The organism is Treponema porcinum, assembly GCF_900167145.1.
GTDB lineage: Bacteria > Spirochaetota > Spirochaetia > Treponematales > Treponemataceae > Treponema_D > Treponema_D porcinum.
This window is the reverse complement of record NZ_FUWG01000009.1, coordinates 1-57671: the sequence shown is the minus strand read 5'-3', so window position 1 is coordinate 57671 and position 57671 is coordinate 1. Positions and strand designations below refer to the sequence as shown.

Annotated in this window: 52 protein-coding genes and 1 pseudogene (1 of these 53 running past the window's edge); 41 read left to right on the top strand and 12 right to left on the bottom strand. The window is 41.1% G+C overall.

From position 1 onward, the window contains the following. The 12 genes from B5D55_RS06805 to B5D55_RS06750 form a co-directional block, all read left to right on the top strand. On the top strand, window positions 1-4199 hold the 3' portion of the coding sequence (locus B5D55_RS06805; RefSeq protein WP_078933256.1) for a translocation/assembly module TamB domain-containing protein. Its footprint begins 217 nt before the window's first position; the window shows 4199 of its 4416 coding nt (coding positions 218-4416); the start codon falls outside the window, past its left edge; its stop codon occupies window positions 4197-4199. A gap of 17 nt (window positions 4200-4216) precedes the next feature. Further along, window positions 4217-6634 carry an outer membrane protein assembly factor BamA gene (gene bamA / locus B5D55_RS06800; protein WP_078933255.1) on the top strand — a complete coding sequence of 806 codons (2418 nt, stop codon included), beginning with the start codon at window positions 4217-4219 and terminating at the stop codon, window positions 6632-6634. A 24-nt stretch (window positions 6635-6658) separates the two neighbouring features. Continuing rightward, entirely contained in the window at window positions 6659-7183 is a 525-nt protein-coding gene (locus tag B5D55_RS06795; RefSeq protein WP_078933254.1) for an OmpH/Skp family outer membrane protein, read from the top strand. 17 nt (window positions 7184-7200) lie between these two features. Next, the gene (mutS, locus tag B5D55_RS06790) at window positions 7201-9816 is read left to right on the top strand and encodes a DNA mismatch repair protein MutS (protein WP_078933253.1); all 2616 of its coding nucleotides are present in this window, start codon (window positions 7201-7203) and stop codon (window positions 9814-9816) included. 73 nt (window positions 9817-9889) lie between these two features. After that, window positions 9890-10642 carry a ComF family protein gene (locus B5D55_RS06785; protein WP_143593251.1) on the top strand — a complete coding sequence of 251 codons (753 nt, stop codon included), beginning with the start codon at window positions 9890-9892 and terminating at the stop codon, window positions 10640-10642. 179 nt (window positions 10643-10821) lie between these two features. Further along, entirely contained in the window at window positions 10822-11298 is a 477-nt protein-coding gene (locus B5D55_RS06780) for a chemotaxis protein CheW (protein ID WP_078933251.1), read from the top strand. Window positions 11299-11300: 2 nt separating this feature from the next. After that, window positions 11301-12428: a DegT/DnrJ/EryC1/StrS family aminotransferase gene (locus B5D55_RS06775; RefSeq protein ID WP_078933250.1), complete on the top strand. Its 1128-nt coding sequence runs from the start codon at window positions 11301-11303 to the stop codon at window positions 12426-12428. A gap of 20 nt (window positions 12429-12448) precedes the next feature. Beyond that, on the top strand, window positions 12449-13294 hold the full coding sequence (locus B5D55_RS06770; protein WP_078933249.1) for an NAD(+)/NADH kinase: 846 nt from the start codon (window positions 12449-12451) through the stop codon (window positions 13292-13294). Then, window positions 13287-14981 carry a DNA repair protein RecN gene (gene recN, locus B5D55_RS06765; RefSeq protein WP_078933248.1) on the top strand — a complete coding sequence of 565 codons (1695 nt, stop codon included), beginning with the start codon at window positions 13287-13289 and terminating at the stop codon, window positions 14979-14981. The genes B5D55_RS06770 and recN overlap by 8 nt, the downstream gene beginning before the upstream one ends. A gap of 182 nt (window positions 14982-15163) precedes the next feature. Beyond that, window positions 15164-15967 carry a hypothetical protein gene (locus B5D55_RS06760; RefSeq protein WP_078933247.1) on the top strand — a complete coding sequence of 268 codons (804 nt, stop codon included), beginning with the start codon at window positions 15164-15166 and terminating at the stop codon, window positions 15965-15967. Between the two features lie 5 nt (window positions 15968-15972). After that, entirely contained in the window at window positions 15973-17199 is a 1227-nt protein-coding gene (locus B5D55_RS06755) for an HD domain-containing protein (RefSeq protein WP_078933246.1), read from the top strand. A gap of 36 nt (window positions 17200-17235) precedes the next feature. Beyond that, window positions 17236-18165 (top strand): LysM peptidoglycan-binding domain-containing protein, encoded by a 930-nt coding sequence (locus B5D55_RS06750; RefSeq protein WP_078933245.1) that lies wholly within the window; start codon window positions 17236-17238, stop codon window positions 18163-18165. A 3-nt stretch (window positions 18166-18168) separates the two neighbouring features. Here the strand turns inward: B5D55_RS06750 and B5D55_RS06745 are convergent, their stop codons facing one another. The 5 genes from B5D55_RS06745 to B5D55_RS06725 form a co-directional block, all read right to left on the bottom strand. Continuing rightward, entirely contained in the window at window positions 18169-18750 is a 582-nt protein-coding gene (locus tag B5D55_RS06745) for a 3'-5' exonuclease (RefSeq protein ID WP_078933244.1), read from the bottom strand. Further along, window positions 18734-20518, bottom strand: a complete 1785-nt coding sequence (locus B5D55_RS06740) for a phospho-sugar mutase (protein WP_078933243.1) — start codon at window positions 20516-20518, stop codon at window positions 18734-18736. Before B5D55_RS06740 ends, B5D55_RS06745 begins: the two co-directional genes overlap by 17 nt. Before the next feature lie 128 nt (window positions 20519-20646). After that, window positions 20647-21291 carry a formate/nitrite transporter family protein gene (locus B5D55_RS06735; RefSeq protein WP_159446176.1) on the bottom strand — a complete coding sequence of 215 codons (645 nt, stop codon included), beginning with the start codon at window positions 21289-21291 and terminating at the stop codon, window positions 20647-20649. Window positions 21292-21348: 57 nt separating this feature from the next. Then, the gene (locus B5D55_RS06730) at window positions 21349-23112 is read right to left on the bottom strand and encodes a phosphoglucomutase (protein WP_234975395.1); all 1764 of its coding nucleotides are present in this window, start codon (window positions 23110-23112) and stop codon (window positions 21349-21351) included. Between the two features lie 31 nt (window positions 23113-23143). Further along, window positions 23144-23794 carry an RluA family pseudouridine synthase gene (locus tag B5D55_RS06725; protein ID WP_078933241.1) on the bottom strand — a complete coding sequence of 217 codons (651 nt, stop codon included), beginning with the start codon at window positions 23792-23794 and terminating at the stop codon, window positions 23144-23146. Between the two features lie 63 nt (window positions 23795-23857). Between B5D55_RS06725 and B5D55_RS06720 the strand changes: the two genes are divergently transcribed. The 6 genes from B5D55_RS06720 (at window position 23858) to pnp (ending at window position 29755) form a co-directional block, all read left to right on the top strand. After that, the gene (locus B5D55_RS06720) at window positions 23858-25057 is read left to right on the top strand and encodes a hypothetical protein (RefSeq protein WP_078933240.1); all 1200 of its coding nucleotides are present in this window, start codon (window positions 23858-23860) and stop codon (window positions 25055-25057) included. Between the two features lie 24 nt (window positions 25058-25081). Next, window positions 25082-25882, top strand: coding sequence for an FAD synthetase family protein (locus B5D55_RS06715; protein ID WP_078933239.1), 801 nt, complete (start codon window positions 25082-25084; stop codon window positions 25880-25882). Between the two features lie 5 nt (window positions 25883-25887). After that, window positions 25888-26157: a 30S ribosomal protein S15 gene (gene rpsO, locus B5D55_RS06710; protein WP_078933238.1), complete on the top strand. Its 270-nt coding sequence runs from the start codon at window positions 25888-25890 to the stop codon at window positions 26155-26157. A gap of 117 nt (window positions 26158-26274) precedes the next feature. After that, window positions 26275-26766, top strand: coding sequence for a hypothetical protein (locus tag B5D55_RS06705; RefSeq protein ID WP_078933237.1), 492 nt, complete (start codon window positions 26275-26277; stop codon window positions 26764-26766). Between the two features lie 84 nt (window positions 26767-26850). Then, window positions 26851-27270, top strand: coding sequence for a hypothetical protein (locus tag B5D55_RS06700; RefSeq protein ID WP_078933236.1), 420 nt, complete (start codon window positions 26851-26853; stop codon window positions 27268-27270). 391 nt (window positions 27271-27661) lie between these two features. Beyond that, window positions 27662-29755 carry a polyribonucleotide nucleotidyltransferase gene (gene pnp, locus B5D55_RS06690; protein ID WP_078933234.1) on the top strand — a complete coding sequence of 698 codons (2094 nt, stop codon included), beginning with the start codon at window positions 27662-27664 and terminating at the stop codon, window positions 29753-29755. A 146-nt stretch (window positions 29756-29901) separates the two neighbouring features. On the opposite strand, the gene B5D55_RS06685 is transcribed toward pnp, so the two are convergent. Further along, a complete protein-coding gene (locus B5D55_RS06685) occupies window positions 29902-30252 on the bottom strand; it encodes a MarR family winged helix-turn-helix transcriptional regulator (protein WP_268811101.1) in 351 nt (116 codons plus the stop codon). Window positions 30253-30492: 240 nt separating this feature from the next. On the opposite strand from B5D55_RS06685, the gene B5D55_RS06680 reads away from it, so the two are divergent. The 4 genes from B5D55_RS06680 (at window position 30493) to B5D55_RS06665 (ending at window position 34457) form a co-directional block, all read left to right on the top strand. Next, a complete protein-coding gene (locus B5D55_RS06680; RefSeq protein WP_078933232.1) occupies window positions 30493-30924 on the top strand; it encodes a TolC family protein in 432 nt (143 codons plus the stop codon). A gap of 45 nt (window positions 30925-30969) precedes the next feature. After that, a complete protein-coding gene (locus B5D55_RS06675; protein WP_159446175.1) occupies window positions 30970-32310 on the top strand; it encodes an MATE family efflux transporter in 1341 nt (446 codons plus the stop codon). A 15-nt stretch (window positions 32311-32325) separates the two neighbouring features. Next, entirely contained in the window at window positions 32326-33189 is an 864-nt protein-coding gene (locus B5D55_RS06670; protein ID WP_078933230.1) for an AraC family transcriptional regulator, read from the top strand. A gap of 101 nt (window positions 33190-33290) precedes the next feature. Beyond that, window positions 33291-34457 carry an FprA family A-type flavoprotein gene (locus tag B5D55_RS06665; protein ID WP_078933229.1) on the top strand — a complete coding sequence of 389 codons (1167 nt, stop codon included), beginning with the start codon at window positions 33291-33293 and terminating at the stop codon, window positions 34455-34457. 72 nt (window positions 34458-34529) lie between these two features. On the opposite strand, the gene B5D55_RS06660 is transcribed toward B5D55_RS06665, so the two are convergent. The 4 genes from B5D55_RS06660 to B5D55_RS06645 all read right to left on the bottom strand — a co-directional run bounded on the left by B5D55_RS06660 (window position 34530) and on the right by B5D55_RS06645 (window position 37554). Further along, a complete protein-coding gene (locus tag B5D55_RS06660; protein ID WP_078933228.1) occupies window positions 34530-35090 on the bottom strand; it encodes a rubrerythrin family protein in 561 nt (186 codons plus the stop codon). A gap of 34 nt (window positions 35091-35124) precedes the next feature. Continuing rightward, the gene (locus tag B5D55_RS06655; protein WP_078933227.1) at window positions 35125-35688 is read right to left on the bottom strand and encodes a 6-pyruvoyl trahydropterin synthase family protein; all 564 of its coding nucleotides are present in this window, start codon (window positions 35686-35688) and stop codon (window positions 35125-35127) included. A gap of 208 nt (window positions 35689-35896) precedes the next feature. Beyond that, window positions 35897-36520, bottom strand: a complete 624-nt coding sequence (locus tag B5D55_RS06650; protein WP_078933323.1) for a DUF4469 domain-containing protein — start codon at window positions 36518-36520, stop codon at window positions 35897-35899. 113 nt (window positions 36521-36633) lie between these two features. Continuing rightward, entirely contained in the window at window positions 36634-37554 is a 921-nt protein-coding gene (locus tag B5D55_RS06645; protein ID WP_200805301.1) for an aldo/keto reductase, read from the bottom strand. Between the two features lie 439 nt (window positions 37555-37993). Between B5D55_RS06645 and B5D55_RS06640 the strand changes: the two genes are divergently transcribed. The 10 genes and pseudogenes from B5D55_RS06640 (at window position 37994) to B5D55_RS06600 (ending at window position 45015) form a co-directional block, all read left to right on the top strand. Further along, a complete protein-coding gene (locus B5D55_RS06640; RefSeq protein ID WP_078933225.1) occupies window positions 37994-38767 on the top strand; it encodes a DUF134 domain-containing protein in 774 nt (257 codons plus the stop codon). A 25-nt stretch (window positions 38768-38792) separates the two neighbouring features. Continuing rightward, on the top strand, window positions 38793-39461 hold the full coding sequence (locus tag B5D55_RS06635) for a Crp/Fnr family transcriptional regulator (protein WP_143593249.1): 669 nt from the start codon (window positions 38793-38795) through the stop codon (window positions 39459-39461). A gap of 94 nt (window positions 39462-39555) precedes the next feature. After that, a complete protein-coding gene (gene trxA / locus B5D55_RS06630) occupies window positions 39556-39867 on the top strand; it encodes a thioredoxin (protein ID WP_078933224.1) in 312 nt (103 codons plus the stop codon). Further along, window positions 39864-40187 (top strand): rhodanese-like domain-containing protein, encoded by a 324-nt coding sequence (locus B5D55_RS06625; protein WP_058351602.1) that lies wholly within the window; start codon window positions 39864-39866, stop codon window positions 40185-40187. Before trxA ends, B5D55_RS06625 begins: the two co-directional genes overlap by 4 nt. After that, complete coding sequence (locus tag B5D55_RS06620) at window positions 40184-41875, top strand: CoA-disulfide reductase (protein WP_078933223.1); 1692 nt, start codon at window positions 40184-40186, stop codon at window positions 41873-41875. The genes B5D55_RS06625 and B5D55_RS06620 overlap by 4 nt, the downstream gene beginning before the upstream one ends. 8 nt (window positions 41876-41883) lie before the next feature. Next, window positions 41884-42294: a rhodanese-like domain-containing protein gene (locus B5D55_RS06615; protein ID WP_078933222.1), complete on the top strand. Its 411-nt coding sequence runs from the start codon at window positions 41884-41886 to the stop codon at window positions 42292-42294. A 33-nt stretch (window positions 42295-42327) separates the two neighbouring features. Continuing rightward, a complete protein-coding gene (locus B5D55_RS11875; protein WP_078933221.1) occupies window positions 42328-42963 on the top strand; it encodes a rubredoxin-like domain-containing protein in 636 nt (211 codons plus the stop codon). Window positions 42964-42965: 2 nt separating this feature from the next. Continuing rightward, window positions 42966-43583 (top strand): annotated as a pseudogene (locus B5D55_RS12000) (rubredoxin-like domain-containing protein); the annotation flags it as partial. A gap of 15 nt (window positions 43584-43598) precedes the next feature. Then, window positions 43599-44150, top strand: a complete 552-nt coding sequence (rbr, locus tag B5D55_RS11730) for a rubrerythrin (protein WP_200805303.1) — start codon at window positions 43599-43601, stop codon at window positions 44148-44150. Between the two features lie 61 nt (window positions 44151-44211). Next, on the top strand, window positions 44212-45015 hold the full coding sequence (locus B5D55_RS06600) for an SDR family NAD(P)-dependent oxidoreductase (protein WP_078933219.1): 804 nt from the start codon (window positions 44212-44214) through the stop codon (window positions 45013-45015). Window positions 45016-45190: 175 nt separating this feature from the next. Here B5D55_RS06600 and B5D55_RS06595 read toward each other — a convergent pair whose 3' ends face one another. After that, complete coding sequence (locus B5D55_RS06595) at window positions 45191-46267, bottom strand: formylglycine-generating enzyme family protein (protein WP_159446174.1); 1077 nt, start codon at window positions 46265-46267, stop codon at window positions 45191-45193. 265 nt (window positions 46268-46532) lie between these two features. After that, window positions 46533-47411: a formylglycine-generating enzyme family protein gene (locus tag B5D55_RS06590; protein WP_078933217.1), complete on the bottom strand. Its 879-nt coding sequence runs from the start codon at window positions 47409-47411 to the stop codon at window positions 46533-46535. A 344-nt stretch (window positions 47412-47755) separates the two neighbouring features. Here B5D55_RS06590 and B5D55_RS06585 point away from each other — a divergent pair, with 344 nt between their 5' ends. The 9 genes from B5D55_RS06585 to cas2 all read left to right on the top strand — a co-directional run bounded on the left by B5D55_RS06585 (window position 47756) and on the right by cas2 (window position 57516). Continuing rightward, window positions 47756-48220 (top strand): YdeI/OmpD-associated family protein, encoded by a 465-nt coding sequence (locus B5D55_RS06585; RefSeq protein WP_200805300.1) that lies wholly within the window; start codon window positions 47756-47758, stop codon window positions 48218-48220. Window positions 48221-48748: 528 nt separating this feature from the next. Beyond that, window positions 48749-48940: a DUF7675 family protein gene (locus B5D55_RS06580; RefSeq protein WP_078933215.1), complete on the top strand. Its 192-nt coding sequence runs from the start codon at window positions 48749-48751 to the stop codon at window positions 48938-48940. Window positions 48941-49057: 117 nt separating this feature from the next. Beyond that, entirely contained in the window at window positions 49058-49891 is an 834-nt protein-coding gene (rhuM, locus tag B5D55_RS06575; protein WP_234975394.1) for a RhuM family protein, read from the top strand. A gap of 49 nt (window positions 49892-49940) precedes the next feature. After that, the gene (rhuM, locus tag B5D55_RS11870) at window positions 49941-50159 is read left to right on the top strand and encodes a RhuM family protein (RefSeq protein WP_234975393.1); all 219 of its coding nucleotides are present in this window, start codon (window positions 49941-49943) and stop codon (window positions 50157-50159) included. Window positions 50160-50369: 210 nt separating this feature from the next. Beyond that, window positions 50370-51365, top strand: a complete 996-nt coding sequence (locus B5D55_RS06570) for a helix-turn-helix transcriptional regulator (RefSeq protein WP_078933214.1) — start codon at window positions 50370-50372, stop codon at window positions 51363-51365. A 14-nt stretch (window positions 51366-51379) separates the two neighbouring features. Then, window positions 51380-55351: a type V CRISPR-associated protein Cas12a/Cpf1 gene (gene cas12a, locus B5D55_RS06565; protein ID WP_078933213.1), complete on the top strand. Its 3972-nt coding sequence runs from the start codon at window positions 51380-51382 to the stop codon at window positions 55349-55351. 310 nt (window positions 55352-55661) lie between these two features. Then, entirely contained in the window at window positions 55662-56243 is a 582-nt protein-coding gene (cas4, locus tag B5D55_RS06560; RefSeq protein WP_078933212.1) for a type V CRISPR-associated protein Cas4, read from the top strand. 17 nt (window positions 56244-56260) lie between these two features. Next, window positions 56261-57241 carry a type V CRISPR-associated endonuclease Cas1 gene (gene cas1, locus B5D55_RS06555; RefSeq protein ID WP_078933211.1) on the top strand — a complete coding sequence of 327 codons (981 nt, stop codon included), beginning with the start codon at window positions 56261-56263 and terminating at the stop codon, window positions 57239-57241. Next, window positions 57241-57516 (top strand): CRISPR-associated endonuclease Cas2, encoded by a 276-nt coding sequence (cas2, locus tag B5D55_RS06550; RefSeq protein WP_078933210.1) that lies wholly within the window; start codon window positions 57241-57243, stop codon window positions 57514-57516. Before cas1 ends, cas2 begins: the two co-directional genes overlap by 1 nt. Window positions 57517-57671 lie beyond the last annotated feature (155 nt).

Sequence of the window (57671 nt, the reverse complement as noted above, 5' to 3'; positions counted from 1 at the left end):
GAATTGAAATCAGGGATGCTTCCGGGGAAAACAGGATTTTGGAGATAAGGCGGACTGTCCTGCGCTATTCGTTTTTCAGGCTGCTTTCCGGAGATGTAAAAGGCGCGCTTAAAGATTTAACTGTGGATGGCGTTGTCCTTGACGTAACGGAAGAAACGAAAGCTTTTTTTGCGGAAAAACGGCGGAAAACTGAAAAAACGCCTCTGGAAAACGGAGGAGAGGGCAGTGAAGAAAGCGGTGGTAAAGCTTCCGTCATTGATTTTGAGAAAATAATTTCGTCCGTGCCGTTTGATGTTTTTATAAAAAACGTTCACGTCCAGTATTCCGCCGGAAGGCAGATTGCAGATATATTCCTCAAGCGGCTTACGCTCAGCCTTTCTCAAGAAACGCACAGCCTTTTGGTAAAAACTTCCGGCTCTGCGCTTCTTTCAAACGATGATACGCGCCGTACGCTGTCCGCTTCTTTTTCGGTGGACGGCTCTCTGGCAGAAGAGTTTGACGGCAGCCTCCTGAATATCCGTTTTTCCGACTTAACGGACGGAAACTACCGCTTTAACCGCCTGAACCTTCGCGTAAGTTATGATGACAGGGTGATGGAAATAAGGACTATTCAGAATGCCTATCCGTTCTTTATTATCGGTTCGTATAATTTTGATACGGCAGACGCGCGTCTTGAGGTGAAAACGCAGAACCTTAATCCGGGAAACGTATTCTCCGTAAAACGCGACACCGCCCTTATGAAAAAACTCCGCGCACTTTCCGTTGGAATTCAAGCCGCCGCGGAATATAATTTACGCACTGGAGAAGTGCGCTATAGTTCCGGCGGTGAAGTATCCGTTTCAAAACAGCTTGTCGACGGAGGACTTGCCGTTTCGTTTTACGTTGAGGGTGATTCCGATAATTTTTCCGTCCGTTCGCTTGAGGCAGAAGGAAAGGCGCTCAACGCCTCGCTTTCAGGCGATTTTTCAATAAAGAACCGTTCGTTTTCCGGAGCGGCGCAGATTTATAACTACACGCTTTCAAACGGCGGCGTTATTTCTACGGAACTGTATTTTGACCCTCTTGAAAACGGCTTTGTCTGTTTTGCGCCTCAGCTGCTTCTTGACGAAAAGGCGTTTACGGCACTTCAGCTTACTGTTCTTCCTGTAAATGATTCCGTTGATTTTGCTTTCGAACTTTCTGACTATTCCCACTACGATACGGCTGAGCCTGCATCCGTAAAAATAGACGGCAGTTTCATCACCGACACAAAATATCTTCAGGCAAATATGACGGTGAACGGAATGTATCTGGACAGCGTTGCGCAGGCTGCCTCTTTCTTTGGAAAAAACAGGTCGAAGTCGGCTTTTGCGTTTCTTTCGCCGTTTGCTTTTAACAGCGAAGCGTACTTTTCTTCCGATTTGAAAACTTTTTCCTATAACGTTCCTTATATAGTCGTTGCAAATACAAAAAAGGACAATCAGTTTGTCTACCTTTCTCTTGACGGAAACGACTCGTCTGTGCAGGTCAGTCAGCTTAATGTAATCAGCGGCGGACAGATGGCGCAGTTTTCCGGTCTTATAGAAAAAATCCCTGAAGCGCAGGAAGCGTTCGCACTTCTTGAAGCTCAGTTTGGTTCGGTTCCGTATCATTTTTCAGGAAGCATCCGTAAAAATTCGGTCAGCATAACAGGTGATTACGGCGTTGCTTTCGATATGCATATGTCGGGTCGGGAACGTTACGATGGTGCATTCTGTATGGATGAATTTCCGATCGCATTCCCTAAGTCAATTCTTGCACTTTCCGTTGATACAGGATTTTCTTACACAAAAGAAGACGGTCTTAATTTGATGATAAGCAGGATTTTTGCGCAGGAAGCAGGCGGAAAATATGCGTTTTCTCCAAAACTAACTGTTTCTTCTGCGACTGTTTCTAAGTACGGTGCGTTTCTTAATCAGATTGAATACACGGATTCATATTCTTCTCTAAAAGGAAAAAGCCAGCTTTTATGGAATGTAAATGACGGTATATTTGATTCTGCAAGTTTCTTGTTTGAGGCGAATGACAAGACTGAAACGGAAACTGTTTCCATTTCAGTTGACGTTTCAAATCCTATGCGCGATTCTTTTTCCGGTGATTTTGTAAAACATTCGATGTACGTAAACTCTCAGGCAGTCCTTAAAAATTTTGACCTGAACCGCTTTACTTTCGAGGTGAACGAAAAAAATGCACTTACGGCAACAGTCATTGCAACGGGAACGATTGATAATCCGTATATCGGAATTAACGTTGATTCGCTGGGCTTTACAAAAGGCGGAAAATCAGTTTCTGCCGCCGGAAGTGCGTATGTTGAAGAAAAAATGCTTGCGATGGAGAATGCGCGTCTTTCCTACAACAAGCTTTCTTTTACCGGGATTTCTGCTTCATTCGATCTTTCAACGTTTTCCGGAAAAGCATCCGCCGTTCTTGATACTGTCGTGATGAAAAATACTGTACACGCACCGCTTGAACTTTCTGTTTCGGAAACGTATGTTTCGCCGGGAACTTTTGTGCCGGCTGAATTTGCGGCAACATTGCAGTGCAAAGAAGTAACCGGTTCGTTCATAAAAAAGCCTTTCCCGTTTGAACTTACCGTCCTTCATTCTGCGGAAACTACAGCAGTTTTTACTTCGGAGCAGATTGGAGTTTCCGGCGTTGCGGCGCATAACGGCGACATTCAGTTTACTATTGCAGACGGAAAGCCGGTTTTCTTCCGGCTGGACGGTTCTGTTTCTTCTGGGGCTATTTCGCTTTCCCTTGATGACGTGCGCGCAGATATAGGGGAACTTTATTCGTACATTGATGTACCAAAATTTAAAGTTTATAAAGGCGTCCTGAAAGGTGCGGCAAAAATCAGCGGCGTCAGCAAAGACCCTGATTTTACCGGGAAATTTGTAATTGACGGTGTAGATTTTTCCCTTCCCACAATTATTCCTTCGCATATTACCGTTCCGCGCATTCATGCGGTAATGAACCACACTCAGCTTGATGTTCCGGAATTTAAGGCTCTTGTAAAGAATAATTATCCTGTTTTCGGAAGTGCTGTCGTTTATCTTGACCGATGGTCATTCGACCGGCTGGAAGCAAAGGTTCGCACGCCGGAGAAGGGCTTTGTTCCGGCAGACTTTAATATCCGCCTTGCAGAAATTGAGGGCGATGCATCGGTCAATCTTGATATTGTATATGCCGACCACTACCTTGACGTTTCCGGCGACATTCTCGTAAAAAACACGAACGCCCGCGCAAAAACAAAGCAGATTGCAACGACGAGTGCGCCTTCAAACCGTTCATTCTACGTCCGTTCCGACCTGAATATAACGCTGCTCCAGCACTGTATCTTCCGCTTTGATCCGCTTCTGCGCGCTGTTTTTACTCCTAACTCGCAGTTTAAGTTCAAGTATGATATGGAAGAATCAATCGTGCAGATTGACGGCGAGATTGCGCTTCGTTCCGGCGACATTGCCTACCTTAGCCGGAACTTCTACCTGAAAAACGGTGTAATGCGTTTTAATAAAAATGATACTACCTTTAATCCGCTTGTTACGCTTACGGCAGAAACTCGTGAAAAGGATGAGAACGGTAACGATGTCCGCCTTATTCTTTCTGCAGTGAACCAGTACCTGTTCGACCTTAATCCGCAGATTTCCTCTATCCCTGCAAAATCCGAAACGGAGATAAGCCAGATGCTGGGACAGATTGCAGTGGGTGATTCCGACAATATCAGCGGATTTCTGCTTGCAACTGGCGATTACGCAATCCAGTCAACTGTCGGGCGTAATATAGAAAACAAGTTGCGTGATTTCTTTAATTTTGATATATTATCAATCAGGACTTCCGTGCTGCAGAATGCACTGAAGCTTAGTCTTTCTTCAAGTAAATCTGATTCCGGGAAGAATTCTCAGGAAATCGGTAACTATTTGGATAATTCGACTGTTTATATTGGTAAATACTTTGGAAGTGCGTTATATGCCGATGCGCTGCTGCATTGGTCTTATGATGAAACGCGTGTTGATGATAGAACAACTGCAGGCGGTCTTGTTTTTCAGCCGGAAATCGGTCTTGAAATGGAATCGCCGCTTGCTAACATTAGATGGAATATGGCTCCTGATATTGATGCGCTTATGAACAGCAGGCTTGTCGGTTCAACGTCTGTTACACTTTCCTGGAAGTTTTCTTTTTGATATATAGAGGAGTTCTTATGCTTTCTTTTGGCAAATGGAGGAAAATAGCTTGTGTTTTCCTTGCGTGTGCGTTCTGTTCTGTTTCTGCTTTTTCTCAGGAAAATTCAGACTGGTATATTGGAAAAACAATCTCGCAGATTTCTTTTGAGGGACTGCGTTCCGTAAAAAAATCTGAAGTTTCCGGTGTTACAGGCAGTTTTATAGGAAAGCCGTTTGAAGATTCTTTATACAATGATATTCTTGACCGCCTGTATGCGCTTGGTTATTTTGAAGATATCGAGCCGTATGCAAAGCACGATCCGAAAAGTCCTGACAAGATGATTCTTGTGTTCACGGTAAAGGAGCACGCTGTCATTTCGTCAATTGAATTTAAAGGCAATAAAAAAATCCGCAACAACGAACTTAAGGACAACGTTACTGCAAAAGCCGGCGACGTTTTTCTTGATTCGGCAATTCTTCTTGACGAGCGTGCGCTTCGCGATTTCTACATCAAAAAGGGCTATTCCAACGTGCGCGTTTCGTATACGGCAGAGGAAAATGCTGACGGCGTAAAAGTTGTTTTTCACATTATAGAAGGTTCTGGTACTGTTATTACGTCAATAAAGTTCAGCGGAAACACCGTTTTTTCAGAGCGCACGCTTAAAGGAAAAATCTCTCTAAAGGAAGAAGGCTTTATGCGCGACGGTGCTTTCCAGCGCGCTTCTCTTGAAACTGACAAACAGACTATAATTGCCTATTATCTGACGCGCGGATATGCTGATGCGCGGATTGTAGATGTAATTCAGGAATCGTCAATCAATGAAAAAAAAGCACGCGAGGAAATGTCACTCGTGTTCATCATTCAGGAAGGCGAGCAGTATACGTTCAGCGGACTTACGATTTCTGGAAACGAGATTTTCTCCACCGACAAACTGATGTCGTTTATAAAATTGAAGAACGGCGACGTTTTCAACCAGACAAAATTTCAGGAAGGTCTTTCCAATCTGACTAATCTGTATTACGAAAACGGTTATATGTCGAATGAATTTTATCCGGCGATAAACAAAGATTCCGAGCGCCACACGATAGGCTATTCGCTGTCTATTGTAGAACGCTCGCGCGCGCATATTGAAAACATTATTATAAAGGGAAATACAAAAACTAAGGATTACGTTATCCTGCGCGAGCTTCCGGTAAAGCCCGGCGATGTATTTTCCCGCGACAAAATTATGGCCGGAATGAGAAATCTGTACAATACGCAGTATTTTTCAAGCATCGTTCCTGAACCTGTTTCCGGCTCGGAATCAAACCTTGTAGACCTTGTAATTACGGTTGAAGAGCAGTCAACTACGTCGCTTCAGTTCGGTATGACGTTTACCGGCATTGAAGATCCTGACGATTTTCCTATCTCTCTGTTTTTCAAATGGCAGAATTCAAATCTTCGCGGACTTGGAAAAACTATTTCCGCCGGCGTAAATGCTTCTACCAGCGACCAGTCTGTTGATTTTTCTTACAGTCAGTCATGGCTTTTTAATAAGCCGATTCAGTTCAGCGAGTCGCTTTCCCTGTTCCATTCTGATACGTCTGCGCTTCTTGCAAACTGGCTTGCATCCGGAACGCTTGACGACGATTACTATTACTACGGCTACGAGTCCTGGGGTGCCTCTTTAAGTTCTTCTGTAGGTCACCGCTGGAATCCGCCTTTTGCAATCCTTACTGTCGTGGGCGGTATGACGAATACCGTTACGGATAACCTGTATGACCAGAACCTGTACATTCCGATTGATTCGGGCGTTAATAAATATGCAGAACGTTTCGGACTTAAAAATTCAATCTATGCGTCAATTTCTCTGGACGACCGCGACATAAACTACGATCCTTCTACTGGCTGGTTTGTAAATCAGAGGCTTGCCTGGTACGGTCTTATTCCTGACGTTGAACACGAATTCTATCTCCGTTCCGATACAAAACTTGAGTCGTACCTGAAACTGTTTGACATTCCTGTTGCAGGCGGTTACTGGAACTTTAAGGCTGTTCTTGCTGCATACACAGGATTTTCTGCGATATTCCCTGTTCCGGGAACTCTGTTCGGTTCGTCAAGCAAAGTGTATATCGACGGTATGTTTAACGGACGCGGATGGACGGATATTTACAATGACGTTCGCGGAAAGGCGATGCTTTCAAACAGGATTGAGCTTCGTATTCCGATTTTTACAGGTGTCATCGGACTTGACGGATTTTTTGATGCAGTTGCAGTCAAGGAAGAGCCTGAGCAGATGTTCAATGATTTGTCTATTGAAGATTTCTATTTCAGTTTCGGACCGGGACTCAGATTTCTTGTTCCGCAGTTTCCGCTCCACCTGCTTTTTGCAAACAAATTCCGCGTAAAGGACGGCGATGTTGTCTGGGACAGCAAATGGCAGTTCGTCCTTTCATTCAATATGACAAACAAATAATATGTTTTTCTAAAAGGAGTTTTTATGAAGAAGAGATTTTTTGCACTGATTGGCGTACTTTTTTTTATGGCGGCAGGTTCCGGTCTGTATGCACAGCAGATTACAAAATTCGGTGTTGTTGATACGGCAAAAGTTTATAATGCATATTTCCGTAATTCTGCGCCGGTTCGTAATTATGAAAAGAAGAAGGCAGAATTTCAGGAAGAAATCAACAAATATACAGATGAACTTCAGAAACTTCAGCTGAAAAAACTTGAATATGAAAAAGCTGACAATGACGCACAGGCACAGCGCGTTCAGGCTGAAATTTCCAAAAAATCTGAATTTCTTGTCGAATATACGAACGCAAAAAACATTGAGCTTGAGTCTATTCAGAAGTCATTGCAGAGTTCCGATGCTTTTTATAAAAAATTGTATGATTCCCTTGCAAAAATTGCAGAAAGCGGCGGCTACAGTATGATTTTGAGCCTTCAGCAGGCAAATGCGATTTTGTGGTATTCCAGTTCTGTTGACATAACGGAGCAGGTTATTGCTGATTTAGGATTATAATCACCGGTTTTACAATAATGGAAAATGAAATGACGCTCACTCCTGTTATGCAGCAGTATATGCGCATAAAGAGCGAGCATAAAAATGAAGTCCTGTTCTTCCGGCTGGGAGATTTTTACGAAATGTTTATGGAGGATGCGGTAGAAGTATCGCGTCTTTTGAATTTAACGCTTACGCATAAGGGAACTGCGCCTATGTGCGGAATTCCTTATCACGCGTCGAAAGTGTACATTTCGCGCCTTCTGCGTCTTGGAAAAAAAATTGTTATATGCGAACAGGTTGGCGACCCTAAGGCGAAGGGACTTACGGAACGAAAGGTTGTTGAAACCATTACGCCGGGAACTGCGGTTGAGTCAGAATACCTTGAAGGAAATTCGAATAATTATCTTGCCGCGCTGTGCGTTTTTCGGGGAAAAACAGGTTTTGCGTTCATAGACGTTACGACTTCTTCTTTCTGTGCGACGTCCTGGAACGCTTCTGATATGACGGAGCAGTTTCCTAAGGAACTCGGGCGCTGTTCACCTAAAGAAATGCTGCTTCCGCAATCCTTGAAAAATAACGGAACTGTCCAAAGCGCGCTTGAAGAATATCCGGGAATGTCCGTTTCATATTATCCGGACTGGGATTTTAACGCTGAACTTGGCTATAAAAAACTGTGCGCGCAGTTTAAGACTGCTTCGCTCCAGCCATTCGGGCTTACGGAAACGTCTTGTGAAGTTCCTGCAGCAGGTTTTCTTCTTGATTATCTTGAAAAAACTACGAATTCTCCCGTTCCGCACGTAAGCGGCATAAAAACATATCACGACAGCCAGTATCTGATAATTGATGATTCTTCACGCAGAAATCTTGAGATTGTGGAAAATTTGCGCGATTCTTCAAACCAGTTTACGCTTCTTGAATGCGTAAATTATGCCGAAACGGCGATGGGAAACCGAATGATACGTCAGTGGCTTTTGTATCCGCTTACTGACAAGGGAAAAATTGAGGCGCGGCAAAATCATGTTTCCCTGTTCGTAGATAACCGCACTTTGATGGAACACGTCCGGAAAAATCTTGCATCTGTCCTTGACGTCGAGCGTCTTGCCGGACGAATTGCAATGGACAGGGCGCACGCAAAGGATCTTCAGGCGCTCCGTTCAAGTCTTGTTGCCTGGCTTACGGTGCGCGAGGAACTTTCCGAATACGATTTTGCCGAAATCGACGCGCAGAAAGCCGTTGAAATAATAGATTTAATTCAGAATGCGATTATGGACGAGCCTTCAACTGCCCTTACGGAAGGCGGAATTATAAGAACCGGCTGGTCTGAGGAACTTGATCACTGGCGGGACGTTCACGACAATTTTGATAAAATTCTTTCTGAGTATGAGGCGGAGGAACGTGAAAGGACGGGGATTTCTACGCTCCGCATAAAATATACAAACGCGTTCGGCTATTTTATAGAAGTAAGCAAGGGGAAGCTCTCTTCCGTTCCTGAGAATTTTATTATGCGCCGCGCTCTTGTAAACGGCGACCGCTATACTACTGCGCGCCTTCAGGAACTTGAGCACGAACTGAACGAGGCTGGAACGCGTATTCTGGAACTGGAACGCGATTTGTTCCTTGAAGTCCGCACAAAACTCCACGATTACGTTCCGTATCTTATGCAGACAGCTGCTGAAATCGCCTGTACCGATGCGGCGTGTTCTTTTGCGCAGGCTGCGTGCATTCACGGCTGGGTGCGTCCTGTAATAACGGAAGACAGGCGTTTTTATGTGACTGCGGCACGCCATCCTGTTGTGGAAAATCATCTTCCTAAGGGCGAGTTTGTTCCGAATGATTTATGCATAAGCGCAGATGATGACGAAAAGCCGTCATTCGGACTGATTACAGGACCGAATATGGCAGGAAAAAGTACGTATCTGCGGCAGAATGCGCTGATTTCGCTTCTTGCCCAAATAGGTTCGTTTGTTCCTGCAAAAACGGCTGAAATCGGAATTGCAGACAGGATTTTCTGCCGCGTAGGTGCAAGCGATAATCTTGCCCGCGGAGAGTCTACTTTTTTGGTGGAAATGACTGAAACGGCGAATATCCTGCGCTCTGCAACTGACCGTTCGCTTGTAATTATGGATGAAGTTGGAAGAGGTACAAGCACGGAGGACGGTCTTTCAATCGCCTGGGCTGTATCTGAATATCTTTTGAATACAGTCCGGTGCAGGACTCTGTTTGCAACGCATTATCACGAACTTACGCGCATTGAGCATCCGAATATGGAACTTTTATGTATGGACGTTGCGGAACAGGGCGGAAAAATAACTTTTCTCCGAAAAATAAAGACTGGCGCTTCGGAAAACTCTTATGGAATTCACGTTGCCCGGCTTGCCGGCATTCCGCAGGCAGTCATTGACCGCGCAAACGTCATTCTTGAACATATACAGTCTGTGGCGGAAAACAAACCTGTCCTTGATTCAGTTCCTGAGTATGAGGAAAAAACTGTTTTGCAAAATCAGACAGTTCCGTCACCCTGCGCGCCGGGACTGTTCAGCGACGAGGAGATTATCCTTGATGAAATTCTTTCCGCCGATACAGATAATATGACGCCGATTTCTGCGCTTCAGCTTGTTGCGCGCTGGAAAAAAGCGCTTAGCGGAAGATAGATTTTTTTGCTTTTTTTGTAAATTTTTTCTGCAAAAACTGCCTTTTTTTACAAAACGCCGCGATATATATTATGTGAAAAAATATATTTTTGTACTGTGGCAGCAGTTGATTTACATTCTGCGGCTTGTGGCAGCGATTTTGGGTAACGGTCAGAACTGTGCGGTGTGCGAAGCGTCGTGCCGCGTAGTTCCTGTGTGTGAAAAATGCGAAAAGACGTATTTTTCGGTGAGAACAATCTCTTTCGGAATTTGCCGGGTGTGCGGAAAAAGGCTTGTTTCCGAAAATGAAATCTGTACGGAGTGCCGGAAATCGTCTGTCCTTCAGCATACGGACGGCGTTTTTCCGCTTTTTTCATACCGCCTGTGGAACATTGACCTTTTGTGCCGCTGGAAAATGCAGGAAGAAAGGCAGCTGTCGCCGTTTTTTGCAGGGAAACTCGCATCAAGGCTTCGGGAACTGAGTAATTATTTTCCGGATTTTGCCGTTATTCCCGTACCGCCACGCCCTGGGAAAATACGGCGCGAAGGATGGGATCAGGTTCAGGAACTTTCGGAATTTCTTGAATATGAGTACGGCTTTACCGTTCTCCGTATTCTTGAGCGACGGTCTGTCACCGAACAGAAAACGCTTGCAAGGACAGGGCGCATTGAGACTGTCGGAAAATCATATTGTATGAAAGATGGTATTTTTTCCGTTCCTGATACTGTCTGCCTTCTTGATGACGTCATTACGACCGGAGCAACTGTAGAAAGCTGTGCGTCTGTCCTGAAGTCTGCCGGTGCAAAAAATGTGCTTGCAGTATCGCTTTTTACGGTGGACAGTTAGTCCGTTCTGGCGGCTGTAATGATGATTCGCGCAATACGGACTTTGAACGATTGCAAAACAGTACATTTCGGTGTATTCTTATAAAACCGGATGTTTATTTATAGATGAAATATGATTCCGGCACTAACATAGCAGAACGCCCGTGTGCGTTTCTGATGTCTTTCTAATGGGAGATACGTATGGCAGAAGATTCTCAGTTTCAGTTGGTAACGTTCCGTCTTGGAGAGGAATTGTACGGAGTAAATATTATGGACGTTAAGGAAATTGTAAAGTTACAGACTATCCGTGCAATTCCGAACGCGCCGTATTATATGGTCGGTATTTTAAATCTTCGCAGCGAGATTATTCCAATCATAGACTTGCACCGCCGTTTTCACATAGGAACTGAAAACGGAGATGTAGAACTTGATGAACTTGAAAGTGGTTTTATTATTCTGAACATTCAGGGAACAAAAATCGGAATTATTATAGATAAAGTTTCTCGTGTTGTTACGGTGAACCAGAGCGATGTGCAGGAGCCGCCGCAGATGATGGGAGGTATCGGTTCTGAATATATTTCCGGCGTAGTAAGGGAGGAAGATTCATATCTGATAATCCTGAACACTCAGAAATTATTTGAATCTAAAGAACTCCAGAAAATTATTGAAATTCAGTAGAAATGATACACACATATAGCACAACAATTAGACGAAAAGAAATGGATGCCGTACTTACGTGTATGGTTGATGAAAAAATCGGACCTGGTGAACTGAATGCGCGTTTTATTCAGCAGGTTAAGCAGTTTTTCGGCTGCGACGGTGCTGCTGCCCTTAGAAGTCCGCAGTCTGCACTGAAACTTGCGCTCAGGGCAATTGATTTTGAGCAGGGCGGAACGATAATGATTTCTGCGCTTGCTCCTTCGTGGCATTATCAGGCGGTGGAAGATTTAGGCTATGTTCCGCTTGTACTTGACGTTGATGAAGCTACAGGTCTTGTAAATGCAGAAATTGTACAGCGCGGCATAAATCACGGCGGAAGGCTTTTGCTGCTTCACGAATCAATGGGAATTCTCCCTGATATGGAATCGATTATGGCGCTTGACATTCCGGTGATAGAAGACATTTCCAGAAGCGCCGGCGCTCTTGTTCCTTCCGTTGATGAAAAAGGGGAAGCTGCTGAACCTCAGAAAGCAGGCTCGTTCGGGGTGTATTCAATTCTCGGACTTGAAGAACGTGACGTTATTACTGCCGGCGGAGGTGCCGTTATTATGGCTCCTTCTCGGCGCGAATGGATTGTACTTAAAAAATTTGTTGATGAAATCCCTTCTGTAGAGCAGCTTCCTGATATAAACTGTGCACTGGGGCTTGTTCAGCTTAAGGAATTTCCGCGAAACGAAACGGCTCGTAAAGAAATTTTTGCGCTGTATAAACGCGCCTGTATGTCAGGAAGGCATAAACTGTTCTCCCGTTCCAACAATACCGGGGAACTTCTTGCGCCTGAAGTTCAGAAAGGTGAGGACGGTTCTGAAAAACAGAATGCTGCTCTTGATTATACGTCTACGATGTCATCGTTCCCGCTTGTCCTTACAAGTGCTTTTAAGGATGTAAAGCAGTATGCGGCAAAAAAAGACATCGAGATTGTTCCGGCATACGAAGATTCTGTAATTGCACTGAAACAGGAACTTCTTGAGGACAGCTGCATACGTGCAAAATCGCTTTTTCTGCGATGTGCGCTGTTTCCTCTGTATCCGCGCCTTTCGCACTCTAATATTGCAAAAATTGTAAAAGTGCTCGGTACGCTGCCGTAACCTTATTTATAGCTGGTAATATGAAGAAATGCCTGATAGTCGTTAATACACATAAAGATGAATCTCAGAATTTGGGCAGGATGATACAGTCGTATCTTGCCGCAAAATCAATAGAATCATTTGTATTTTGTTTTGACGGTTTCAGTACGGAAAATCCGTTTACAGGATTTGACTTTGTAATAACGCTCGGCGGTGACGGAACCGTTCTTTTTGCGGCGCGCGGATGCGTAAAAAATAAAATTCCTGTGTTTCCTGTAAATCTTGGAGAATTCGGATTTATTGCAAGCATTCAGAAAAATGAATGGCAGAAAGAACTTGACTTGTTCCTTGCAGGAAAATCCGAAGTGGATGAGCGCAATATGCTGAATGCGGCGCTTGTTTCAACGCGTCAGTCAGAGCCTTTTTCAGGAATAGGGCTGAATGATGTTGTAATTTGCGCAAAGACTGCCGCGCGGACAATTATGTTTACTGTGTCATATAACGACGTGCCGCTCGGAACGTTTAAGGCAGACGGCATCATTATCAGTACGGCTACCGGTTCAACGGCATATTCGGCTTCTGCAGGAGGTCCTATCATTGACCCGGAACTTGATGCGCTTGTCCTTACGCCTATAAATTCTTTCTCCCTTTCGTCTAGGCCTCTTGTTCTCAGTCCGAGAGGGGAAGTCGGAATAACGATTCTGCCGTCCAGAGAAAATGACGTGATTATTACAATTGACGGGCAAAAACCGTTTGACCTTCACGAAGGCGACTGCATAAAAATCCGCAGGCTTCAGGAAAAAGTAAAGCTTGTCGGCTGTACAACTAATAAATTCTACGGAGCGCTTCGCTCAAAATTAAACTGGTCGGGAGGTCCTCATGCTTGAAGATCTTACTATAAAAGATTTTGCGATAATCGAATCTGAACATATTGAATTTTCAAAGGGATTTACCGTTCTTTCCGGCGAAACTGGTGCAGGAAAATCTATTATAATAGGTGCCGTTTCTTTTTTGTTGGGTGGAAAGGCGGAAATTTCCCAGATACGCGCAGGCTGTCACGAGGCAAGCGTTTGCGGAACGTTTGTCATTCCTCAGAAAGGAGCTGCTTCTGAATGGCTTTCTGAACACGGAATTGAGCCGGAAAACGACAGAATTCTTCTAAGGCGCTTTGTGCGTGATACCGGAAAGTCCGGCGCCTGGATTGGTGCAGTTCCTGTAACGCGTACTGACCTTGCCGATTTTTCTGCATTTCTTGTTGACATTCACGGTCAGCACGACCATCAGTCGCTTATGCGCGTTCCCGAACACCGGAAATTTCTTGATGCCCGCGCTGGAATTACGGAAGAAGTTTCTGCGTTTACTGGTTTGTATACGGCGATTGTAGAAAAGCGCAAGCTTCTTGCGCAGCTTGATTTTTCTGATGCGGAACGTGCGCATAACATTGATATGTATACGTTTGCAGTCAATGAAATTGAAGAGGCAAAACTTTCTCCCGGTGAAGACGAGTCGCTTGAGGCTGAAGAAAGCAGGCTTTCTTCCTTTGAAAAACTGTACGCCGGCATTGAATCCGTAAAAACGCTGCTTGATGGCGGAGAGTCGGGAATTATTCCTCTTTTAAAAAAGGCGCGGCGTGAAAGTCAGCAGGCTTCTTCATTTGACAGAACATTAAATCAGCTTGATTCTCGTCTGGAGTCTGCCTTTTATGAACTTTCTGACATTTCAGAAGAATTTTTTTCCTATTCGCAGAAACTTGTGTATGACCCGGTTCACCTGTCTGAAGTTCAGGAGCGCCTTTCTTTAATTTATAACCTTAAGAAAAAGTATGCGTCTTCCCAAAGTGCGCCGCTTCAGGAAGTTTTTGATTACTACGAAGATGCAAAACGCAAGCTTGAACAGCTTAGTGCAGGCGGTCAGGACAAAGATTCGCTTCGGGCAGAAATTACAGCTCTTGAAAAACAGGCGTATATTGCCGCAAAAAAAATCTCTGAAAAACGCCGTGCTGCCGGAGATACGCTTTCCGGCGAGGTAGAGGCAATTCTTTCTGCGCTCGGTATGAAAGGTGCGCGTTTTGCCGTCAGCATAAACGAAAAGCCCGGCACGGATATTGAGCAGAAGTGCGGACCGTACGGAATGGACAATGTGGAATTTCTTATTGCTTCGAATGTCGGTTCTCCGCTCCTTCCGCTTGCAAAAATTGCCAGCGGCGGCGAACTTTCACGCGTTATGCTTGCGATAAAAACGATTTTTGCGCAGATTGACCCGGTAGAAACGCTTGTCTTTGATGAAATTGATACCGGTATCGGCGGAGAAATTGCCGCTGCTCTCGGCAGGCATATGAAAGCTCTTGCCGTAAATCGTCAGATTTTCTGTATAACGCATCTCGCGAGCATTGCAGTTTATGCCGATAATCAAATAAAGATTAGAAAAGCTGTTGAAGGCGGAAAAACAGCGTCTTCCGTTCAGTATGTAGAGGGCGAGCAGCGCGTTGCAGAGATTGCACGTATGCTTTCCGGTGATTCTGATACTCAGGAATCTCTTGAACATGCTCGTGCAATGCTTCAAAAAGCGCACTGATACACAGCTGATAAAACAATATGGGTGTAAGATAAATGCCGTCAGAATGTCGGGCTTTTATCTGCAAAAAGTTTGCGTTGCAGACTTTAATCAACTGCACATTCTTATTTCACTGTGAATGTGCTTAAAAAGTTAGATTGGAAATAAAAAAAAATCCTTATTGACTTTTTACAGGAGATTATATGGCAAAGATTTCTGAAGTAACAAGACTGGAATTCGCTGATGCAATAAAACCATATCAGTCAAAAATCACTGCTATTTTGAGCAAAGAAAAAACAGTTCTTAATGCCATTGCCGGCGGCGGAAAGGAAGCTCCTTATAAAAAACTGATGCTGTGCGAAGATATGATTTATGTTGCTTCACTGTATATGGCGCAGAACAGCATTTCCTTGAAAATCCTTGAAGTGAAAAATAACGATGCGCTGAATGATGCCCGAAAAATTTTATACAAGGCTATAATTTATTTAGAGGAACTTGTTACGAATATTATTGATATTCCGTATGTTGACCTTGCAAAGAATTATGAGCAGATTGCAGACTATCCTGTTGCAAAGCGTTTCTACCTTATAAGAAAGCTTGGTCTTGCAATTACGCTTCTGGAAGATGCTTTCGGCGATAACAGTAAATGGAAATGGTCTTTTATTGAACTGAAAGGAAGGTTTGCCGTTGTTGCAAAGAACTGCCTTGATATGCGCAAGGCTGCAAAGGCATATTTTGATCCAAATAACGAAGATTATGAAACAGTGGTTTTATATATTCGTATGCTTATAAAACTTCTTGATGCATCAGCTTCCGGTTACCGCGATAAATATGAACTTTCTACACGGCGGATTGACGATATGCGTAACGGCATAAAATTCCTGCTTGCGCGCCATAAACTTGCGCTTGCATTAAATGATGCAAAAACGGCAGAAGAAATCAAGAAAAAGGCTCTTGTCTGGAAAGATAAGATGGATGCCGACCAGAAATCAGGTTCCAGCAGGTAACCTATATGCTTACACAGAAATTTGCGCTTAAAATATTTGAAGGATTTTCAATTCAGCGGTGGACTGATTTAATCCGTCCGTTCGACATCGTTGAAATGGATAAAGCCGGTGAAAAAATGGTTCTTGCCTATATTATCGGAAAATGCGAGGAGCAGAAGGGCGTTTTTGTTGACTGGATTTGGATGATTTATGCATCCCTGTTCGACATTCTGAAAAAAATTGCGCTCTGCGATATAAAAGCTCCGATTCAGCAGATTTTGAAAAAGGATTATGCCTCCGAATATTTGCGCCTGAACGAATGGATTTTAAATCAGTATAAGCCGCTCATTGATGACAGTGCATTGTTTTCTCAGTTTACGATTTATGAGGGGCAGCGCGCAGGAACGTTTGACATTCCTGAAAAATCTCGTGCAGCGGAGCGCATTCTTTCTGCGGCGAATAAATTTGCTACGATGAGGGAACTTCAGATGCTCAGCGTAGTAAATGAGCCTGAACGCCTTGAAAAAATAAATAAGGAGCTGCTCGCTGATTTGCAGGGATATCTTGACTTGACAGGTCTTCAGCTTCTTATGACACGCCAGAAGTCATACGATTTTATAATGAAAATCGAGCAGCTTCGTTTTCAGACGCGCTGGAATCAGACTCCGCGAGTTCCAAAAACGAGTGTTCTCGGGCACTGCTTTTTTGTGGCTGTCATTACGCTGCTTTTGTGCAGGCAGAGCGGTCAGAAGATGTGCGAAAAACGTCTTATAAACAATTACTTTTCGGCTCTGTTCCATGATTTGCCGGAAGCCGTTACGCGGGATATTATTTCTCCTGTAAAGCAGGCGACAGACGAACTTCCGAGTATCGTAAAGCGGATTGAGGACGAAATTGTAAACAAAGAGCTTGTTCCCCTTATGGAACCGTATTTTTCCGATGAACTTATGTATTTTACAAGCGATGAATTTTCCAACAGGATAAAGGATAAAAAGGGAAATGCTGAGGTTGTGTCCTGGGAAGACTTGAACGGAAAGTATAATCAGGATGATTTTTCACCTGTTGACGGACGCACAGTCCGCATTGCTGACCATCTTTCTGCATTGCTTGAGGCGGACAGTTCCATAAAGCACGGCATTACGTCAAGTCACCTTGAGTACGGGCGGAACAGTATGATTTCTCATTATAAGCCGGGTGAGACAATTAACGGAATTGATGTAGGAAAACTTTTCAGGGAAATTATCGGGGAATGACTAAAATAATCAGTGTTTTAGTCCGATAATCAGAATATGAATATTTCCAGAAACTTAACGATTAAATTTTTTGTTTTTTTTGCAGTGTGTGCGTTTTTTGTACAACCGTTGTCTGCGGATTCTGAATACATTGTAAAAAAAGGCGATACTTTATATTCCATAAGCCGAAAATATGAGCTGACCGTAGCAGAACTTCGCGCGGCAAATAATCTTAGCGAAAGCGACATTCTTAAAGCCGGCGAAAAACTTGTCATTCCGTCGGCAGACATCAGTAATGCCGCCGCGCTTTCCGGAAGCAGTAACGGAAACGGCGGAACGGCTGCCGCGCCGGAAAAAACTTCTTCGACTGTAAATACAGTTTCATATACAGTTAAGAAAGGTGATACGCTTTACGGAATTGCCCGGAAATATAATATAAAACTTGCAGAATTGCTTTCACTGAATAATATTGACACATCCGCAACGATAAAAGTTGGTCAGAAACTGCTTGTTCCGGCAGTTTCAACCGCAGTTTCTTCGGTAACTGGCGGAAACTCCGCAAAAACGACCGGCACTTCAAGTTCGGCTGCGGCACCTGTAAAAACAGCCTCCGAAAATACAGCCGCTTTGAACAACGTCAAAGGCATCTTGTGGCCGCTTGCAAATCCTGTCGTAAAAAACATAAGCGGCAAGGTGAGCGGAGTTCAGCTTACCGGCGCTGATAATGAAAATGTAAAAGCCGTCCGTGAGGGAACTGTAATGTACACCGGCGTATACCGCGGATTTGGTGAAGTTGTATTTGTTCAGTCAAAAACAGGTCTTATTTATTCATATACAGGATTGAAAAAAGTTTCTGCCAAAAAAGGTGACTATGTTCTTTCTGGAGATGTTCTTGGCAAGACAGGAAAGGGCAGTGAGGCAAGCATTAAATTTATGGTATTCCAGAACGGTATGCCTGTAGATCCTGTAAAAGCACCGCGCGGATAACGTTTACAGTTTTTGAAGTGCTGCTGTATGACGTATGCAGTGAAGGAAAATGTTTCCGCAGACAAACGCATCGTCATAGGCGCGGTGCGCATTTTTTATGATTATTCCTAATTTCTGCGCAATGAGCGGCTGATTGTATTTTTCCTGCTCCGGGAATGCCCAGCGGCACAGGCTTAGCGTATCTATCACCTGATTTTCAACAGGCGGCATCGACAGCCGTTCCATTTCTGCATTCAAAAAGCGCAGGTCAAAATTTACGTTGTGTCCGATTATTATAGAATTCCCAAGAAAATTTAAAAAATCCGGCAGGATATCCTGAATTTCCGGTTTTCCGGCAAGCATTTCGTCTGTAATATGATTTATCTGTGAGCATTCAAACGGAACGCTCTGGTGCGGATTTATCAAAGTGCTGAATGAGCGCAGAATGCCGGACTTGTTGAACTGAACCGCGCCGATTTCAATAATCCGGCACGTCTGGCAGTTCAGTCCGGTCGTTTCTGTGTCGAATGCCGTAAACGTGGCGCCGCTGTCTAAAAGCCGCGCCAGTCTGCGGTAATCTTTTATGTGCTTATTTGGAAGCGTCATCAAGAATTGCGTTTATTTCGGCAGTTATGCTGTCACACAGTTTTCCTGCTTCTTTCTTTGCTTTTGCAAGACATTTGTCGCAAGTTCCTTCAACAGGAGTTTTTGTGTTGATGTAGAACTTGATTTTAGGCTCTGTTCCAGAAGGACGTGCGCTGACAATCGTTCCGCCTTCAAGGAAGAACTGAAGTACGTTGCTTTTCGGAAGGTCAATGCTTGTCTTTGCAGACGGATTTGCCGGGTCGTATGAAACGCTTGTCTGTATGTCGCGGATCTGAACGACTTTCTTTCCGCCAAGAGATTTCAGTCCTTCTGCTCGGAGCTTTGCCATAATTCCCTTCATTACGGAAACGCCTTCCATACCAGGGAAATTCTTGGAGATTGCGCGGTCTTCAAAGTAACCGTATTCTTTGTACAGATTGTCGAGGTGTTCAAGAAGGCTCTGTCCCTGTGAGCGCCAGTACATTGTCATTTCTGCACAGAGTGCCGCAGCAGAAACTCCGTCTTTGTCCATAACTTCAGTTTCAACTTTGTAGCCGTAACTTTCCTCTAATCCGAATACATACGTTCCTGTTTTTGCTGCTTCAATCTGTGCTTCAACAGCGGCAATCCATTTAAAGCCTGTAAGGCATTCAATCATTTTTACGCCGTATTTTTTGCAGATTTCATCACCGAACGGAGAAGTAACGATTGAACGTACGACAAATGAATCTGCCGGAAGATTGTTCTGTTCCTTGCGTGAAAGAAGTACGTATTCCATAAGGAGCGCGCCCATCTGGTTTCCGCTGAGAAGGACGAAATTTCCGTCTTTGTCCGGGAATGCAGTTCCAAAACGGTCTGAATCCGGGTCAGTTGCCATAACGCAGTCTGCCTTTTCTTTTTTTCCAAGTTCAACTGCCATTGTAAGGGCTGCTTTTTCCTCTGGATTCGGCTTTGGTACTGTCGGGAAGTTTCCGTCCGGGTTGCGCTGCTCAGGAACGGTCGTAACTGACAGACCGAGGTCGCCGAGTACTTTTTCTACGTGCATTGCACCTGTTCCGTGAAGCGGAGTGTAAACAATGCTTACGTTCTTTGCATATTCTTTTATTAATGCCGGGCGGAAAAGCTGTGCCTTGCACATTTCCCAGTATTTTTCGTCAATTTCTTTGTCAATCAGTACAAGAGTTCCTGCTTTGATTGCATCTTCTTTTGAGATTGTCTTAACGTCAGTAACTTTATTGACTTCTTCAATAATTCCTGTATCATGCGGCTCGATAACCTGTGCGCCGTCGCTCCAGTATGCTTTGTAGCCATTGTATTCACGCGGATTGTGGCTTGCCGTTACAACAACGCCTGTGTCTGCCTTAAGCTGGCGGATTGCGAACGAAAGTTCCGGAGTAGGGCGAAGTCCTGTAAAAAGATATGCCTTTATTCCGTTTGCAGCAAAAATGCATGCAGTAGCTTCTGCAAAAACGTCTGAATTGTTGCGACTGTCATACGCAATTACGGCACTAAGCGTTCCTGCTTTTGCTTTTTCCGGGTTTGCCTTTATAACGTAATTTGCAAGTCCCTGTGTAGCGCGGTTTATTTCAAGCGTGTTCATTCTATTTGTTCCGCCGCCCATAATTCCGCGAAGTCCGCCTGTTCCGAATTCAAGCGTCTGATAAAATCTGTCTTCAAGTTCCTTGTAGTCTTCTTTTTTTACAAGATCTTCTACTTCCGCGCGGAAGCGGACATCTTTTTCTTCTGCAATATACTCGTTTGCTTTTTTAAGAATTTCGTCTTTTGTCATCTATGTCTCCCTTGTCGGTTTTATCCTGTTTCTCTCCATAAATAAGAACGTATTGTTTGTAATATATATGTTACGCTTAAACTATACTGAATTTATTATCTTTGATAAAGGTACGCAGATAAAATAAATTACTGTTTTGGAGCAGAAACTTGAGTTTCGTTCTGGTTTCCGCGTGTCAGAAGAGGAACTGTCATTCCGCCGGCTGCGTTTCCTGCAATTACCGTCAGGACGAAAAGAAGGTTCTGAACGGTGAATGTGTGTTCTCCGAGCGCAATTCCGTTGTACAGAGAGTTTGCTATGGAGTGGTCAAATCCGCACAGAATGAACACTGGAATGTAAATAAAGCAGCCGATTTTGCTTCCGCGCTTCCATGTATCTACAGAAAGGAACATCAGAAGTCCGCAGAAAATGCCTGATACAAAAGATTTCCAGTAAGGAACGGTAAGTTTTGCCGCATATATTTTTTCTGCTTCCTGTTTTATAAGCGGAAAGACATTCCGTAAAAGAATTCCCAGAAGGAATGTCGTAAGAAGGTTGCATATAAGCACAAGAAGAACGAGCCGTACATAGGAAAAATCTGTAAAGCGGAAGGCAATGTAGCCTACTTTTCCGGTGTACAGGTTGAAGCCGTATTCACAGATTGTGTACAATCCTGCCGCAAAAAGAACTGCTCCGAGCCAGGTATAGCCTTTTGCAATGCAGGAAAGGTATATGGCTCCACCGACTGAAATCATAATTCCCGAAAGAACTGCTTTTTTAATATCTGCTAACATAATGACAAATTTTATCATAATGTAAAGTTCTGTACAAGTTCTATGATTTTTGACGCGCTATTTGTCCGCAAGTTCAAGCATTTCTGTCAGCCATTGCAGAAGTTCCTTTTCCATTTGCGGATTGTCGCCTTTTACGTCACACATAATCCTGAAAACAGGTTCAGTTCCGCTTCCGCGCATCCATATAAACGCCGTCGGCTGATTTTCTCCGTTATAGAAGATGATTTTAAGTCCGCCTTTTCCGCTTTTGGAAAAATCTGTTACGCGCCGCGTTTCTTTTGTGCCGTTGGTGATGACGCATTCCCAGAAAAGAATGCCGTATTTTTCATATAAAGCGTCTTTTTTTGCCGCCCACTCGTTATCAAATACGTTTTGAAAGCGCGCCTTAAGAACTGAATGGTCTTTTGTTGCTATGTGAAGAACGGCGCGCTTTTCGCTTACGCCGGTTGTCGTATAGACAGGAAGCGTATGCATAATGTCAGAAAGCGTGTAGTCTTCGGAGAAGAACGCGCCGGTTGCCGTGCACCAGGATTTGTACAGTTCTTTTATGCTCAAAAGCTTTATGATTGCAAAAAGCGTGTTTATCGGGTCGCGGACGGCAGACGGATAGGTGATTGTGCCGCCGTTTGAGCCTTCACCGAAAATGCGTACGTCGTAACCTTCGACGCGCTTTTCTGCCGCACAGTTTACTACATTTGCTTCTCCAACCTCTGCCCTGAAAACTGCCGCTTTGAATGCGCCTGCAATTTCTTCTATACGCATTGATGTTGGGCAGTTTACAGCTACAGCAGGCTTAAAGTCTTTTTTTCCGCCGTTCAGCCAGCACGAATAGCTGAGTTCCGCAAGGACAGAAAGGCTGAATACTTCCTGTGCCTTTAGTATTACGGCTTTCTGCGCCTTTTCGTCCCAGTAGACTATGTTTCCCCTGTCGCCGTCGCAGTCAGGCATATAGCCCAGCACGGCATCTTTTTTTCCTTCTTTCTGAAGACGCTCCATTTCTGCGGCAACATAAACAAGGTTTTCTGCCTCAGGGATGATTTCGTGCGCAATGTCGCCGGCTTTATTATGGATTGCGTAAAACCGAATGCCGTTTTCCGCAAAGAACTGCGCATCTACCGATTCCGCGCGCGCAGAACCGTTCATATCGCACACAACGCCGATTTTCCGTTCCTTTATAGCGGCGCGCATCGTACTGAAAATACGGTTCTGCATCTGTTCGTCCGTACTTGCAGTAATCGTGTGGCAGAGAAACTTTTTGTATGTGGCAAGTGCTTCTATCTTTACGTAAGGCATTGCATCGTACACGGCCTTTACTTTATCACCGTCCGCCGCATCTTCCGTTTTCTGCGCGCGCTCCAGCGCATCTTCTCCATCGCACAGTTCCAGAAATGACGCCGTGAGCTTTGCGTTTTCCGCTCCGTTCAGAACTCCTCCGCCGTTAAGTCCGAATTTTATTCCGTTGTGACCTACAGGATTATGGCTTGCGGAAATGTACATAAATCCGTCTGCCGATTTTGCATACGCCATAATTTCCGGCGCGGCGATTATTCCTGCGTATTTTACTTGTATTCCGCCGGCAACGAATGTTCTGATTGCCGCGTCTGCAATTTCCGGACCTGTTGGACGGGCATCCATTCCAACTATGACAAGAGGGATTGCATTTTCTGATGTTTCTTTTATATATTCTGCAAATACAGTTGCCGCAAAGACGGACAGCGCCCTGTTTTCTTTTCCGATTTCAGCAGATTTGTCCTGCTCGTTTCCTGACTGCGCGAACACTTTTCGCCAGCCTGATGCCGAAAGAATCATATTTGTTTTCATAGCGTCAGTATAGCACAATAGGTGATGTCAGTCAGCAGTCTGCCTGAAACTGAAAATGCTCCGGGCAGGGAATGGAAATTGTCTTGTCCCTGCCGTCTACGGGGAAGGTGAGTGAAGTTGCCGCAAGCAGAAGCTGTTTTATTCCGCAGGCTTTTCTAAGCAGTTTGTTGATTTTGAAATTTCCGTGCTTGTCGTCTCCTGCAATAGGGCAGTTCTGTTTTGCAAGGTGTATGCGTATCTGGTGCATCCGCCCTGTTTCAAGTCGCAGGTGTATTTTTGAAAGGGTGACTGTTTTTTCCTCTATCGAAACGTTTTTTTCTTCCAGCACTTCGTAATGGGTGACTGCCGGTTTTTCCGTTCCGTGTTGGATGACTGCCGTTTTTATCGTTCCTTTTTTTGCAGGCATTGTTCCGGCGCAGATTGCCGTATATTCCTTGCGAACAAGTTTTCCGCCTATCATTTTAGTCCACTGGGCGGCATAAAGCGGAGATTTTGCCACAATCATAAGACCGGCTGTGTCGCGGTCAAGGCGGTGAACCAGGTAGACTGGATAACCGAGCTGTGCAGGAAGTTCCTTGTCAAGCGGATGGGCAATTCCTTCTCCGCCCTGAACAGCAATTCCGCACGGTTTGTTTATTACAAGAATCTGGTCATTTTCAAATAAAATATCAATCTGTTTCATCCGATAGTATATTGTAGTAAATTCTATATTTTTGCAATGTCAGTTGCGCGGAGGATTACCGTTATGTCAAAAAGTTCCGTAAAATGCCTTCAGGCTCTTGTTTCAGCCGCCGTATTCCTTATTCTAGTACTTCTTCCGGTCTGTCTGCACGCAGAGGAAATAGTTGACTACGACTTCGGATATTCCCTTGATGTTCCGGAAGGATACTCTGTTGCAGAATATACGCCTGACGGAATGAGCTACCGTTTTGTTCACGACAGGCTTCCTGTCAGTTTGATTTTAAAATTATATGCGGACGGACAGTTTTCGGAAAGTTCCGTTGCGCTTTCTGCTGCGCTCGATAAGCTTTCTGCAGAATATGAAATTGATTCTTTTTTATGGCGCAATGTTCAGAGTTCAGTTGCTTCGTTAAAAATGACTTTGGGCGGTTCTTCCGGGTATTCGGGCTGGGCGGTCTGCACTGAAATTCCTGAAAAAAACGCACATCTTGTTCTTGTGTGCTATGCAGACCAGGCAAAGGCTGATGACTGCCAGCAGTTCATTATTTCAACGTTGAATTCCCTGAGCATTGACCGCGGAAGCCGCTATTCGCCGGGAATTTTTACCTCGTATGCGTTTCCTTCTGCCGAAAAAAAATCGGTGAAGCTTAAAATTGCAGGAATTGATGTCTATACCGAAATTGACGCTGATGACGAAGCGGCTTCGGAATTTGTCGTTGCCTGCGAATATGCCGTGCTTACGCTTTATGCCGGTAATGAAAAGTGGAAGGAAGCCTGGACTCGTTACTATAAATGTATTTTTCGCGACAGTTACGGCAGGCTTAAAAAAACTGCGTTTGACATTCAGGCGGCGCTTATGCCTTCTGCAAAACGGAAAAACAAGGAAAATCCCGGCGCGGCGATGAACGAAATGCTATTGGGATGGGTGCAGTCTTTTCCGTACGAGAGGCAAAATCAAAGTGCAAAACAGTCTGATTTTGCAAACCTTCCTTCCGTTCTGTGCGGTGCAGGAAGTGACTGTGATTCACGCAGTATGCTGATGTGCGTTCTTCTTGGAAATATGGGAATAAAGTCAAATCTTTTCATAAGCCGCGAATACAGTCACGCAGTGTACGGTGCGGACATCAATCAGCCGGGTGCAAAAATTACAGTCAACGGAACAGATTTTCTTCTTGGCGAAACGACTGCAAAAGACATAAAACCTGGTCTTATTGCTGCCGAAATGAACGATACTGAAAAGTGGCTGCCTGTTGAATTTTTCTAGCCTTAACGACTATAATAGAAAGAAATGACAGTATTATCGTGGCAGCAGCTTACGGCAGGCGGAAATGAAAATATATTTAAAGGCGGAACGGCACTTACAGTGGGGTGTTTTGACGGTCCTCACAGCGGACACGACGTTCTGTTTGATGAGGTTTTTCGTGCCGCCGGTGAAAAAAATCTGCTTCCGGGAATTGTGACTTTTTCACGTCCGCTTCCTGTTCTTAAGCATCCTGACGATTATGCAGGAGATATAGCCACTTTGCGCCAGCGTCTTTCCGGGTATGAGCGGCGCGGTTTTGCGTTCTGCGTTGTCATTGACTTTTCTGATGATTTCAGTAAAATTAGCGGTAATGATTTTCTGGCTGTTTTAAAAGATTTCTGCAGAATGAAATTTCTTGCAGAAGGTCCAGATTTCCACTGCGGTCATAACGGTTCGTTCGGTATGAAACAGATTTCTGAATTTGCAGAGGCAGAAGGAATTGCAGTCAGTTTTCCGCAGCTTGTACTGTGCAGTAACTGCCGTATAAGTTCTTCCCTTATCCGTAAAAGCATACGGAGCGGAGATTTTGAAACGGCGGAAAAAATGCTCGGACATCCGTACGAGCTTGATTTTGAAGGCTGTGCGTTTAAAAAGTCAGCCGGTACATACGAATATGCGAAAAGCAGTTTTTTACAGGTGCTTCCGCCTGACGGTATGTACAATGTTATGGTAAATACGTCCGGGTTACGGGCTTGTCTTGAGGCATCTGGTGGTTCAATCCTTGTTCACCCTGCCGGCAATGAGCTTCCGCGAATCCGGAGTATACAATTTTTATACAAGGAGTAAGTCAGATGGCACTTACAAAAGAAACAACTTCTTCAATCGTATCAAAGTACGGTTCAAAAGAAAAAGACACAGGTTCTGTAAAAGTTCAGATTGCACTTCTTACAGAACGCACAAAGCAGCTTACAGAGCACACAAAGAACTTCCCTAAGGATGCCGGTGCAAAACGCGCCCTTCTTAAGGTAGTAGGACAGCGCCGCAAGATGCTTAAGTATTTTGAGCGCACTGACCTTGAAGGATACCGTGCATTTATAAAAGAACTCGGACTTCGCAAGTAGTCTGGGATTTGTGCATGAAAGGCTGTTCGGGAAACCGGGCAGCCTGTTTTTTTATGGGGCTTATGATTCAGCTAAAACTGTTTTTGATTACTATGAATAAAAAATAAAGGAAAGGAAATGAAAAAGTTTTGTAAATTTATTTTTATGCTGATTCCTGCCTGGATTTGCCTTGCAGGATGCGTTACAAGTCCTTTTGGTTTTATTTTAGGGTTCGACGATATATTACTTTCTGCAAATTTCCCCCGACGTGCTGAATATCAATTGCCTCCTGGAGCAAAAGTTGCAGTAATTCCGTTTCAGGACACTTTTAATGACGGAACGGTTGTTGGCGAAGTTGCTGACTGGATGGTTGATAATTTTTTTGCAATGCTTCAGGGAGACATTTCAAATTTTTTTGGCGGCGAGCGAGGTTCAATTGTTCACAGAATTACAAAAAGGGTAAGCCAGGAAATTGAAGAAGATCCGAATCTGGTTCTTATAAACAAAAAAAATGCTGCCCAGGCAGATTATTTAATTGGCGGTGGAATAACCAGTTTTGATACTTATATCGATAGAGAAAAAAAGGATAATAGAAAATATTGCACTAAGGGAGTTTTTGTATCCATCTGATATCAGCTTGTTGATGTAAAAACAAAAGAAATTGTTTATACAGAGGAAAGGTATATTGACAGGCAGGATACAAGAGAAGGTTCTGTGCCGCATACCATTGCAGTAGTTTCTGATGACATAGACATGCTTGCAAAACAAATTGTAGATATAACTCGGCCGCATGAAGTTAAAGTGACGGAGCGCATTTATTTAGTGGAAACCAAAAATAAAGATTTCAAGACTGCATGCAAACTTGCTAAAAAAAGTGAAAACCGCAGGAAGGCACAGGAGCTTTTTGCAAAAGTTTATGCAGACGAAGGAATTTATCAGGCCGGCTACAATTCAGCTGTTCTTTTATTTTTGAATAGAGATTTTGAAAAGGCCATGGAAGAAATGCAGGCAATAGAAGAAAAATTCCATACGAAAGAAGCTCAGAAGGCTTTAAAGCGCATTCAGGAAGAAATAGAATATCAGCAGAAGCCAGTACAGGAAACTAGCCTTGACTCGATGTATTTAAGGTTTTAAACAAACCTAAAAAACGGCGAAGTCAAGGCCTTGAGCGAAGCGTGCCTTGACTCGACATATTGCGCGGAGTTTTGATGCTTTTTCTTGCAGGGTAGGGAGATGGGGGGCTTGCGATTTGGTGTGTTGATTAAAAATCAGTATTAGAATAGAATTAAAATGCTTGTTTTGTCCGCCGTGGTAAAACAAGCTGGTATGAACGCGGCGCATCGCGTCCTGCGGATTTTGGTAAAGCACGGGTGCACACAAATAAGTATTCTGCAGGGAGTTTGCAGATTTTTTTCCGGTGATTTTTCCGGGCGTTTTTTTCTGCGGAGTGCGTATTTGTGTGAATCTGTGTAATTTTTGCAGAATGCGATGTAAAAAAAAAGAATTTTTGACACGAGGTTAAAGAATGTCAGTAGAAAGAGTTACTTACAGACTCGGAGATGCCGATCTCATCCTTGAAACAGGAAAAATCGGAAAACAGGCTAACGGCTGTGTATATGCTCAGTGGGGCGGAGCAGCCGTCATTGCAACAATCTGTGCATCAAGCTCAGTTACGGAAGGACAGGACTTTGTTCCTGTAACGGTTGAGTACAACGAAAAATTCTATGCCGCAGGAAAAATTCCAGGCGGTTTTGTAAAGCGCGAAGGACGTCCTAAGGATAAAGAAATCCTTGTAAGCCGTCTTATCGACCGCCCGATGCGTCCGCTTTTTGAGCCTTCGTTTGGACACGAACTTCAGATTGTTCCTACGTGCGTTTCTGCCGACGGCGTTCATACGCAGGATATTCTTGCCGTTCTTGCAGCAAGTGCGGCAACGACTATTTCCGACATTCCGTTCCACGGACCTGTTGCAGCCTGCCGCGTAGGATTCCTTAACGGTCAGTATGTTATCAATCCGACGTTCAAGCAGATTGAAGAAGCCGATATGGAAATTGTTGTAGCCGGAACAAAAGACGGTTTTACAATGGTTGAAGGCGGTGCAAAAGAAGTTTCTGAAGAAGTTATGCTCGGCGCACTTGCTGAAGCAGAAAAATTCATAAAGGAAATGTGCGTTCTTCAGGAAGAACTCCAGAAGAAATGCGGAAAGGAAAAACTGCCGCTTAATCCGCTTGACGTTACTCTTGCAAACTCAGACGCAATCGAGGCAGAGGCAACTCCGCTTTTGAAAAAGGCGTGCTTCCAGGACGGAAAAGTTAATCGTGGAATTGCAATCGCAAAAGTTCAGAAAGAACTTGCAGAAAAATATGCAGAGCAGCTTGAAGATCCTGTTCAGGCAAAACTTTTTGCAACTTTGATGGACGACATTCAGTACAAACTGCTGCGCAAGTCTATTCTTGATGACGGTGTTCGTATTGACGGACGCAAATGCGATGAAATCCGTCCGATTACCTGCGAAATAAACGTTCTTCCTTCTCCGCACGGTTCTGCGCTTTTTACTCGCGGCGAAACTCAGTCGCTGGCTGTTTGTACGCTCGGAACTGCAATGGACGAGCAGAGTTATGACGATATTGACGGCGACAGAAGCGAGCATTTTATCCTTCACTACAACTTTCCGCCGTATTCTGTCGGTGAGACAGGCAAACTGACTACAGGACGCCGCGAAATTGGTCACGGAAACCTTGCCCGTCGCTCACTTGCACCTATGGTTCCAAGCCGCGAGGAATTCCCGTATACAGTTCGCGTTGTATCAGAAATTATGGAATCTAACGGTTCTTCTTCACAGGCTTCTACCTGCGGCGGCACGTTGTGTATGCTCGCTGCCGGCGTTCCAATGAAGAAAATGGTTGCCGGTATTGCAATGGGTCTTATCACAGAGGGCGAACATTACGAGCGATACAAGATACTTTCTGACATTCTTGGTGAGGAAGATCACCTTGGTGATATGGATTTTAAGGTTGCCGGAACAAAAGACGGTATTACCGGTTTCCAGATGGACATTAAAATTCCTGGCGTTACTACAGAAATTATGAAAAATGCACTGGAGCAGGCACGCAAAGGTCGTCTGCATATTCTTTCCATTATGGAAAAATGCATTGACAAGCCGCAGCCGCTTTCTCCGCGTGCACCGCAGATTCTTACGATGAAAATCCCTGTTGATAAAATCGGTGCGCTCATCGGTCCTGGCGGAAAGAACGTTAAGGCATTGTGCGCTCAGTACAGCGTAACAATCAATACAGAGGACGACGGAACTGTAACTATTTACGGAAAGAACGGTCTTGATGCCGAAGCAGCAAAGAAGGCTGTAAAGGGAATTACGGAAGATCCGGAAGTCGGCGTTGTCTATCAGGGAACTGTAAAACGAATTATGGACTTCGGTGCATTCGTTGAAATTCTGCCTGGAAAAGAAGGCTTGTGCCATATTTCCAAACTGTCAAAACAGCGCGTAGAAAAAGTTACTGATGTTCTTAAGGAAGGTCAGGTAATTCCTGTAAAACTGCTTGAAGTAGACAAAATGGGAAGGCTTAATCTTTCTTATATTGATGCGCTTGAAAGCAAATAGCGTTTCGGGCAGGAAAACGGACTTCTGCTTTTCTGCCTGATAAAAAAGCCTGCGTTTCTTACAGACGTAAAGAAACGCAGGCTTTTTTTATTTTTTCAATTTATTCGTGCGGAAGGGGGGCTCCAGCGCTCCTCCTGGAATGTTGATTATTTTTCCATTTCAGATGCGGATTTTTGGACTTTAAGCAGAAGTTCAATCAGCTTGTTCCGTTCATCTTTTGTAAGGTAGGCAGAAAGCGCTTCTTCGTGCAGATTTTTTTCCTTTTCGCTTTCAATTAAAACGTTTTCGCCTTTTTTTGTAAGCCGGACTGTTTTTGAAAGGTGTCCGTCTTTTTTTGTCATTTCCGTAGTGATGAATTTTTTTTCTTCAAGCCGCTTCAGAATTCCGTTTATTGTAGGGTGCGAAACGTCAAGGAAAATTTCAAGGTCCTTCTGCGTAGTCGTAAAATTTTCCTTGCGGTAAATAAAAGACATAACGCGAACCTGCGAAAAAGTCAGTCTGATTGACTTGAACTGCGCATTTGCAAGACGTTCCAGCTTGTCAGTTATGTTTTTTAATAATCAAGGCGCTGAAATCTTCTTATGAGGCTGGGAAAATTTCTTTTGACGACACTGTGCAAAGTACGGAAACTGCCGTGCGCAAAAGTTTTTACAGGCTTTTGTATTTAAAGCACGCTCTTGAAACTAGCCGTAGCACGCTATAGTTGCTGTATTATACTACACAATGGAGGAAACGGGATGAAAATTGTCATTTTTCGTTTGTTTTGTGTTTTGTTTTTCGTATGTTTTTTGCCTGCCGGGATTTTTGCTGAAAGTGACAAGGATTTAAATTCTACAGAAAAGGAAAAAACAAAACTTATACTGACTGTTGATGAAGCGGTAAAGCGCGCGCTTGAAACGCACGTGGACATTCAGCAGTCGGCAATAAAACTTGAGCAGTCAAAAAGGGAATGCAGTCATTCATGGAACAAAGTTCTTCCGTCTGTTTCGGTTACAGGTTCTGTTTCTGAAAAACAAGGGTGGAAGGATTTGGAGTCTGACACGGTGAGTGCATCTGTCGATGGTTCTGCAAGCCTTTCTTTGAACACATATACAAAGACAGCACAAATTCAGAAGAAAATTATCAACTGCATTTCTATAATGTGTGTAATGAGAACGAAACTCTCATAAAGCCAGCGTATGCTGACCGCAGACAGTAAATGGAGAAATGTAACTATGGAAACAAGTACAATCAAAGAAAACAAGCTTAAAACAATACTTATGTTTTCTGTTCCAAGCATTATTGCAATGCTTTTGCAGACTGCAATAACAATAACAGACGGCTATTTTACCGGAAACTATGTTGGTGAAAACGCACTGGCGGCTATAAACCTTGGACTTCCGGTACTGTATTTTTACCTGGGCGTAGGACTGTGCATAGGCGTGGGCGGTTCTGTTATATGCGGGAGGCTTCTCGGTGCAAAGGATAAACGCAAGGCTTCCGAAGTTTTTTCGCAGACTGTCGTTACGGCCCTGATTATCTGCATATTAACATCGTTTGCGGTTTTTCTGTTGTTCAATCCGATTCTGAATGTGCTTAAAGCGGACGGCGAACTGTCAGGTTATTTCAACGAGTATTACAGGATAATGCTTTTCAACTATCCCCTGATGATTATGGGAACAATACTCGGAATGTTTATTAGGACAGACGGAAAACCGCAAGTGTGTATGCTTGTAAGTATTGCAAGCTGTATTCTGAATGTCGTACTTGATTATATTCTTGTGGGAAGATTATCAATGGGAGTAAAGGGAAGTGCCGTAGCTTCGCTTATCGTTCAGGTATTTGCAGTAATCGTTCAGTTTGTGTACTTTATAAAACCGTCAATAAGCATAAAATTCAGGCATTTCAGTTTTGACAGGGACGTAATCAAGGAAACGATTATAAACGGTTCATCAGAATTTATTGGCGAGATGGCAGGGGCTGTATCAATGTTTGCATTCAACTATGTTCTGATGAAATATGTAGGTGCAGAAGGTGTTGCCGCATTTACGATACTTGGCTTTGCAGTCTACGGATTTAATATGATAACTATTGGCTTCGGGCAGGGAATATCACCGCTTGTAAGCATTTGTCGGGGCGCAGGAGAATATGAATGTGCAATACAGATTCGCAGAATAACGAATAAGATACTTCTTGTGCTCGGTGCAGTATTTGCAGCATTCTTTATATTCTTTGGAAAAAACTATGCCTCAGTATTCGGGTGCAGTGATACTGTTGCAGATATGGTATCACAAGGATTTAAGATTTATGCTGTTACTTTTTTAGTTATGGGTTATGATGTAATAAACTCAATGTATTTTACAAGCTGCGGTGATGCAAAGAGTTCTGCGCTCATATCGTCCCTGCGCGGTATTGTGCTTCTGCTTGCATTTACATTCATTTTCTCTGCTTTATGGGGAATGACGGGAATATGGCTTGCAGCCCCTGCAACAGAAGTTCTTACGGCTGCTGTTTCTGTTTACCTTATTGCAAGGGAAAAGAAAATTTTGAAATCAGGTGACAAAAACGGAAGGTGATACGAGGTGATATGAATGGAAGAAAAAGATAATGATGTAATAAGAAGTGCGGTCATCAATAAAGCGATAAGCTATATTTTTGACCACATAGAAGAAGATATTACCGTTGATGATGTTGCTAATCACTGCTGCTATTCAAAGTATCATCTTATGCGAATGTTTAAAGAGCACACTGACGAGGCTCTGTATCAGTTTATAAAGCGCGTCCGTCTTGAAAGAAGTGCCTGGAGGCTCAAAGTCGAAAAGGGAAAGAGCATATCGGAAATAGGCGCAGACTATGGATATTCTTCATCAAATTTTGCAACGGCATTCAAGAAGCATCTTAATTTATCGCCGGCGGATTTCAGAAAGAAAAGCGAACAGATGGTTCAGCAAAGCTCTTTTTCTCACGGCATATCAATGGACGAACTTGAAGAAGCGGAAAAACTGATAACAATCGAGCAGCTTCCAGAATATCTTGTTGTGTATGAACGAAAGAAAGGGAATTATCATGACCTGCCGGAAGAATGGTGCCGCTTTATCAAAAAGTATGAACATCTTTCTTCTGACAGTACGCTCTATATTGAAGCTACCATTGATGACCCGAGCATTACTGATGAAAACAGATGTATGTATGAACTGTGCCAGACAATTTCTCCTGAGTGCCTTACACAAAAAGAAAACAGCGGACTTTTAACTCATACATTTGAAGGCGGAAAATACGCAGTATATCACTTCAAGGGATTTCCGCAGTTTCTGTTTATGGTCTATCAGGAAATTTTCTGCAGATGGCTTTCAAAAACAGGCAATAAGCTTGATGATAGACCAATATTCGACATATACCGGAATGTGCAGGAAGACGGATATATGGGAATAGACATTTGCTTTCCTCTTAAATGAAAAGGCATAAAGGAAAGGCAACCTGTACACTCATCAAAAATAGTTATAGAATGATTTTATAATAAAAAACTTCTTAATACATTTTTTTTGATGAGGGCAATATGAAAATTTCAGATTCAGTAAAGTATGTCGGCGTGAATGACCACGAAATAGATTTGTTTGAAGGACAGTTTGAAGTTCCGCTTGGAATGGCTTACAACTCTTATGTAATCATTGACGACAAGATTGCAGTAATGGACAGCGTTGACCGGAACTTTGGCAGTGAATGGCTAAAAAACATCGACGGCGTTCTTGAAGGAAAAACGCCTGATTACCTGATTGTTCAGCACATGGAAATGGATCATTCTGCAAATGTCCTTTCATTTATGCAGAAATTCCCGGAGGCAAAAATCGCCGCTTCCAAAATGGCATTTACAATGATGAAAAATATGTTCGGCACAGATTTTTTAGACCGACAGATTGTAATTGCAGAAGGTTCAAAAATTGAACTTGGAAAGCACACATTGAATTTCATTACCGCGCCAAACGTTCACTGGCCGGAAGTAATAATGACTTATGAATCTTCAGAAAAGATTTTGTTCAGCGCAGATGCATTCGGAAAGTTCGGGGCAAATGACAAGGAAGACCCGGAAGGCTGGGCATGCGAAGCGCGCCGTTATTATTTTGGAATTGTCGGAAAATTCGGAAGCAGCGTTCAGGCACTTCTTAAAAAGGCTTCAAATCTGGAAATACAGAAAATCTGTTCCCTGCACGGACCTGTGCTTGATTCTGAAATCAAAACTTACATCGACTATTACAGCACCTGGTCATCATACGATGCAGAAACAGAAGGCGTTTTCATCGCTTACACTTCGGTATACGGAAACACAAAACAGGCAGCAGAAAAACTTGCGGAACTCCTTAAATCAAAAGGCTGTCCTAAGGTTGCCGTTGCAGACCTTGCACGCGAAGATACTTATGAATGTGTAGAAGACGCATTCCGGTACAGCAAGCTTGTTCTTGCGACTACAACATACTGCGGCGGTATTTTCCCTAAAATGCGTGAATTTATCTCTCATCTTGCAGAACGGAATTTCCAGAAGCGGACAGTTGCCTTAATAGAAAACTGTTCATGGGCACCGGCTGCCGTAAAAGGAATGACGGCAATGCTTGAACCGCTCAAAGACATAAAAATCATTGACGAAAAAGTGACTGTCAAGATTGCCGTAACAGAAGAAACTGTCAGACAGCTTGAAGTCCTTGCAGAAAAACTGACTGACAGCCTGTGATAAAAAGAAGCTACATTCAAGGTTAACACTGAAGAATCCTTAGGTAGGATTTATTCTGTGTTTCCTTAGCATCTAGCCCCAGGTGCGGACTAAGTCGTAGTTATCTTCCGTAACCTGAATGTATGCGTTGTATTCGTTACAAGTCGGGCAGTAGTCAGGAGCAGAAGGACCTACTACGATGTGACCGCATTTGAGACATTCCCATACTTTTACAGAACTGTCTTTAAGCTGTGCAGATGCGGCATCTTCTTCTTTTAAAAGTGAGCGGTAGCGTTCTTCGTGGCGTTTTTCAATGGCAGCGACTGCGCGGAATTTTTTTGCAAGTTCAGGGAAGCCTTCTTTGTCAGCAGTTTCCGCAAATTTTACATACATATCAGTCCATTCGTAATTTTCGCCCTCAGCCGCAGCCGTAAGGTTTGCCTTTGAATCTCCGATTCCTTCAAGTTCCTTAAGCCACATTTTTGCATGGTTTTCTTCGTTTACGGCAGTCTTTGTAAAAACATCGGCAATTTTGTCGTTGCCTTCTGCCTTTGCAACCTGTGCAAAGTATGTGTACTTATTTCTGGCCTGTGATTCACCTGCAAATGCTGCCAGAATGTTTTTTTCTGATTCAGTTCCTGTGTATTTACCCATTTGTATACTCCTATAAAAAGTCAAAGAAAAAAAACTATTTTTTATAGCCGCACTTAGGGCATACGCCGTTTTCGTTCAGGGCGATGCCGCATAGAGGGCATCTGTCTTTTGTTCCTGTTACGTCGTATTCCTGCGAGGCGGCGTTTACTCCGCTTGTGAAAGTGAGCTTTGCAATGTTCAGCTTGTCTTTTAAGAGATCATAGACGATTTTAATCATTCCCTCTACGGTCATCGTTTCTTTTGTAACTACAAGCCGGCAGTCCGGGTAAGCGGTTGCAAGTTCCGTTTTGAATGCAGGACCTTTCATCTTGTTTGTAGGCGCGCCGTCTTTGATTCCCTGTTCCTCGTAAACCTTTAAAATTGCAGGCAAAAGCGGGTCGTCTTCGCGCAAAATCAAAGCGTGGTCAAAATTCTTGAGAACTTCCCATGCTGTTTTCTGAATTTCATTGCACGGAAAAACCATATTTACACCGGCTTCTACCGAATCTTCAACTTCGATAGTAAGCTTTCCTGTGTGTCCGTGCAGATACTGAGCCTCTCCCTTAAAACCATAAAAACGGTGTGCATACTGTAAATCTAAAGTCGTAATGCTTCTCATAATTTTCACCTCATTCAATATGTATGGAATAAATCGCAGATTTTAACCAAATAAAAACTGCTGATAAAAGTATATAAGTGTTTTTTAAACTTTTCAAATCTTTTTTTTTCGTTTTTTATAAAAAAAGACCGGAAGTTTTTCCTTGCAAAACAGGCAGCCCTGATATTTAAATCAAGGCTGCCTGTTTTCGGTTTAAAAATATCTTCCCTTATCCGGCAATAGTAACAGGATTACTGCAGGCAAGAGAATAAGTTTTTCTTGTGGCTTTCCCAAAAGTACTGTTCGTTTTAAGGACAATACAGTAGGGAACTCCTGTTTCCAGCTCTGACGGCAAAAAGAATTCCAGAATTTTTGAAACATTGCGGATTATTCTTGAAACCTTTATCCACTTTGCTTCATCAGAATCAGACTCTCCTTTTTCCGTTGCATGGGCAAAGAAGATTCCGCCGTCATCGCCTGAGATTTTTAAGTGCCTGCCTTCTATCCGTATTGCTTTTCCGGCACTGAATGCAGTTCCTTCTTCTCCTGTAAATAAATCTGTCTTTGTGCCGATTATCGGGCTGGAATCAGATATTACAATCTTTTTTATTCCGAGTGCCGAAACAGCATCATTTGTAATTTTTGAACAGGTGAATTTAACCTGAAAGCCCGGTATTGTTGCAGTCTGCGGAGTATCTCCTTTAACCTTTCCGTTTGTGGTTATGTAAAGGGTTCCCAGGTCAAAGATATTTACGGCTTCTCCGCGTCCCAATGCTTCAAGTAATGGATTTCTATCTGGTGGTTCTGGTGTTGGTGTAACACTTGTAGCGGCAAGATGTTCCAGATTGTTCACAAGCTCCTGTTGTTTATGAGACCAGAATTCGTAAATGAGAAGATTCTTTCGTACAACTTGCTAATTCTAAGGATTACCAGTATTTTGAAAATAATGCTGGTAATCGATAATCCCTACGGAAGCAGATGACCTGCCGCCAGGTATAGCTCATACCATTCCTCACGAGTCAGAGTAATATCGCACGCCGCGATAATTTCTTTCAGGTGGCTTTCACTTGCAGTGCCGGTAACAATCTGCATATTTGCCGGATGACGTAAAATCCACGCAGCCGCAATAGTAGTATCGCTGACATTATATTTTTGGGCAATCACATGAAGTTTTTTATTCAGTTCAGGGTATTCGTCGCTTCCGAGAAAGCAGCCTTTCCATGCCGGCATCTGAAACGGAGACCATGCCTGGAGAGTGATATTGTGGAGGCGGCAGTAGTCGAGCAGACTTCCATCGTGATCAATTGAACCTGGGGTTTCCATATTGACTTCCATGCCATTTGCAACAAGATTGGAAACAGGGATGCTGAACTGAACCTGATTGACAACGAGTGGTTGGCGGACATATTTCTGCAGCAGTTCAATCTGCATTGGCTTATGGTTTGAAACTCCAAAATGGCGAACCTTTCCGCTTTCATAAAGAACATCAAATGCAGCAGCAACATCTTCCGGTTCTACGAGTGCATCTGGACGGTGAATAAGCAAAAGATCAAGATAATCTGTATGGAGCCTTTCTAAAATTCCATCGACAGATTTCAGAATGTGCTCCTTGGAGAGATCATAGAAGCCTTGGCGGATGCCACATTTTGACTGAAGATAAATATCTTCACGCTTTATGGATGAATCATCTGCGAACGCTTCGCCGAATATGCTCTCGCTCATACCATCACCGTAGATATCTGCGTGATCAAAGAGATATGCCCCTTGTTCCAGAGCTGCATGAATAAAACGATTCATCTCATCCTTTGATTTTTCAGAAAGGCGCATGCATCCAACTGCAACTGAAGGAACCTTTCGTATGTGATTTCCTAATATTATTTCTTTCATAGTAAATATCTCCTTTGCAATTATTTTCTTATTCCAATAATGAATGAGACATATCCCCAATCCCACAAGAGTTGTTCTTTATTTATACAGAATTGTGAATAATGAAGAATGGTACCCAGCAGATTGGATTTGTAATTGTGATAAAGGGAACCGTCTCAAAGAAGAGATTTGCACTGGTAGGTTCCAATGAGAGATGCTAAAAACTGCTCTATTATAATCAGAATCAAAAGTTTTCGAAGCATTACCTTTATTGAAATATATTCTACGAGTTTAGGTTAGTACAATAAATTCATAATGTCAATAAGAAACATTTAAAGCATTAATGAAAGACTGCGTAGACGATTCTATAAGATGACATTATTATCGTTCCGGATATTTATGTAGAAAAACATAAAATATTATGCTATAATCAACATATGTCGGAAACAGAGGTGATATAATGCCAAGACCTAAAAGATGCAGAAGAATATGTAGTGAACCGGAATATTCATGTTTTGAGCCGGAAGGAGTTACAAATCCTGAAAGTGTGGTTCTTTCTGTAGATGAATATGAAGTGATAAGGCTTGTAGACTTTGAAAAACAAAATCATGAACAATGCGCTGCAGTTATGGATATTTCACGCACGACAGTCACAGAAATATATGAGAGAGCAAGATATAAAATTTCGGACTGTATTGTGAATGGGAAACAATTAGTGATATCCGGCGGAAATTATAGAATCTGTAGCGGAAAACATAAAGCTTGTTGTGAAAGACCATGCCGGAGATATGCAGAAAATTCAGAAAAAAATATATTAGCGAAAGGACAGAAAGATATGAAGATAGCAGTAACTTATGAAAATGGAAAAATTTTTCAGCACTTTGGACATACTAAGCAGTTTAAGGTATATGAAGTGGAAAATGGTGAGATTGTTAAAGCAGAAGTAATGGATTCCAATGGAAGCGGTCACGGAGCATTAGCTGGTTTGCTTTCTGAGGCAGGCATTGAAGTTCTGATTTGTGGTGGGATCGGAGGCGGAGCACAGATGGCTCTTGCAGAAGCTGGTATCAAGCTTTATGGTGGAGTGTCCGGCAATGCAGATGAAGCAGTTAATGCTTTGATTAATGGAACACTTGGATATAATCCGGAGGTACGTTGTGATCATCATGACCATGAGCATGGAGAAGGTGGACATACCTGTGGCAGTCATGGTTGTGGAAATAACTGTCATTAATCTATGTTAATGCTGGGCGGGATGAATGATGGATATTAATGAAGTAGTAAAGCAAATACCTTTTTGGAATAATCTTGTGGATGAGGAAAAAGCACAGCTGTTAGGGGGTGCTATTTTACGCACTTACAAAAAAGATTCCTATATTTATGGAATGACAGATGCATGCCTTGGAATGATTTATGTACAAAAAGGCTCTATCAGAGTTTATATCACAAATGAAGAAGGACGAGAGATTACTTTGTTTCATATCGGAAGTGGAGAATGCTGCATTATGTCAGCGTCCTGCGTGATTACAGGAATATCACTGGATGTACAGCTATATGCAGAAGAAGAGACAGAGATTTTGGCGATTCATTCCGGAATGGTTCAAAAACTGATGGATAGTAATATCTATGTGAGATGTTTTGCCTATGAACTTGCGACGAAGAGATTCTCTGACGTGGTTTGGGTGATGCAGGAAATATTGTTTGCAAGATTTGATGTGAGAATGGCAAGATTTTTACTGTCTGTTTATGAAAAAACCGGCGAAAATACGATTCAAATGACACAGGAAGCTATTGCAAAAGAAGTCAATTCCGCAAGAGAGGTAGTGGCTAGAATGTTGAAACAATTTGCATCAGATGAGTTAATAGAGCTTAACAGAGGTACGATTCTTATAAAAGATTTTGAAGGTTTGAAAAATATTATTGAATAATGAGACTCAGTCACAGAAGGGAAAACTCCTAATGTATATAATGAAGTTAGAAATCAGGAATGATTACTGAAATAAAAAATAGGAGGGCTAACAAATGGCTGAATTAAAAATAACAATAGAAAATTTTGAAAATGAAGTGATGAAATCCAATATCCCGGTACTGATTGATTTTTGGGCACCCTGGTGTGGACCATGCCGGATGATGGGGCCAGTTATTGAACAGCTTGCAGATGAGTACGAAGGAAAAGCAAAAGTCGGTAAAGTAAATGTGGATGAGGAGGGTGAATTATCACAAGCCTTTGGAGTGATGAGCATTCCAACCATTGTCCTCATTAAAGATGGAAAGGTTGTAAAACAAGCTGTCGGTGCAAGACCAAAGACAGAAGTGGAGGCGATGTTACAATGAGTATTTTCGGATTTTTTAAACAAGCTGATATCAATGCAGGAGTTCAGGAATTTTTGAAAACAGAAAAAGCTGTATTATTAGATGTTAGAACAAAGGAAGAATATGAATCCGGACATATTGAGAATAGTGAGAATATTCCTCTTCAACAGATAGAGAAAGTCCTTGCAAAAATAACGGATAAAGATACACCTCTATTTGTATATTGCCAAAGTGGTGCAAGAAGCAGTAGTGCTACATCTGCATTGAAACAGATGGGGTTTTCACATGTTACCAATATTGGAGGTATTAGTTCATACAGAGGAAAGGTTGTGAAAGGATGAAGGTTGTAATTGTGGGTGGAGTTGCAGGTGGTGCAACAGCAGCAACCAGACTTAGAAGATTAGATGAACATGCACAGATTACCGTTTTTGAACGCTCCGGATACATTTCATATGCAAATTGCGGACTGCCTTATTATATTGGCGGTGTAATTGAGGATAAGGAGGAACTGACACTTCAAACACCGGAAAGCATATGGAACAGATTTCGCATAGATATGAAGGTTCATCATGAAGTAACAGACATCAATGCTGTAAAGAAAACAGTTACAGTTTACAATCTGGATACCGGAAAAGTATATGAGGAATCTTATGATAAATTGATTTTATCACCGGGAGCAAAACCGATAAAGCCGAATCTTCCGGGAATAGATAATGATAAGATTTTTACATTACGAACGGTAGAAGATACATTGAAAATACGAAGCTTTGTAGAAGAAAAGAAACCCAAAACTGCAGTTATGGTTGGTGGTGGATTTATCGGACTTGAGGTTGCGGAAAATCTATGTGACTTGGGTGTTAAAGTAACAGTTGTACAAAGACCGAAACAGCTGATGAATACACTGGATTATGATATGGCAACTCTTGTACATAATAAGCTACGCAGTAAAGGGATAAGTCTAAAACTTGGCGGTGACGTAATCGGATTTGAGGAGAAGGAACAGTTACAGGTTCTTTTAAAAGATGATGAGCCAATAAGTACCGATATGGTTCTAATGGCAATCGGTGTCAGCCCGGAAACTACACTTGCAAAAAAGGCAGGACTTGAACTTGGCATTAAGGGAGCGATTGTTGTAAATGATAAAATGGAGACATCCGTACCGGATATTTATGCGGTAGGAGATGCAGTACAAGTAAAGCATACAGTTACGGGAAATAATGCGGTTATTTCTTTAGCAGGTCCTGCAAACAAGCAAGGCAGGATCGTGGCAGATAATATTTGCGGCTTAGACAGTCATTATAAAGGGAGCATGGGTTCTTCGGTTATCAAGCTGTTTGATATGACAGCTGCAAGCACAGGGCTTACCGAAAAAGCAGCGAAAGATGCCGGAATAGATTATGAAAGAGTTGTTTTATCTCCGGCTTCTCATGCAGGCTATTATCCCGGTGCAAAAGTCATGACAATGAAGGTTGTGTATGAAAAGAGTACTTTAAAAATCCTTGGAGCACAGATTGTGGGCTACGATGGAGTCGATAAGCGATTGGATGTAATTGCAACAGCAATTAGTGCCGGTATGAAAGCAACAGAACTTAAGGATTTGGATTTGGCATATGCTCCGCCTTATTCCTCTGCAAAAGACCCGGTAAATATGGCCGGATTTATGATTGAGAATATTGAAAGCGGAATCGTAAAACAGTTTCACTATGACGAACTGGACAAGCTGCCAAAAGATGGAAGTGTGACACTTCTTGATACAAGAACGCAAGGTGAATATGCAAGAGGTCATGTGGACGGATTTATCAATATTCCTGTAGATGATTTAAGAGAAAACATTGATAAGCTTGATAAGTCAAAACCAGTGTATGTGATGTGCCAAAGCGGATTAAGAAGCTATATATCCTGTAGAATTTTATCTGGGGAAGGATTTGATTGTTACAATTTCTCAGGCGGATATCGTTTCTATGAGAATGTCATGAGGGAAACAAATTTGATAGAATTATCACTTCCTTGTGGAATGGATAAGGAGTAGGGGGCATTATGAAAAAAATACTGATTCTATGCATGACTTTTATCTGTATCCTCTCAGGATGTAGAAAAACTGATTCTGTACAGAACACGGAACAAAAGACAGGTTATAAACAGGTTTCCATGGAAGAGGGACTTGACCTTATGAAGGAAGATTCGGGATATATTCTTTTGGATGTCAGAAGAACAGATGAGTTTGAAGAAGGACATATTCCCAAAGCAATCAATATTCCGAATGAATCCATTGGAACAGAAGAGATTGCACAGCTTCCAGATAAGAATCAGACTATATATGTCTATTGCCGCAGTGGAAACAGAAGTAAGCAGGCTTCACAGAAGCTTGTGGACTTAGGGTATACAAATGTTATTGAATTTGGAGGCATAATTGACTATTCTGGAGAAATAGAGAAGGGTAGACAATAGCTTTTCATAATAAAACAAAAGGAGGTATTCTCTATGAAGTACATTTGTCAGATTTGTGGCTATGTCTACGATGATGCCAAAGAGAAAGTCCCATTTGCAGAATTGCCGGATGATTGGAAATGCCCACTATGTGGTGCGGCAAAATCGGATTTTAAACCGGAAGCAAATGGTGACGAAAAGAAAGTGGTAACAGCCATAGAGCCAATGGAAGCAGATTTAGAGAAGCTTTCAGCAGGACAACTGGCAGCACTTTGTTCCAATCTTGCCAGAGGCTGTGAGAAACAGTATAAACAGGAAGAAGCAGGTTTATTTAAGCAGTTAGCAGATTATTTTACCGCAGTTGTACCGGCGGTAAATGATGCATCAGTTGAAAAACTTGCCAAGGAACTTCAGACAGATGCAGATAATTATGCAGCTGTAAGAGCTACTGCAGATGCAAATGCAGACAGGGGTGCTGCAAGAGTATGTGTATGGGGTGAAAAGGTTACAAGAATGCTTTCATCGTTGGTGAATCGCTATTTGAACGAAGGTGAAGCCATGTTAAAAGATACCAATATCTGGGTATGTACAACATGTGGATTTGTTTACATAGGCGATACACCTCCACAGCTTTGCCCGGTGTGTAAGGTTCCTGACTGGAAATTTGAGAAAATAGAAGGGAGAGCATAATCATGGATGAAAAAGTAGCTGTAAGAAATCTAAGACTTTGTACAAAAGATTGTCTATGTCTTTATGTTTGCCCTGTTGGAGCTACAGACACAGAAAATAGTGTGATTGATGTAGATAAGTGTATCGGTTGCGGAATGTGTGCACAGGCTTGCCCGAGTGGTGCAATTTCCATGGTGCCAAAGGAATATCCTGCACAACAGCCAAAGACAAATCAGGTGAAAGCAGTGCTGAATAAGACTGCACAGGCAAAAGCGGATGAAGAAAAGGAAGCACTTCAAATAGCAGAAACTACTGATAAAGATGGACTGTATCGTTTGATGAAAGCGGTAGCAAAATCAGAAAGACTGGTAGCAGAAGACATTATGAGAGAAGCAGGCTTTATGCTTCCACAGAGTAACAATACACATGAACTTTTGGAAGATTTGATTGCAAATCCGCCAACAAAAGATTTTCCGGTGGATGCTGCAAGAAAGATATTAGAAATGATTCCAAACAACGAAAAAAATAATGTGAAGAAAGAAGAGGTAAAGATTATGAAGAAATGGGTATGCACAGTATGTGGTTATGTTCATGAAGGAGAAGAAGCACCACAGCAGTGCCCTGTTTGCAAACAGCCAAAGGAAAAGTTTAAGCTGATGGAAGAAGAGAAGAAAAATCCTTATGCAGGAACTCAGACAGAGAAAAACCTTGAGGCTGCTTTTGCAGGAGAATCTCAGGCAAGAAACAAGTATACATATTTTGCTTCTGTTGCTAAGAAGGAAGGCTATGAGCAGATGGCAGCATTGTTCTTAAAGACAGCTGACAACGAAAAAGAACACGCAAAGATGTGGTTCAAGGAATTGAATGGCTTAGGCGATACACCTGCAAACTTAAAAGCAGCAGCTGATGGTGAAAACTATGAGTGGACAGATATGTATGAAGATTTTGCTAAAACAGCTGAAGCTGAAGGATTCACAGCTCTTGCAGCAAAATTCCGTATGGTAGCCGCAATCGAAAAACATCATGAGGAAAGATACCGCGCACTTCTTAAGAATATTGAGACCGCTAAAGTTTTTGAAAAGAGTGAAGTGAAGGTATGGGAGTGCCGTAACTGTGGTCATATCGTAGTTGGAACAAAGGCACCTGAGGTTTGCCCTGTATGTAATCATCCTCAGGCTTACTTTGAAGTAAGAAAAGAGAATTATTAAACCGAAACATGGCTTGTAATTATGAGTGAGCAAAATAATATATCAATTTGAAGGGAAAAGTATGAATCGTTTAAAGGACAAGGTTATTATTGTAACCGGCTCAACAAGTGGAATCGGCATTGGCATTGCGAAGCTCTGTGCAAAGGAAGCAGCACAGGTGGTGGTTACCGGACGTAATATGGAGAGAGGTCAGAAGGTAGTAGATGAAATTGCAGCAGAAGGCGGCAGCGCATGGTTTCACGCCTTCGATTTGACTGACAGAGAATCTATGCATGCGTTGATCGTTGATGTGGCAGAGAAGTTTGGCAGAATTGATGTCCTGATCAACAACGCTGCCGGAATGGGAATGAAGGACGGACGTGTGGACGAGATCAGCTTCGAGGAGTTCAATGCTGTGGTAGCTACGGATCTGGGCGGAACCTTTAACATGATCAAGGAAGCACTGCCTTTCCTTATGAAGAATGAGAAGGGTGGCAATATTATCAATATCGGTTCTATGGCCAGTGTAGGAGGAGATCTCGGAACAATTGCGTATGCCTGTGCAAAGGCAGGCGTTGACAAGCTGACTGAGTATGTTGCTTGCATGTATGGTCCCAGTGGAATTCGCTGTAACTGTGTCCGTCCCGGTCTGATTGTTACTCCTCAGAATGAAGGACGTATTCCGGATGTACTGAAGGATATCTTCCTTTCCAATATTCTCGGAAAACGCTGTGGTAACCCTGATGACATCGGACATTTGTGTGTATACCTTGCAAGTGATGAAGCTGAGTATATGAACGGACAGGTTCTCACATGCGATGGCGGACTTAATTCACATACACCCACGGTTGCGCAGTTCAGACAGATGGCAGGCCGCACCTGGTAACAGGGAATTGTTTGTGTATTAAAGTATAGCAGGTAGCAAAGCAATGTTACCTGCTATTTATTTAGGGTTTAATACAAACCCTAAAAACGGCCGAGTCAAGGCCTTGAGCAAAGCGTGCCTTGACCGGACGTATTTGCCTAAAATAATATAAACCTAATTTATATATAAGTAAATTTTATTTTGCAGAACGAACTACACGGAAGCCCCAAGTATTATTACGGTTACCTGGCATATTTGGAGGAAAGTTATAAACATAACAAGCAGTAGCTCCAGTCCTCCAACTTCCACCAGCTGTAAAAATATGATTTCCATTTTCATCTAAACGAACAGGATTGATTTCTAATTCACCTGTGTATTTTGGAGATATATTCTCATTTATTTTTGCATAACAAAATTCTGAAACATTACCACTCATATCATAAAGACCAAGTCTGTTTGGTTTTCGTTTTCCAACTTCATGAGTTCCTTTGTAGGAAAAATATGTATCATCTTCTCTATTTCCACTAGTAGAAGATTCGCCTGTTCTATTATTGTATCTATACCAAGCAACTTGATCACATTTTTTATTAACATTAGCTAGTTTTTCACTAGATTCGGTATCTATACCACTAAAAAGAAAATTCCAGTCTAGTTCATTTACATCTCCACCACGAGAAGCATATTCAAATTCGCATTCAGTAGGTAAACGATATCCATTTGCACTAGAAATAAATTCAACTTCTGCATCTGTTATATGACTAGAAAGATTTACTGAAGATACTTCTGTAACAGTAATTTTATAAGCAGGATTTAATTTTTCTTTTTTACTTAAAGCATTACAAAACCAAATTGCATCAAACCAAGTTATACCTTCTACAGGACGCTTTTCTTGAATTTCACCTTCAAATGAATGATACACATCACTATCAGCTTGACAATACGAAGGATTAGGCTCTAATTGAAATTTAACTCCATCAATTCCTTTTACTGTAACTTTTTGATCCCACATTACGCTGTAATATTGTTCCTGAGTTATTTCATACTTTCCAATATAAAAATCACTTAACTGAACACGTCTTTCCAAAGGAAAACTTCCTTTTGAAGTGTATAAACTATTATTCTTTCCATTAATTATTCCACCAGAAACTTTTACCATTTCTGGAACGATAACTGGCATAAAAGGATTTTTTTCTTCTGAGATATTAACTTTACAACAAGTTATACAAAAAAGAAAAATTGTTACTATTAAAAATGAAGTTAATCTTTTTATCATACTTACTCCCATAAAAAGTCAATGAGGAAATATCAATTTCCGATTTGACTTTTTACGCTGTTCCGTAATGCAATGAGGAACAGCAATTTATAAGAAAGTTTGCAACGCGAACTTGTGAATACGTCGAGTCAAGGCACGCTGTCGCTTAAAGCCTTGACTTCTCCGTTTTTAAGGTTTGTATTAAACCTTAAATAAAAACTTTGACGCTAGTTAGGCAAAGTTTTTATTACACTCTCCCATATTCTATTTTACAAATAGAATTTTTTTATTCTGCAGTACAAACTACCCGTAAACCAATTTGAGAATTTCGTGCTGTTAGTTTCATTGCTATGCAACTACTATATGATCTAGATAAAAGAAAAGATTCAGGTTGTTTATAAAAATAATATCCTCCTGCATAAAGGACATTTTCGTTTCCTTTGTATTTATCAAAAGTCCATTCCTCTATATTTCCGTTTAAATCATAAATTCCTAAACCGTTTGGTTTTTTAGTTTTTATTTCTGATACAATGTCTGTATTCCAAACAGCAACTTCATCTAAATCGTTACTTCCTGCATATTTAAACTGATAACCTTTAAGAGCGTTTCCACCTCTAGCGGCGTATTCCCATTCTTTATGAGTTGGAAGTCTGTAACCATTTGCTGAAGGATCACATGTTACATTAACCCAATTTTCCCAACTTTCCCAAGTGCTACTTTTTGGAACTTTTCCCCAATCTTTTGGATTTGTTGAATCGTTAATTGTGTAACAAGGTGTTCTGCCTTCTGCGATACTTCTGTTATTACAATAAACTAATGCATCAAACCAATTTAAATCGTAAGCAGGATAATTATCCCCGATAGCTTTTTCATTTTCATTTATACGATACTCATAACCTTCGTAATATCGTGCAAATTCTTTTTGTGTTACTTCGTGGTCGCACATGTAAAAATCAGAAATAGTAACTGTACCTCCTGCTATAAACCCAGGACTCTCTGTGTATCCTTCTGCTTGAATTGCGCCTTCAATGGTTGCACCTTTTATAAAAATAAAATCTTTTGACAATGGTAATGGTTTTGTTGGTTTTTCAGAATTAACTTCACAAGAAAAAGTAAATATCAATAAAACTAAAGATAATAAAATTTTCATTAAATTATTTTTCATAAACACCTTCCTTTTTTTAAAATTTTTATTTGTAATAATTATATGATAACAATGTTATTTCATCAAGATTGAATAAAAATCAATCATAAACGAGTAGAACGATTATACAAAGAAAATAAAATGCAGCTTAAAAATCGCAAAAAAAGTCATAAAAATATTCTGTAAAGAAAAAAGAGAAACATATTCGGCTTTTAAAAAATCGAGAAAGCTGTATAATAATTATTATGCAACAAAAACACTCCACCAGTTCGGAAAATATTTTTTACACTTCGTCGCGGTCGGTTTGGCGCACCTGGCTTTTGAAAAATTACAGGACGCAAAAAGAGGTCTGGTTTGTGTTCCCTATGAAAGAATCTGGCGAGGAAAGCCTTTCTTATAACGATGCTGTTGAAGAGGCGCTGTGTTTCGGGTGGATTGACAGTACGATAAAGCATATCGACAGAACTCACAGGGCGCAGCATTTTACGCCGAGGAAAAAAGGAAGTGCGTATTCAAGACCGAACATAGAACGGCTTATCTGGCTTGAAAAAAATAATCTTTTGATGGACGAAATCCGCCCGGAAGTTCTGCCTTTGATTCGTTCGCCGTATGTTTTTCCTAATGACATTATTACAAGCATAAAAAGCGATTTGCGTGCCTGGGAAAACTTTCAGACATTGAGCGACGGCTACAAAAGAATCCGCGTTGCTTATATTGATGCGGCAAGAAAGCGACCGGAAGAATTTAAAAAACGGCTTGAAAACTTTATCGCAAAAACGCGCGACGGCAAATTGATTAAGGGCTTCGGCGGAATTGAAAAGTATTATTGATGGCGGCTTTTTGGTTGCTTAGACTCCTTCTGAAGTCTCAAGTAACAAAAGCAACCAAAAACCAGGCTATTCGGGGTTCCGCTATCGCTGCATTCGACGCAGCAAGCTGCTTACGAACGGCTTCGCCGCCCCTACTATCCTTGCCGCTTATTCTTATTTGATATTCCTTTGCAAAATTAAAAATTCATTGTTTTTTATGCTGTTCTATGTTATTATATAATAAAGAATTAGATTCTGTGTTTTTGCAAAAATCTGTAAACAGTCTGTTTACAGGCTGTAAATAGACTGTTTACAACACGAAAACAGCCTGTTTACAAGGTGCAAACAGCCTTTTTCCAAAATATTTGTTCAAGATAAAAATAATTTTTGATCAAGATGAAAATAAATTTTGTTCTTGATGAAATATTTTTTTGTCCGCGAAGTTTAATTTAAAAATAAAGCAAAACCGTAAAAATCTGCCGTGAAGATGCGCAATTGTTGCAGGTTGACCGGAAAGTTTAATCAGTTATATATAGAAGGAACAATAAAATGAACTTTTATAAAAATGATGAAAAAGATCAAATCTGGATGGTTGATACCCTAGGTTCTAAAGGAGAATTTTTGTTCAGTTTTGACAAGAAGAGTATTTTTAATTTTTTCACTGATTATCCTGATAAATTATCTGATGAACAAATTGAAATATTCAAAAAAGAGCAGCCTATGCTGGCTGAATTAAAATAAACACTTTCTTTTGTCGAATATTGACTGATAAAACCATACATCATAAAAAGTTCATTAAAACAATTCTACTCCGACATTATATGTCGCTTTTTTGATTTATAATGCTATAATCATAATATGGAAAAACTGCAGAAAAACGTAGAAAAAAACACTGGTGAAATTGTAATATTCAAAACCTCAGAGAATAATGTTTCTATTGATGTTAGATTTGAAGGTGAAACGGTCTGGCTTACTCAGGCACAGCTTGTAGATTTATATAACTCAAGCAAGGCAAATGTAAGCGAACATATAAAGCATATTTTTGAAGAAGAGGAACTTGACGAAAATTCAGTTGTTCGGGAATTCCGAACAACTGCTACAGACGGCAAATCATATAATACAAAATACTACAACCTCGACATGATTATTTCTCTCGGCTATCGCATTAAATCGAAAATTGCGACTCAGTTCCGTCAGTGGGCTACAAAACGACTGAACGAATATATCCGCAAAGGCTTTACAATGGACGACGAGCGCCTTAAACAGGCTGGCGGTGGGGATTATTGGAAAGAACTTTTGGCACGAATCCGCGATATCCGTTCTTCTGAAAAAGTAATGTACCGTCAGGTTTTGGATTTGTATGCTACGAGTGTGGATTATAATCCTAAATCACAGGAATCTGTTTCATTTTTCAAAATGGTTCAGAATAAGCTGCATTATGCGGTAAACCGTCAGACTGCTGCTGAGATTATTTATGACAGGGCTGACAGTGAAAAAGAATTTATGGGGCTTACTTCTTTTAAGGGCGCTGACATTACTCTTGATGATGTGCGGATTGCAAAGAATTATCTTAGCGAAAAGGAACTGAAAAAACTGAACGCGCTTGTTTCCGCCTTTTTTGATTGTGGATTTATAATAAAAAATAAATCCACAAAACGAGTGAGTCAAGACTTTAAGCGTAGCGTGTCTTGACCACTCGTATATTGCAGAGTATCAGGCAGAAAATCACAACGAAATGCACATGAGTGATTATGTAGAACAGCTTGACCGTACAATAAAATCTGTTGGTGAAGAAGTTCTGGAAGGGGCAGGCAAAATCAGCCACAAGAATGCAATGGAAAAAGCAGAAGGCGAATACCGAAAATATCAGGTAAAAACACTTTCTTCTGCAGAAAAGGCTTATATTGAAACTCTTAAAGAGTTGAAACAGATAGAGAGTAAAGAAAAGAATGCAAAATAACAAAACAAACGGATTTGTTCGCATCTAACGATGCTCACGGGGGAAAAGAGTGAAGACTGTTAGGTCTGAACAAATCCGATTTTTCTGTGTCGTTTTACGCACTCATTTTAGATTGACTGATAAAAACCATACATCATAAAAAGTTCATAAAAACAATTCTACTCCGACATTATATGTCGCTTTTTTGATTTATAATGATATAATCATAATATGGAAAAACTGCAGAAAAACGATGACATCCGCCGGACTACACGCATCATTCAGATTGATGAAATGCTTCGCGGCGGTTCTTATGTTAAAATTGCCTCTCTTGTACGCAAATTTGGAGTTTCGCAGCGCACTGTTGAGCGAGATTTTGAAAGACTTCGTGATGACTTGAATGCGCCACTTGAATACGACAAGTCAAAAAACATGTATCATTACACCGACCCGACTTTTTCTGTTCCAAATGTAATTTTAACAGAAGGCGAACTTTTTACAGTTTCCGCGCTTCTTCCTCTTATGGAACAGTACAAAAACACACCTCTTGAATCATCGTTTAAAAACATTATGAAAAAGCTTGTTGATTTTTTGCCAGACACGGTGAGCGTCAATTCTTCTTTTTTGAATCAGGACATCAGCTTTATTTCAGACCCGCTCCCAAAAATCGACGAAAACATTTTTAATATGATTTTTAAGGCTATAAAAAGCAGTAAAGTTCTTTCTATCAAATACCAAAGTTCCAAAAGTCAGCAGCCGAAAGAAAAAACTTTTAACGCGTATAAAGTAATTTGCCAGAAAGGAAACTGGTATGTTTTCGGTTTTGAACACGAGACAAGTGATTTTAGAATTTATTCACTTGCAAGAATTCAAAATGCACAATTACAAAATGACTCTTTTAGAGTCCCGCAAGATTTTGACATTAAAAAGCATATTGATTTGGAATTAGGCATCTGGAACAATCCCGACCGGTTTGAAGAATACGAAATTTTATTTGCAAAAGAAACCAGCCGCTATGTTTTAGAGCGCGAATGGCACAAAGACCAGATTATTGAACAAAACGAAGACGGAACTGTTTTACTGAAATTCAAGTCGAACCAGTCGCAGATGATTTACACCTGGCTTTTAAGTTTTGGAAACAATGCCACAGTAATAAAACCGCCGGAACTCCGCGAAAAAATCCGTGCGGAATGTGAAAAGGTGGCAGAAAAATACATAGTAAAATAAATGGAGGATAATTTATGAAAATCAGCGAAGAATTTTGCGGACAGGGGAACGGGTATTCAATTTCAAAAACTTTGAGATTTGAATTAAAGCCAAAGGGGAAAACTCTTGAAAATATTGAAAAAGAAAAATTACTGGAAAGTGATTTTAAAAAATCGCAGGATTATAAAGATGTAAAAATAATTCTTGACAACTATCATAAATATTTTATTGATGATGTTCTGCAGAAAGTTAATCTTGACTGGACTAAGCTTGCAGCTTCTATAACCGATTATAACAAAAACAAAGAAGATGATTCATCTGTAATAAAAGAACAGGATTTTCTTAGAAAAGAAATTGTAAAAATAATTTCAAAAGATAAAAGGTTTGCATGTCTTACGGCATCAACCCCAAAAGACCTTTTCAACAGTATTCTGCTAGAATGGTTTGAAAAATCAACTGAATTTAGTTTAAATAAAAAAGCTGTGGAAACTTTCAAAAGATTCAGTTCATATTTTAAAGGTTTTCAAGAAAACAGAAAAAATATGTACAAGGACGAACCGATTCCAACAGCAGTGCCTTATAGGATTGTAAACGAAAATTTCCCGAAGTTTTTGCAAAATGCAGAGTCTTTTAAGGAAATTCAAAAAAAATGCCCTGAGGTTATTGAACTTGTAGAGAAAGAACTGTCTGCATATCTTGGGAATGACAAGCTTTCAGATATTTTCTGCGTAAAGAATTTTAACAGGTATCTGTGCCAGACAGGAGCAGAAAATCAACGCGGAATTGATTATTATAATCAGATAATTGGCGGAATTGTTCAAAAAGAAAATGATGTGAAATTACGAGGAATAAATGAATTTTTAAACTTGTTCTGGCAGCAGCATGTTGATTTTGCAAAAGACAATAGGAGAATTAAGTTTGTACCATTGTATAAACAGATTTTGAGCGACAGAAGTTCATTGTCGTTTAAAATACAAACATTAGAATCTGATGAAGAATTAAAAGAGGCTGTTCTGTCTTTTGCAAAAAAACTGGATTCAAAAAATAAAGATGGAAAAAATATTTTTGATTTGGTTATGGAACTGACTGAAAATATTAACCAATATGATTTATCCCAAATTTACATAAACCAAAAAGACATGAACGCAGTTTCAAAAACTCTTACAGGCGACTGGGCCTATTTGCAAAAAAGAATGAATATCTTCGCCGAAGAAACTTTGACTAAATCTGAACAGAAACGGTGGAAAAAAGAACTTGATGATGATACTTCAAAATCAAAAGGAATTTTCAGTTTTGAAGAATTAAACAAAGTCTTAGAATATAGTTCAGAAAATTGTTCTGCTGTTTCAATCAAAATTCAAGAATATTTTGAAACAACAAAGCGTTGGTATTTTGAAAAACAAACAGGCATATTCACAAAAGGTGAAGAAATAATTGAGCCGTCAATAAGCGGATTGTGCGGACAAATAAAAAGTAATTTTGACGAAGTAAATAAAGTTTTTGGGAATGTTTCTTCCGAAAATACATTGAGGGAAAACCCAGAAGAAGTTGAAAAAATCAAGAATTATCTTGATTCTGTACAAAATTTACTGCATCGAATAAAACCTCTGAAAGTTAATGGAATCGGTGATACAAGTTTTTATTCAGAGTATGATGAAATTTATTCTGTGCTTTATGAAGTAATTTCACTTTACAATAAAACAAGAAACTATATCTCAAAAAAATCCGGTATACCTGAAAAATTTAAGTTAAATTTTGATAATCCGACTTTAGCGGATGGATGGGATCAAAATAAGGAACAGGCAAATACTTCTGTCATATTGATAAAAGATGATGAATATTTTCTTGGAATTATGAATGCAAATAACAAACCGAAGTTTCTTGAAAATTATGAAGGAAATACTGAAAAATGTTACCAGAAAATGATTTATAAACTTCTTCCCGGACCAAATAAAATGCTTCCTAAAGTGTTTTTTTCAACAAAAGGAATTGAAACTTTTAATCCCCCAAAAGAAATTTTGAACGGGTACAATGCCGGGAAACATAAGAAAGGAGATAGTTTTGACCTTGACTTTTGCCACAGCCTGATAGACTGGTTTAAAGATGCAATAAATCGTCATGAAGACTGGAAAAAATTTGATTTCAAATTTAGTGAAACATCTTCGTATAAAGACATCAGCGAATTTTATAGAGAAATTTCTGAACAAGGCTACAAACTCACTTTTACTGCTATTCCTGAATCTGTAGTAGAAAAAATGGTTACAGACGGAAATCTTTTCCTTTTTCAGATTTATAACAAAGATTTTGCAAAAGGTGCTTCTGGAAAACCGAATATGCATACTCTCTACTGGAAACAGCTTTTCAGCAAAGAAAATCTTTCTGACACGATTTTGAAACTTAACGGAGAAGCAGAAATTTTTTATCGTGAACCCGGAATAAAAGAACCTATAGTTCATAAAACCGGTTCAAAACTTGTAAACAAAGTTACAAAAGACGGAGTTTCTGTCCCTGCTGAGATTTATAATGAAATCTATAAGGTTCAGAATGGAATGCAGACAGAATTGTCTGAAACTGCACAGGTTTTTGTAAAGGAGCATGAAGTTAGTGTAAAAACAGCAAGTCATGACATAACAAAAGACAAGCATTTTACTGAAGCAAAATTTTTATTTCATGTTCCAATTACAATTAATTTTAAGGCGCAGGGAAATTCACTGACAATGAATGAGCGCGTAAGAAAATTTTTGAAAAACAACCCTGAGGTAAACATAATCGGACTGGACCGAGGTGAACGCCATCTTATTTATTTTTCACTTATCAATCAAAAAGGTGAAATCTTAAAACAGTTTACTTTCAATGAAGTTGAACGAAAACAAAATGACAGGATTATAAAGGTTGATTATCACGAAAAACTCGACAACCGTGAGAAAGAACGTGATGCCGCACGAAAGAACTGGACAGCAATTGGAAAAATCGCAGAATTAAAAGAAGGTTATCTTTCTGCTGTAATTCATGAACTTACAAAAATGATGATCCAGTATAATGCAGTCATCGTTATGGAAGATTTGAATTTTGGATTTAAACGCGGACGCTTCCATGTTGAAAAACAGGTTTATCAGAAATTTGAGCGCATGCTTATTGATAAACTGAATTATCTTGTGTTTAAAGATAAAGGATTTACAGAACCTGGCGGAGTATTGAACGGATATCAACTTGCCGGTCAGTTTGAAAGTTTTCAAAAGCTAGGCAAACAATCAGGATTTTTGTTCTATGTTCCTGCCGGCTACACTTCAAAAATTGATCCTAAATCAGGTTTTGCAGATCTTTTTAATTTGCGTGATTTAACGAATGTCCGCAGAAAGAGAGAATTCTTTTCAAAATTTGATTCGATAAAATATGATAGCGAAACTATGTCTTTTTCGTTTGCTTTTGACTATAAAAATTTCGATGGCAAAGGTAAAACTGAAATGGCCAAAACTAAATGGACTGTTTTTTCAAAAGACAAGCGGATTGTTTATTTCCCGAAAAATAAATCTTATTCAGATGTTTTTCCGACTGATGAACTAAAACAAACTTTTGAACAGGCTGAAATAAAAATTCATGATGATGAAAATCTGCTTGATGTTATTATGGAAATCGGTGCAGATTTAAAACCAGATGAAAAACCAAATCAAAATGTTGCTTCTTTTTGGGATTCGCTTCTCAGAAATTTTAAACTAATACTTCAAATGCGAAATTCTAATGCTCAGACAGGAGAAGATTACATCATTTCACCTGTAAAAGCCGATGACGGAACATTCTTTGACAGCCGCAACCAGCTTTCTCTTGGCAAAGAGGCAAAACTTCCAATAGATGCCGATGCAAACGGAGCTTATCATATTGCATTGAAAGGTCTGGAACTTTTAAGACGCTTTAATGAAACAGATGAAATAAAACTAAAAAAAGCTGATATGAAGATTTCCAACGCCGACTGGTTCAAGTTTGTGCAGGAAAAACAATATTTGAACTAACCCCACCACCAGCACGCTTGCCAGAAACACACAGTTTTTGCAGGCGTGCAGATGGTTTGGAAATTATGGATTTTTTATGTTTATCTGTGTTATTTTACGAAACTATGGGAGATTGTAAAAAATGACACGTGGTGATATTTATATGCTTGATTTTGGCATTCCTTCCAAAAGATATTTTGAAAAAGATTGAAAATGAAATCGATTATGTAACAAAAGAATAGCAGTGATTCCGGTAAAACCAAACTTCTGCAAATCATTTTAGATTTTCATAATTTTGAATAATATTGCCCGGAATTTGGAAAATAGTATCATGGAACTCTACCTTAAAATCACTTATCTGAACGATTTTATCTTTTGTCCGCTTTCTATTTATTATCATCAGTTGTATGGCGATTTGGCAGAACGACTTTATTATGACAATGCACAGCTTGACGGAAAGGCTGCCCACTCTGCAATTGATGAAAAGCGGTATTCAACTCATAAAAACATTCTGCAGGGAATCGATGTTTATTCTGACGAATTTAAGCTTTGTGGGAAGATTGACATTTTTGACACGGAAAAATCGCTTCTTACGGAACGAAAAAAGCATATTGAACAGATTTATGACGGCTATATTTTTCAGCTTTATGCGCAATGCCTTTGCCTTAGGGAGATGGGGTACACGGTAAAGGAAATGCGTTTTTATTCCAGCGACGACAACAAGATTTATCCGCAGAAACTGCCGGAAGAAAATCCTGAAATGTTTGAAAAATTTAAATCCACAAACGAAAAAATGCAGTTTTTTAATCCGGCAGAATACATTCCAAAATCCCCGGAAAAATGCCGCAACTGCATTTACAACGATTTTTGTGACAGACCGCTTGCTCAAAAATCGTACCGCGGCGGAAATTAATTAAATAGAGGCGTCGTATGATGAGTACCCGGGATTTTGAATATAAGCAGATTGCCTTTGTGTTTACCGGCAAGGGCGAAAAAATCAGCTTTAAAAACGACAATCTTTTGATTACGGACGAAAATGGAAAAACAAAGCATCAGTCCACCTGCTACAGACTTTTCCTGCTTTTTATCTGCGGAGACTACTGCATTACATCGGGACTTTTGGACAGGGCAAATAAATTCGGCTTTAACATCGTTCTTATGACACCCAACCTTCGAGTAACTAAAATCATTCCTTCCAAGGCAGAAGGCAATGTTCTTTTACGAAGGCGCCAGTATGAATACGACAAAACCGACATTGCTGCTAGAGTAATTGCAAACAAAATCCATAATCAGAACTTTCTGCTAAAAAAACGGCGCAATAAATCTGAAGAAGAAAAGGACATTATTCAGAAACTCAAAAATTTTGAAAAAGAAGTGCTCAAACCAAATTTAAAAGTTCAGGAAATTATGGGAATTGAAGGCGTAAGTGCAAAACTGTATTTTCAGACGCTTTTTAAGGAGCACGACTGGACTGCACGGCGACCGCGGGTTAAGCATGACATTACAAACTGCCTTTTGGATATTGGTTATACGATTTTGTTCAATGTAATAAACGCACTTTTGGAAATGTACGGTTTTGATGTTTATGTCGGGATTCTTCATACGCAGTTTTTTCACCGAAAATCCCTCGTCTGCGATTTGGAAGAACCGTTCCGCCCAATTATTGACGCGGCTCTCATCAAGGCTTTTAATCTTGGACAGATAAACGAAAAAGATTTCTGGAAAAATCAGGAACAGTTCATCCTTCCTTGGAAAAATTCCGCCCCGTATGTCGAACTTTTTATAAAGGCAATCATGGAATATAAAAACGAAATTTTCATTTACCTGCAAAGTTATTACCGCGCATTCGTGCAGAAAAAAAACGCCGAAGATTTTCCATTTTTTGACCTCGATGACAAGGAGGAATCTTGATGATTTTGGTCAGTTATGATATAAGTAATGATAAGGTAAGGACAAAATTTGCAAAGTTTTTAAGCAAGTTCGGGTTCCGCCTTCAGTATTCAGTTTTTGAAATTCACAACAGCGAAGCCGTGCTTTCCAACATCGAAAATGAAATTCAAAATGTTTACATGAAGGCTTTTACAGAGGAAGATTCTGTGATAATTTTCAATCTGTCGGCAACCTGCAAAAAAACATGCTACGGATACGCAAAAAACGAAGAAACCGATGTTTTTGTGATAACCTGAAAATTGCAACCCCCCAGTCTTACTGGAGAAAATTGCCATGAAAAATCTTAAAACACCATATTTTGACGTAACAAATGCAAAATATAGCAACAAACCGTACTGTAGTACAAAGGTTAGAGTTTAAGACCAATACAAAATTTCTACTGTTGTAGATA

Excerpts from the sequence above, each read along its gene's own strand:
- trxA (WP_078933224.1), top strand. The coding sequence starts at position 39,556 with ATGGCTGAATTAAAAATAACAATAGAAAATTTTGAAAATGAAGTGATG.
- B5D55_RS06720 (WP_078933240.1), top strand. The coding sequence starts at position 23,858 with ATGTCAAAAAGTTCCGTAAAATGCCTTCAGGCTCTTGTTTCAGCCGCC.
- B5D55_RS06625 (WP_058351602.1), top strand. The coding sequence starts at position 39,864 with ATGAGTATTTTCGGATTTTTTAAACAAGCTGATATCAATGCAGGAGTT.
- B5D55_RS06715 (WP_078933239.1), top strand. The coding sequence starts at position 25,082 with ATGACAGTATTATCGTGGCAGCAGCTTACGGCAGGCGGAAATGAAAAT.
- B5D55_RS06750 (WP_078933245.1), top strand. The coding sequence starts at position 17,236 with ATGAATATTTCCAGAAACTTAACGATTAAATTTTTTGTTTTTTTTGCA.
- B5D55_RS06600 (WP_078933219.1), top strand. The coding sequence starts at position 44,212 with ATGAATCGTTTAAAGGACAAGGTTATTATTGTAACCGGCTCAACAAGT.
- B5D55_RS06760 (WP_078933247.1), top strand. The coding sequence starts at position 15,164 with ATGGCAAAGATTTCTGAAGTAACAAGACTGGAATTCGCTGATGCAATA.
- B5D55_RS06770 (WP_078933249.1), top strand. The coding sequence starts at position 12,449 with ATGAAGAAATGCCTGATAGTCGTTAATACACATAAAGATGAATCTCAG.
- cas12a (WP_078933213.1), top strand. The coding sequence starts at position 51,380 with ATGAAAATCAGCGAAGAATTTTGCGGACAGGGGAACGGGTATTCAATT.
- mutS (WP_078933253.1), top strand. The coding sequence starts at position 7,201 with ATGGAAAATGAAATGACGCTCACTCCTGTTATGCAGCAGTATATGCGC.
- B5D55_RS06620 (WP_078933223.1), top strand. The coding sequence starts at position 40,184 with ATGAAGGTTGTAATTGTGGGTGGAGTTGCAGGTGGTGCAACAGCAGCA.
- B5D55_RS11875 (WP_078933221.1), top strand. The coding sequence starts at position 42,328 with ATGAAGTACATTTGTCAGATTTGTGGCTATGTCTACGATGATGCCAAA.
- pnp (WP_078933234.1), top strand. The coding sequence starts at position 27,662 with ATGTCAGTAGAAAGAGTTACTTACAGACTCGGAGATGCCGATCTCATC.
- rbr (WP_200805303.1), top strand. The coding sequence starts at position 43,599 with ATGGAAGAAGAGAAGAAAAATCCTTATGCAGGAACTCAGACAGAGAAA.
- B5D55_RS06595 (WP_159446174.1), bottom strand. The coding sequence starts at position 46,267 with ATGATAAAAAGATTAACTTCATTTTTAATAGTAACAATTTTTCTTTTT.
- B5D55_RS06745 (WP_078933244.1), bottom strand. The coding sequence starts at position 18,750 with ATGACGCTTCCAAATAAGCACATAAAAGATTACCGCAGACTGGCGCGG.
- B5D55_RS06645 (WP_200805301.1), bottom strand. The coding sequence starts at position 37,554 with ATGAAAGAAATAATATTAGGAAATCACATACGAAAGGTTCCTTCAGTT.
- rhuM (WP_234975394.1), top strand. The coding sequence starts at position 49,058 with ATGGAAAAACTGCAGAAAAACGTAGAAAAAAACACTGGTGAAATTGTA.
- recN (WP_078933248.1), top strand. The coding sequence starts at position 13,287 with ATGCTTGAAGATCTTACTATAAAAGATTTTGCGATAATCGAATCTGAA.
- rhuM (WP_234975393.1), top strand. The coding sequence starts at position 49,941 with ATGAGTGATTATGTAGAACAGCTTGACCGTACAATAAAATCTGTTGGT.
- B5D55_RS06665 (WP_078933229.1), top strand. The coding sequence starts at position 33,291 with ATGAAAATTTCAGATTCAGTAAAGTATGTCGGCGTGAATGACCACGAA.
- rpsO (WP_078933238.1), top strand. The coding sequence starts at position 25,888 with ATGGCACTTACAAAAGAAACAACTTCTTCAATCGTATCAAAGTACGGT.
- B5D55_RS06585 (WP_200805300.1), top strand. The coding sequence starts at position 47,756 with ATGAAAGAATCTGGCGAGGAAAGCCTTTCTTATAACGATGCTGTTGAA.
- B5D55_RS06775 (WP_078933250.1), top strand. The coding sequence starts at position 11,301 with ATGATACACACATATAGCACAACAATTAGACGAAAAGAAATGGATGCC.
- cas4 (WP_078933212.1), top strand. The coding sequence starts at position 55,662 with ATGGAACTCTACCTTAAAATCACTTATCTGAACGATTTTATCTTTTGT.
- cas2 (WP_078933210.1), top strand. The coding sequence starts at position 57,241 with ATGATTTTGGTCAGTTATGATATAAGTAATGATAAGGTAAGGACAAAA.
- B5D55_RS06615 (WP_078933222.1), top strand. The coding sequence starts at position 41,884 with ATGAAAAAAATACTGATTCTATGCATGACTTTTATCTGTATCCTCTCA.
- B5D55_RS06655 (WP_078933227.1), bottom strand. The coding sequence starts at position 35,688 with ATGAGAAGCATTACGACTTTAGATTTACAGTATGCACACCGTTTTTAT.
- B5D55_RS06740 (WP_078933243.1), bottom strand. The coding sequence starts at position 20,518 with ATGACAAAAGACGAAATTCTTAAAAAAGCAAACGAGTATATTGCAGAA.
- B5D55_RS06705 (WP_078933237.1), top strand. The coding sequence starts at position 26,275 with ATGAAAAAGTTTTGTAAATTTATTTTTATGCTGATTCCTGCCTGGATT.
- B5D55_RS06590 (WP_078933217.1), bottom strand. The coding sequence starts at position 47,411 with ATGAAAAATAATTTAATGAAAATTTTATTATCTTTAGTTTTATTGATA.
- B5D55_RS06580 (WP_078933215.1), top strand. The coding sequence starts at position 48,749 with ATGAACTTTTATAAAAATGATGAAAAAGATCAAATCTGGATGGTTGAT.
- B5D55_RS06570 (WP_078933214.1), top strand. The coding sequence starts at position 50,370 with ATGGAAAAACTGCAGAAAAACGATGACATCCGCCGGACTACACGCATC.
- B5D55_RS06675 (WP_159446175.1), top strand. The coding sequence starts at position 30,970 with ATGGAAACAAGTACAATCAAAGAAAACAAGCTTAAAACAATACTTATG.
- B5D55_RS06755 (WP_078933246.1), top strand. The coding sequence starts at position 15,973 with ATGCTTACACAGAAATTTGCGCTTAAAATATTTGAAGGATTTTCAATT.
- B5D55_RS06725 (WP_078933241.1), bottom strand. The coding sequence starts at position 23,794 with ATGAAACAGATTGATATTTTATTTGAAAATGACCAGATTCTTGTAATA.
- B5D55_RS06640 (WP_078933225.1), top strand. The coding sequence starts at position 37,994 with ATGCCAAGACCTAAAAGATGCAGAAGAATATGTAGTGAACCGGAATAT.
- B5D55_RS06660 (WP_078933228.1), bottom strand. The coding sequence starts at position 35,090 with ATGGGTAAATACACAGGAACTGAATCAGAAAAAAACATTCTGGCAGCA.
- bamA (WP_078933255.1), top strand. The coding sequence starts at position 4,217 with ATGCTTTCTTTTGGCAAATGGAGGAAAATAGCTTGTGTTTTCCTTGCG.
- B5D55_RS06635 (WP_143593249.1), top strand. The coding sequence starts at position 38,793 with ATGATGGATATTAATGAAGTAGTAAAGCAAATACCTTTTTGGAATAAT.
- B5D55_RS06780 (WP_078933251.1), top strand. The coding sequence starts at position 10,822 with ATGGCAGAAGATTCTCAGTTTCAGTTGGTAACGTTCCGTCTTGGAGAG.
- cas1 (WP_078933211.1), top strand. The coding sequence starts at position 56,261 with ATGATGAGTACCCGGGATTTTGAATATAAGCAGATTGCCTTTGTGTTT.
- B5D55_RS06730 (WP_234975395.1), bottom strand. The coding sequence starts at position 23,112 with ATGAAAACAAATATGATTCTTTCGGCATCAGGCTGGCGAAAAGTGTTC.
- B5D55_RS06680 (WP_078933232.1), top strand. The coding sequence starts at position 30,493 with ATGAAAATTGTCATTTTTCGTTTGTTTTGTGTTTTGTTTTTCGTATGT.
- B5D55_RS06795 (WP_078933254.1), top strand. The coding sequence starts at position 6,659 with ATGAAGAAGAGATTTTTTGCACTGATTGGCGTACTTTTTTTTATGGCG.
- B5D55_RS06670 (WP_078933230.1), top strand. The coding sequence starts at position 32,326 with ATGGAAGAAAAAGATAATGATGTAATAAGAAGTGCGGTCATCAATAAA.
- B5D55_RS06735 (WP_159446176.1), bottom strand. The coding sequence starts at position 21,291 with ATGTTAGCAGATATTAAAAAAGCAGTTCTTTCGGGAATTATGATTTCA.